Raw genomic sequence first — 46,785 nt, 5'->3', positions numbered from 1 at the left:
AACGGATACGGATGAAGAAACCTTGAAATGGAAAAAGAAGTTTGAGGATTGGGCAGTAGTAAATACGTATGTAAATAAGCTTCTTTCAGGCGAAAGGAACGTGCTTCCCGATTATGTAACTTATATTTCTTCAAGAAAAGATGAGGTTCTTCCCGCGCTTGATAACATCCTTGAGGCGGCTAATCGATATCATTTTGATGTAGATCATATATTAAACCAATTCGAAGTGGACATTTCATCTTATCTGGAGCAACAAAAAGTTGAAAGCTTTTATACTCAACGATTCATAACAGAACGCTTTATACATTTTTCAAAGGAATTATCCGCCTATTATTTGACCAAGGAAAGATTTACTGATGGCTTTATATTTTTATTAAGTTGTTTAGAAAAATCTACATTAATCAATAATAAATCGTATATAATTAAATGTATGAGTCTGTTTGAGTCTTATCATGAGTATGCATCATCTGAGACAAAGGCAGCGTACAAAAATATGATTAATGAGGTGAATAAAGATGAAGTGTAAAATCCTTTTAACCTTTTTAGTAACCAGCTTTATGTTAGTAGCGATAGTAACTGTTCCCATACAACCTCAAGATAAAGGGTCCAGCTATCAACCGACATACCACGGCGAAGCGTAAGCTATTAAAGATTGTCCTAAGAATCAATATCACAGTAGAACCTAGAAAATACAATCTTTACAAGAGGTTAGATGGGATTATCCGTCTAGCCTTTTTTTATGTTAGGGAATGAATAAGGACGGTAAAGAAGCGAGGAATTGCAATTATTTATTTAGGATTACGTCTGAAATTTGTAGAAAAAACAGCGGTACCGTTAATGACAAAATTTAGCCATTCGTACCGCTGCGTATTAGGATCTAAAGTGAGGTTACATTTTGGATCAGTTATCTACCATAACTAAATAAAAAGCCTTGGCTAATTGGTTTTCTCATATGACCGTCCGTTCCAACTGTATAGCCGAAAACACCAAGCGAAACCCCACCGGATTCTGTTTGTGGAGTATCAACTACAGCAGTTCCAGTGATTTGTACCTTTTGAGTAGGGAAATTACCAGTTGTAGAAATGGTTCTAGCATGTGTATCTACTAAAGTCCAAGATCCATCACTAACTGGTGCCCAATATGTTTCCAAAACATTCGAAATCTCACCAAATGAACCACTACTATATACTGACATTACCGAATACAATCTAGCAGTTACAAATCCATCCTTATAATCTTGATATACAGTACGTGTTTCGTAGCCGTTTGTAGTAATATCCTGTGGTTTAATCGTTTTACTTTCTTTCAACTCGCCCGCAGTGTAAACCACATTACCTGACTCTTTTTCAACTACGTTTATTTCAACTTCTTTTGCATTTTCGCTTCTTTGAATGTCATATTTATCAGAACTGTAGGGTAGATCAACATAAAGAGTATTGAGCTGAACATGCTGTGTAGGTGCCTCGCTTGCCTTCGCTTGTTCTCCTAGTATTCCAGAGAAACATGCTAAAAAAACAACAAAACTCATTAGAACTGCGGGTAATGCTTTTTTGGATTTAAACATTTTTTCAATTACCTCCAGAAATTAGAATTTTCTAACCTCCTCATTATAGTACTATCTGAAATAATTGTAAACAACTAATAGAAATGATATGTTATTGTAAACAATTGACTGGAGGTGTGTTGGATGGATATAGGTGAATTAGTGCAGTATTTAAATCGGATGAGTTCTAGCTTAAGTGAAATAGGGGATAAAACGAGTTCAGGTTTACAGGACATTGAAATTAGATTGAGCGACTTAGATGGTACTCTTACTATGACCAATGTTTTACTCATCATTCTAATTATTGTTGTTGCCCTAAATACATTTCTAAAATGGAAAAACTCAAAGAATTAGTCATCAGCTCATTAAATATGTTCATTCATGAATGCCCCTATAGATGCCAGAAAGCTGCGGCGATCTGGTTAGGGGTATATTCTTATGGATTGAGTATAGGAGCTACTAGTACATGGAAAAGACTGCGAGCCTAAAATACAATTCAGTATTTCCAAGAAATTAACATAAGCAAGCAACATCTACATAATTGTAATGCCCATAGAGGGACGAGGTTTAAAGCTAATAGTGACACGTTGATCCATGTAACTTATAACTAGGGGGATAATACTTTTGACATAGTAACCTGTCTATTTCAGTTCAAATGTCACATAATATTAAAAGGAAATATCAGGATAATAGATGGATGTCCCTAAACATCTTCTTCTGATAAGATTATTTCCATCAAAATTAAAGTGGGCGTGGTAGAATGGGGAGAATTTTAGTTCCACCTGACAAGCTGATGCAAGTGGCTGAACAGTTCTTGCACGGTAAACACGAAATGGAACGTATGCTGAATTTTTTGAGCGGGCGAATTGATTTTGTGCAACAAGGCTGGTCGGGGGCCACCCGAGAGAGATTTTTTCAGGAATTTCAGGTTTCTCGACAATCCATGAGTGTGACGATTGAACGACTATCGACAGTAGCACAGGAACTTATTTTTATCTCAAAAAACTTTACACAGGTGGATGGGGAAAAAGTGGTACTGGATGTGCCGGGAAATGGTGTACCAACGGAAGCCGAAATAGCAGCAACACAATGGTGGGGGAAAGTAGAAAATGAAATTGATTACGCTTCAGAAGTTGGAAAAGAATTTGTGTTGGGTGCATCAGCGGCTTTTACCGAGGATGTTACTCTTGGTATACTCCATAAAAATTATGACTTCGATCATCCGTTTGCTAATACATTAGGAGGGCTCGCAGGGCATACATTTGCTTCTGTTCTAGGCATACTTGGGACGGTAGTAGGTGGGGCTGGAGAAGCAGGGTCTTTTGCTTTGGATCTGACAGGAATCGGTGCTATTGTAGGAGTCCCCGCAGGTGTACTCTCAGCAGGAATGATGGCAGCAGGTAGCAATTTAGCTTTTAAGGGAATTAGCGGAGGCTTCGAACAGACAAAAGATATGTATCGGTTGATGAATGAAAAAGATGCAAAAGCTGCTGAAACATCTAAACCATCTGGTGTGAAAACTGAAAAGAATACACATTCCGAAGGGAAAGAGCAAACTACTGGTAAAAAATTTTCTGAAATGGATTCGGAAGAACAATTAAAAATAGCCAAAGATTATGCCCAGAAATCACCTATCGAGATTCCAGAAAATGCAACTATGAAGCCGAAATCTATGAAAGACGGCTATGAGCAAATAACATATAATTGGAGAGATGATACTTACAAATACGAAGTTAGGTGGCATACGAGGACTTCGGGGGCCCCAGAAGATCAGGGGAACACTTGGGTTATACAAAGAACTGTACCTGGTACTGGTGGACAAAAGCCTAAATCATTCTTTAAAATTGGAGAAAATGAATGGGTCGAAGGCTATAAATGGTATGATGCAATAGCAGCAAGGAAGCAAGGAACAGCCACATCTGAGCAAGTAAGGATTTTGGATCAGGGACATTGGAAGGAGTAAGAGTATGAAGACAGATAAAGTAAATGATACCTACTATGCTGGATTTGAAGGAGAACCAGAAATAAGATTGATTTATAAAGATTCAGATGAAAGCTACATATTGAAGATATGGAATGGATACTTTGACACATTATTGGATTGCTTGGTTCAAATAGAGTCTGCACAAAGTAATATACTAAGTGAATATTATGCTCACGAAGGTTGGTATGAGGAAAGTCCATGGGAAGTGAAAAATATTAGAGAGACCCTACAATTGTTTACTTCATTTGATATTAACAATTTGACCGAGGAAGAAGCGAAAAGTTTGACAAATATATTACCTGTAATTCCTGATCTTAAAAACGATATAATTAAATTGTTAGAGAGAGCGGTAAATGGAAACGGCAACGTGTACATTGAATATGATTAATAGTTCATTAAGCTTGCTCCTTTAACAATAAAAAGGAGTGAGCTTTTTTATTGCTATCCAATCTCAATAAAGGGGGATGGTATTTGCATGCACCTTCCTTGAAACGAAGGTGCGCCAAATTTAACTCACCATGCTCTAAACCGTGACAACTGTTGTACTTGGGTAGGCTAAAAAAGTCTATACATAATGCATATACTTTCAAGGATGTAGCTGAGGTCTATTGGTGGAAACGGATGAAGTAGGATCAATCTACCGACAAAATAGCGACTCGAATTTTTCGCTTCCTTTATATATGTGTATTTCAGTGACTACAAATATACATGGTTGAAAAATAAATAAAAGGAAGGGGTTGACTTTGGTGGAACATATGCTATACTGAAATGGTGACAGAGAAAAAACAATAAAATGAAAGGAAAAACAAAGTGGTTTTGTTAAATGCTAGTTGAAGAATTACAGACTATACATAACTCGTTAGACGTTTCAAAAGCAGAAGTGAGCAACTAAATTAAAAGTAACACCCAGTAAGTAATTTGAGTAAATAAAATACAATGTGAAAACGGAGGGAGTGTTACGGAGACACAACTTCCTAGATTGAAGTCTGTCTCTTGAATTTATTCGATCTTTGACAATCCAAATTATAGTACTTGCATAGGTGAGGTTATCTTTCGTTTAAGGTAATTTTATCGTTGTCGACATTCACGCTCGGTTGCGTGAGTATTATTCAATTTGCTCGAAATTATAACAGGACTATAAGTCTGTTTAGGCGAATGAAATTGATTTTATGATGTGGAGCATTTTGTCTAATCAAGATTTAAAGGTTATTTGTTGTATGCTTTTTTCGAGAAATAGATAAGAGTAACGGGAGCAGTCTATATTTCTATAGGTGCGATGTCATTAGTTTGTGTAAATTGTACGTTTATCTTTATTTAAAGATATTTACGCAATAAGCAGAAAGGAGAAATTTTGACACAATCAACAAGGAAAAGACTGACTGTTTCAGATGTACTAACTGAACATATCCACAAGTGGCAACGTGGAGATATTATTACAATTGAAGCTGGTACAGGTGTTGGTAAAAGTCACTTTATAAAGAATGAACTCTATCCCATAGCGAAAAAAGAGAGATCTAGGATTCTCTTTTTCCTCAATCGGACTAGGCTTAATGAACAGTTTCAGGAGGAAATTAAAAGGGATGGGAAGTCGGATGTAATTACAATTATCTTGTATCAAAAGTATGAATGGGAGCTACAAAAAAATAGTGCGATTGTCAAAGCAGACTATAAGTACATAGTGTGTGACGAGTTTCATTACTTTCTAACTGAGTCAAGATACAATAAAAACACAGAAGATTCATTCTATGCGATGATCAATGAGAAAAGTAAGATAAGAATATGTATGTCTGCAACTGCTGATGCAATGATTGCATTCTTAAAGTATAAAAATATAAAACACGAAAGTTATTCTATTCCTCATGATTACAGTCACATCAAGGAATTGATTTTCTATCAGAATGACAAAGTGTTGGAAAAGTTTCTACGTCAAATACCCAAGAATCACAAAGCGATCTGTTTCACTAAAAGTTCAGCTAAGGCGTTCAAACTACATGATACATTTAAAAACTCTATGTTTGTCTGTTCTCCTTCTGGAAGCGCTCCAGAGAAAAAGCACATGGACAAAGAAAAGGTTAGTAAGATGCTGATTGATGAAAAGTTTGACGAACAGTTTGTATTCAGCACATCTACCCTAGACAATGGCATCAATCTAAAGGATAAACTAATCAAGTATGTGATTGTCGATATTATGGATATAGACGTTCTGATTCAGTGCTTAGGTAGGAAGAGGATCATCGACCAATCAGATAAAGTCACGATTATTATTAAAAATATTTCGAATAAAATGTTGAACAAACTAATTAGAGACTGTGATAAACAGATTAAACCTGCTTTATACCTACAAGAACATGGAACATCAAGTTATGTGGAAAAGTACAGGAAGCAGTCTAATCTAATTGTATATGATCGTCCAGTAAATAATGAAGTTGGATATGATAAAGCCATCAATGATTTAATGTTCTTCAAAGAAATCTATGACAAGCAGTTTTTTGAACAAGTGGTCAGTGAAGAAGACGGTTATATGACTTACATAAAATCGAAGCTCCAACAAGATACATATACAATATTGGATGATACATATGAAAAGGCTGATATTACTGACTACTTAGATACAATTGTAGGTAAACGTTTATACAAGGAAGAACAAGCAGAGTTAATTAAAAAATTGAATTTACGCGATGGAAGAGATAGGAGATTAAAGAGCTACAGGACAATTAATGAATATTTTAATGAAGATAATATGCCTTACAACATTAGAGGTAAAAATAGAGATCAAAGAAGAGTTTTAGAAAATGGGGATATCAATCCAAACTACAATAAAACTTTTTGGCTACTAGCAAAACATCAATGTTTATAAGTGTTTTTAACTTTCTTTGCAGCATTTTTGTGGAAAAACCCTATAGTATACAATTACGCTAATTTAAAAAAGGCAGTATTTATAAGTGTTTTTAATCATCTTTGCAACATTTTTGTGGAAAGTGCTTACAAACGAAGAAACTTTCTGATACATATAAAGGTAAGTTTCACAAATTAGGAGCATAGGGGTGAATTGCCGAAGGCAAGAGGGGAAACGGTGACAAGCAATACTACTATGTAGCGTAGCGGAATAGTTTTATTGCCACTGAGTTTCCCTTGCACTTAAAGCTTTTAAAGATCAAGGCCAAAAGACTCTCCGCAAGCGCTGCGCTATTGCTACGTCATCCAGTCACAAGTGACTGTCTGTAATTTGGATTCTTTTTATTGTTTACAGTTACATAAGCAGCAAAAAGATGTGGAAGCTGATTTTGATTCCTTGGCTTTGTTGTACATAAATTATAGGGATTATAGCGCTAAAATTAATTTGGGGGCTCATCTTTACGTTTTCCATGTAGCCGCATAGACTTACCATAGAGGCGGTTTGTAGATTAGATGTAATGAAGTAGCAGAATTAATACCAATACATATACAAGGGAGAGTACTATTTATGACTACCATAAAAATTAACCACGAAAAAGAAGCACAACAAATTAGCAATTCGATTTTTATCTATGACAAGACAACTACTAATTCTTTCATAAAAGCCGCAGGGATGGAATACCAAGAATATCCGTGTGTTGCTGTACAGGGTGTAACTGATAATCCACAGTTTATTGAAGATATTCACGTATGGTATGAAGATAGAAAAGGAAATATTCATGATGCATTTGAATATCCCTTTGGAAATATCGAGAACGATCCTTATACATATAACCATTTTCGATACACTTTTGATGAGTATGATAAGGTAGCAAATGAAATTACCATTGATATCCGCTTTGTTGGTGGTGAGAAGTTTTCCTTTGTTAAAAAGCTTAGCGATTATACATTTTTCAATAAACAACTCCAAAGAATGTTCTATAAGGTTGATAGTGAGTCAAGTAAGCAGCCTGAACAAATTGAGCAAGAAAATGAAGAAGGTGAAAGAATTGCTTTTCGATGGGATAACGGTGTGACAATCAGTGTCCAAATAAAAGAGCATGATTGTTTGAATAATGCAATTTCTGGTGCATTAAAGAAGCTGGATGAAGTTGGCGTAACCACAGGGAAAAGCCTGGGATACGTGGACTGGATCAATGGTAAGTAAAGCCACTTAGTAAATTGATACTATAGGATTTAAAAGGGGTGATGCGCTTGATTGGTTAGCATGTTTGGATACAGCATTCTATAGTATCCTTTTACATATTCTTTTCTTATATAAAGTTGACTGAAATAGTAGCCGACTTCTTCAACCCGTTTTATATTCTTTAATGAGGTGGTTATTATGGAAGGTAAAAAATTTGTTCTTATACTTTTACTTTTTTGCTTGTCCGGTATTATAGGACTAATCGCTTTAATGTATGGATTCCTCTGGTTAGTTTTCAACGGATAGTTTATAAAATCAACATTTTACAATCAGGTGTTGTATTTAAAGAGTGACCAGCAGAATTAGCATAACATAGAATGGCTTCACACAGGCGTAAATGTTGTTCTAGGGCGTATATGGTTTCGATTAGCACAAGAGGGAAGGACTATAAATTTGGAAGCTAAGAAGACAAGCTAGAGTCTATACATAAGAAGTTGAGAAATAGCACGGCAAGATTTATGAAGCAGTTAAACAAGGAATGGAATAGGACAAATTAAAACATACATAGGAGTATTTTGAGGTGAGCGTGATGACTAAAACGATGGAAAGTGGAAGAGTTATGATTGGTGTGACGGATATTATGCGTAAGATGGGAATCGGGCGAGATAAGGCATATGAGTTAATTAAATCCAAGCAGTTTTACACCATAAAATTAGGAACCAGATATCTGGTGCATGAAGATGTGTTTGAAGACTGGATGAAAGGTCGGTTATAGCTGATTACAAGTAGGTTAAGGGAGGCTTTCATGTGGTATGATTACTTTTAGTCACATGCTTGACCTCCTTTCTTATTGTCACAAGAAGGGAGTTTTAAATGGCAGAACCTTTTGTTAATGAGAAGACAAAAAAATGGGATTTTGTTTTTGGTTATTACGATGAGACTGGGAAGAGGCGGCAAATCCGCAGAAAAGGCTTTAAGACAAAACGTGAAGCAAATGATAAGATGATTGAGCTTCAGAATGATGTGAAGAATAAAGAATATATCAGGAAAGATAACACTACACTCAATGAGTTTATGGATTACTGGCTGGATAACATCCGGGTTCATGAATGTGGCGAAACAACGCTTTACAATAACAAGTTGTATTTCAAAAATCATATTAAGCCTAAATTCGGAAAAATAAAGTTGCAAAATTTTGATTTATTGAAATGTCAAAATTTCGTGAATGAGTTGCACAAGAAGAATTTTGCGAGGAATACAATAGATCGCATTACAACGATGGTCAAAAAAGTATTTGATAAGGCGATTGAATATGGCTTCATCAAAGAAAATCCCATGCGAAAAGTGACACTTCCCAAGCGAATAAAAAAAGAAATGTCTATTTGGACGCTGGAACAAGTGAATCATTTTCTCCAATGTACCAAAGAAGATCGTTATCATTGTGTTTATGGACTCGCTTTATTAGCAGGAATGAGACAAGGGGAGATTTTAGGGTTAAGATGGAAGGATATTGATTTTGAATCAAAGACAATTACCATCAGACAAACGCTTGCTCATTATGGAACTCGGATCAAATCTGGAGCTAAAACTACCGCCGGGGAACGTAAAATATCTATACCTAATCAACTGATTGCGATTCTTGAAGAACAGCGTAGGCTACATGAAGCTTACAAAGTAAAGTGGAAAAGAGAGTTTGGAGACGGTTTTATCGATATGGATATTGTTATTTTCAATTTAAAAAATGGTAAAACGGTGTTCCCTGCTAATTTGTCCAAGGCTTATAAAAGAGATGTTTTAAGTGCCAAGCTCCCACATATTCGCTTTCATGATATGAGGCACACCCATGCGACGATGCTGTTGGAAAAGAAAATGAATGTCAAAGTGATTTCAGAGAGATTAGGTCACAGTAAAATATCTGTCACGCTGGATACGTACAGTCATGTACTTCCTAGTATGCAACAAGAGGTAGCTGAGGAGCTTGAGCAGATGATTTTGTTGTGATTCTTGTGACCTTTTTGTGACCTCAAATGGGTTGTTGCGTAAAAACTGTTGATATAAAAGGCTTTTTTGATGGTTCATATCATGTGTGGTGCACTGGATGTCGGATTGCTCAATGAGCGGCTGGGAGATCGGAAAATTCTCGCCGCACGAGCTGTGGGGGTAAAGACACTGAAGGAATTGCTGGAAGCGCCGATGGAATCGGTGACGACGGAAGCCGAGCAGCTGGGGATTAAGCCAGGTATGCCAGGATACGAAGCACTTTTGAAACTAGTCTAAATAAAGTTTATACACCATGCCGCATACAAAAGTAGAGGAGCAAAAAACGAAAAACCGGGGCTCCTTGGCTCCGGTTTGTTCTATGAGAAATCACTTTATCAATAAAACAATTCAGTCCTCATACGGGCAGATTGATCTGCAAGAACAGATCAATCTGCAAACAAGGCGGTTAGACTGTCGCTAAAGGGAGCCTGGACAATCCCTTTTTCGGTAATGATGGCGGTAATATACTCATGAGGGGTAATATCGAAAGCCGGGTTGTAGACTTTGATGCCCTGCGGGGCCGTCCTTTTGCCAAAGCTTTCGGTAATCTCCTCCGCAGAACGTTCTTCAATGGGAATATCTGCGCCTGTTGCAGTCTGCAAATCAATTGTAGATAGCGGCGAGGCTACATAAAAAGGAATGCCATGCGCCTTTGCCAGCACAGCCAGGCTATAGGTGCCGATTTTGTTGGCCACATCGCCGTTAGCGGCTACTCGGTCTGTGCCCACAATGACGGCCTGTACCCATCCTTTGGACATTACCATGCCCGCCATATTATCACAGAGCAGAGTTACGTCAATACCTGCCTGCTGAAGCTCGAAAGCGGTCAGGCGCGCACCTTGCAACACGGGGCGGGTTTCGTCGGCAAATACTTTCAGATGGATGCCATTCTCCTGTGCAAGGTACATAGGCGCGAGTGCTGTTCCGTATTTCGCTGTCGCCAATCCGCCTGCATTACAGTGAGTGAGGACGCCCATTCCGTCCTCAAACAAAGGTAAAGCATGGACGCCGATCTGGCGGCATACTTCCTCATCCTCTGCCTGAATGGCTACGGCTTCATGCTCCAGCCCGGCATTCCAGTCCTCGACCTGACCATCGCCAGCTTCAGCGATGAGTTCCCCGGCCCGCTTTTTCATGCGGTCCAATGCCCAGAACAGATTGACAGCCGTGGGTCGCGACGTAGCCAAATGTCCGCAGACACCGTGTACATGCTCCAGCCACCCAGCCGCGTCTGTGCCGTCATATGCGGAGGCACCCAGTACAACGCCGTAGGCAGCAGCCATGCCGATGGCAGGCGCACCGCGTACCTTCATAGCATGTATGCCATCCCATACTTCCTCAGCTGTGAACAAATCCAGCATGACAATCGTCTCGGGCAACAGACGTTGATCCAGCATGGATAAGCGGTCGCCTTTCCATACTAGCGAGGACAAAGCCTGACCAAACACTGCGGCTTTTGCAGAGGTTACTGAGGTAGATTCCTTTTTTTTACTCATATCCACTATGCTCCTTTATTTGGGGCAGCCGTTGCTGTCCGAACAATGTCTCCCAGTTCCTGAATCGAATGCAGCTCGCGATTGCGGAGAACTAGGGCTTTACCGATAGATAACGCTAGACGTTCAGCGGCTTCCTTAAGGGCAGGATCGGCAATTGTATCAATATCCGCTACATGCGACAGGCTGATGATACGGCGAATCACTTTGCAGCCTGCAAAGCCAGCCGTATCTTGCAGCACTTTCTGGAGGTACAAATCCTGATAGCCGGTCGTACGTGCCATAGGGTCGGTGACATGCTCGTCCCATAGCTTGCGGAATCTGCTTTCAAATTGCTCCCATACCTGAATCGCTGTCTGCAAAAGCCAGTCACGGCGTTCCTGTACAGCCTTCTCGCCAGAAATCCAGCCGGGCTGGGCTGCGTAGTTTAATAGCAGGTTGGCAATGACCGCTCCGATATCAAAGCCCATCGGTCCGTAGTAGGCAAATTCGGGATCAATGACTTTTGTAGATTCTGTTGTGACAAAAATACTACCTGTGTGAAGATCGCCGTGCAACAGCGCTTCAGTCCGTGTCAGAAACTTTTCCCGCAGCAAAGCCACTTCCAGGTGAAGGGCCTGATCTGTCCGGAGTGCCTCCGCTTCGTCTTCAATGTACTCCCCGTAGTTGTTATTATCCGAGAATCGATAGGGTTCATCCAGAATAAGATCCTCCGTTATTTTGCAAAGATCCGGGTTAATAAAGCGTTTAACCAGGTCTTTTTTAGCCTGCTGATTCATACCCAAATCGGAAGTGAAAAAGAGCGTGCGTGCCAGAAATTCTCCGATATGATCGGCAAAATGCGGATAGGTATTTCCTTCTATTAATCCTTTGCGCATGATTGTGTATGAGCTAAGATCCTCCATCACGGTCAGCGCAAGCGCGTCGTCATAGCCTAGTATGGCAGGAACCAATTCAGGGCAAATTTGGTGCTCCTGTTGAAGTGCCTCGCGTTCAATGCGAGCACGATCCAGCGACAGCGGCCAGGATTCACCTACAATTTTCACATAGGGAAGTGCCTGCTTGGCAATGATACTCTTGTCAGATTCAGAATCTGTAATATGAAAAACCAGATTCAGGTTACCATCACCGATTTCTCGGCATTCCAGACGGGCTTCCTGACTAAAAAATCCGTGGATGTTCTTCACGAATTCGATTGCTTCTTCTGTCGTTAAAGGATGATATTGGGACAACGAAGTCACCTCCATAAATTGTGCACGGTAAAATAAGAAAAAATATACAATATTAAACCAAGTATTTTGATAGGATAGAGAAAGTATAACGAAAATCGGTGAAGTTTTGTACATTTTTTTTCTTTTGTTTCATCGCGATATAGGAAGGGTAATGAATAAACAGATGTCCGGCAGGTGATCATGGCATATGATCGTTACGATGCCCGCTGGTGTCTCTCCGTCAGCATGGCGGTGGACAAAGATCGTTTATGAATGTCAATTTAATAAAAAAGGAAGGGATTTATGATGGCTAAAACAACAAGTAACTCGAAAAATACGCAAACTAATTCGGTGGAGGAACTTTTAAACCGTCAAGTCGCTAACCTGAATGTGTTATATGTGAAAATTCATAACTACCACTGGTATGTAAAAGGCTCCAGTTTTTATACTCTCCATGTTAAATTTGAAGAGCTTTACAATGAAATTACATTGAAAATGGACGAGATCGCCGAGCGTCTGCTCGCATTGAAGGGTTCTCCTTCCGCAACGTTAAAGGAATATCTGGAGCTGTCCTCGATTCACGAGGCAACCGGCAGTGAAGATGCTCCGAAAATGGTACAAACGCTGATCGAGGATTTTGCAACTGTATGCGAAGAGTTTCAGGAAGGTATTGAGCTTGCAGAAAGCAACTCCGATCAACCTACCGCAGATTTGCTGATCGGCTATAAAGCGGATCTGGAGAAACATATGTGGATGCTGCGTTCCTATCTGGGGTAAATCAGAAGGAATTTCGGCTAAATGTCAATTCGGACAGTTTAATAGCACCCCATACAGATGGGCTGCTTTGTAATAAACCCTTTACATTTAAAAACGCTACTGACGTCATGATGTCAGTAGCGTTTTTATGGCTAAAAAAGAAATCCTACACCTTCAAGTTGAGCAAAAATATAAGTGTATAATGAATCTGGAGGATGTATTTGGCTATTTGTGTGCAGGATAGAATGAACATTTTATGAAGAAAGGCGAATAACGTGCGTCTGTTGGTTGCACCCTTAAAGCTATTTATTATAAAATAGCTTGAGAATCATTGAGAATCAGTTTAGAATGATTATAAATAAATTTTTAACTATTGTTCTGCTTGAAATCAGGGGGCTCCCCTGTTTAGATATACTTTCTGATTTCGACACCACACTACAAATTTTGGAGGGTATTCCGAATATGGCTACAAACTTTAAGATTGAAGGTCTCAAAGCGACCATTGAAGGCAAGGAAATTTTGAAAGGTATTAACCTCGAAATGAAAGGTGGAGAAATCCACGCGATCATGGGTCCTAACGGTACAGGTAAAAGTACACTGGCTTCTGCTTTGATGGGTCATCCTAAATATGAAGTCACAGAGGGCAACGTAACTTTGGATGGAGAAGACGTGCTGGACATGGAAGTGGATGAGCGCGCACGCGCGGGATTGTTCCTGGCGATGCAGTATCCGAGCGAAATTGCAGGGGTAACGAATTCCGACTTTTTACGCAGTGCCATTAATGCACGCCGTGAAGAAGGACAAGAAATCTCTCTGATCAAGTTTATCCGTCAAATGGAAAGCAAAATGAAGGAGCTTGAAATGAATCCTGAGTTTGCTCACCGTTATCTGAACGAAGGCTTTTCCGGTGGTGAGAAAAAACGGAATGAAATTCTGCAAATGATGATGATTGATCCGAAAATTGTCATTCTTGACGAAATCGACTCCGGTCTTGATATTGATGCTTTGAGAATCGTGGCTAACGGTGTGAACGCTATGCGTTCTGAGGACCGTGGTTTTCTCGTGATTACCCACTACCAACGTCTGTTGAACTATATTAAGCCTGATTATGTGCACGTTATGATGCAAGGACGTATCGTTAAATCCGGTGGTCCTGAGCTGGCTGAACGTCTGGAAGCAGATGGCTACGATTGGATCAAGGAAGAGCTGGGCATCGTTGACGAAACTGTAGGACAAGAGGCGTAAGCCGGAAGCGAGGAGGAAAACTGATGAGTACACAAACAATCCTTCCGGTAGATTCCGAGCAACTGCGTGTTCTGTCTGAACGTAATGGCGAGCCGTCTTGGCTGACCGAAGACAGACAAAAAGCACTTGAGCTTGCAGGCAAACTGGAGCTTCCGGTATTTGAAAAAACCAAAATCGAACGTTGGAATTTGAACGATTACGGACAACATAAAAACAGTGAGGCGATTGCATCGCTGGGGAAGGTTCCCTCAGCTATTGCTGATCTGGTAAAAGAACAGCAGGAGGGCGGTCTGATCATTCAGCGCAACTCCGGCGCGATATACGTAAAGCTGAACGAGGAACTGGCAGCACAAGGTGTCATTTTCACGGATTTACAAACAGCGGTTAAGGAACATGGTGATTTGGTTAAAACGCACCTCAACACAGTTGTTAAGGCTGAGGAAAATTCATTGTCTGCATTGCATGCAGCACTCTGGAACGGTGGAGTATTTGCTTATGTGCCTAAAAACGTAGAGCTGAACGTTCCGCTTCAGGCTGTTTTCCTGACGGATGATGCGACAGCGACGTTCGCGCCGCATGTACTGCTCATTGCCGAAACCCATAGCTCTGTAACCTATGTAGACAACTATGTATCTGCAGATTTGACGGCACCTGTTATTCATAACGGTGCAGTAGAAGTGGTTGCGAATGCAGGAGCCAAAGTTCGTTATGCAACGGTTCACCAGCTAGGGGAACAAGTAACAGATATTTCTATTCGTCGTGCTACATTGGGCAACGATGCCGCTATCGAATGGATTGTGGGCGAAATGAACAACGGCAACACAGCGAGCAATACCATGTCTGTGCTCAAAGGCAATGGCTCCAACTCGGATGCCAAGGTCATTGCTGTAGGTTCTGGCTCACAAAAGCTGAACTATACGACACAAGCGCAGCATTTTGGCAAAAATTCTGCGAGCCAGATGATTACACGCGCAGTTATGCGTGAAGAAGCGTCTTCCATTATTAACGGAATTACAAAAATCGAAAAAGGTGCTACTAAAGCAGACGGCCAGCAAACAGAACGTGTTCTGATGCTTAGTCCGAAAGCGCGTGGCGACGCTAACCCAATCCTGTTGATTGATGAGGATGATGTAACAGCAGGTCACGCAGCATCGGTCGGTCAGGTTAACCGCGAACAAGTATATTACTTGATGTCCCGCGGGATTAGTCGTGCAGAAGCCGAACGTCTGATTATTTATGGCTTCCTCGCGCCAGTCGTATCTGAAATTCCGCTCGAAGGCCTTCAACAGCAGCTGCAAAGCCTTGTTGAAAGGAAGTTGGGCCAATGAATACTGCATTGATTCGTGAACAATTCCCGATTTTACATCAGGAGATTAACGGTCATCCGCTGGTTTATTTGGATAATGCGGCCACTTCGCAAAAGCCGTTGGCGGTCATCGAGGCGATCAAGCACTACTACGAATATGACAATTCAAATGTTCACCGCGGTGTGCATACGCTGGGCAGCCGTGCTACGGATGCTTATGAAGGTGCACGTGAGAAGGTAGCCCGTTTTCTGAATGCGAAGCGCAGCCAGGAAATTATTTTCACAAGAGGAACAACAACAGCGCTGAATCTGGTGGCTTCTTCCTATGGCAGGGCCAACTGCCAAACGGGTGATGAAATTGTTATCACTACGATGGAGCATCACAGTAATCTGATTCCATGGCAGCAGGTAGCCAAAGCCACAGGTGCGACTTTAAAATATATTCCGCTTCAAGAGGATGGCAGTGTTGATCTTGCTGACGTGGAAAATACCATTACAGAAAACACCAAAATTGTAGCCATTGCGCATGTCTCCAATGTGCTTGGCGTTGTGAATCCTGTCAAAGAGATTGCTGCTATTGCTCATCGCAAAGGCGCAATTATCGTCGTCGATGGTGCACAAAGCGTGCCGCATATGAAAGTAGACGTGCAGGACATAGATGCTGACTTCTATGCTTTCTCGGGTCATAAAATGTGTGCTCCTACAGGGATTGGAGCGTTGTACGGCAAGAAGGCACTGTTGGAAAACATGGAGCCGATTGAGTTCGGCGGGGAAATGATCGACGATGTGGGATTGTATGAATCCACATGGAAGGAGCTGCCTTGGAAATTCGAAGGTGGAACCCCGATTATCGCTGGAGCTGTCGGCTTGGGAGCGGCTATTGATTTTCTAGAAAGCATCGGTCTGGATGCAATCGCACAACATGAAAAACGTCTGGTCAACTATGCTCTCGGGCGGCTTCGTGAAGTGGAGGGTCTGAAGATTTATGGCCCGGCAGATCGTCATGTGGGACTCGTAACGTTCAATTTGGATGATGTGCATCCGCATGATGTAGCTACCGTACTGGATAGCAAAGGGGTGGCAGTACGTGCAGGCCATCATTGCTGCCAGCCATTGATGCGCTGGTTGAAAGCCAGTGCAACCGCACGAGCCAGTTTTTACCTTTATAACACGGAAGCAGATGTCGACGCTTTGGTCAGCGCCTTAATCCAAACAAAGGAGTATTTTGGCGATGCAACTTGATGACTTGTACCGACGCGTGATTATGGATCATTATAAAAATCCGCGGAATCGCGGTCGTTTTGAGGATGATGTGGTCACGGTGGATTTGAACAATCCTACGTGCGGTGACCGGATTTCTCTTCAGCTTAAAACGAAAGACGGCATGGTTGAAGATGCTCGTTTTACAGGCGAAGGCTGCTCGATTAGTATGTCCTCTGCTTCGATGATGACGGAAGCGGTCAAAGGAAAAACGATTGATCAGGCACTGGATATGGCGAGTCGTTTCTCTTCTCTGATGAAGGGGGAAGCCGTAGAATTCGACGATTATGAAGAACTGGAAGCTTTGTCCGGCGTTAATAAGTTCCCGGCTCGCATTAAATGTGCAACCCTGGCTTGGAATGCGCTGCGCAAAGGAATTGATGAAGATAAATAATATAACTAGGATAGAGGAGGTTTGAGAAACATGGCCAAGAAAGCACCGGAAATGGAAGAGTATAAATATGGCTTTCGTGATGAGCACAAGTCCATTTTCCAAACAGGTAAGGGTCTCACTCCGGAAATTGTAAAGGAAATCTCCAAAATTAAAGGTGAACCGGATTGGATGTTGGAGTTCCGCCTGAAAGCATTGAAACAGTTTGAAAAAATGCCAATGCCAACCTGGGGCGGAGATATGGATGAGTTGGATTTCAACGATATCCAGTACTATGTAAGACCTTCCGAGAAACAAGGAAAAACGTGGGAAGAGGTTCCTACGGAAATTAAGGAAACTTTTGATAAACTGGGGATTCCCGAAGCGGAGCAAAAGTTTTTGGCTGGTGTATCTGCACAGTATGAGTCCGAGGTTGTCTACCACAGTATGCAAAAGGAACTGGAAGAGCAGGGCGTTATTTTCATGGACACCGATACAGCGCTGCGTGAGCACCCTGAGATTCTGAAGGAGTACTTTGCGACCGTTGTACCTCCTGCGGACAACAAGTTTGCAGCACTGAACAGTGCGGTATGGTCAGGTGGTAGCTTTATCTACGTACCTAAAGGTGTAAAATGTGAAGTTCCATTGCAGGCTTACTTCCGCATTAACTCGGAAAACATGGGACAATTTGAGCGTACGCTCATTATTGCCGATGAAGACAGCTTTGTGCACTATGTAGAAGGCTGTACGGCTCCGATTTACAGCACGAACTCGCTGCATAGCGCCGTGGTGGAAATCATTTGTAAGAAGAACGCACGCGTTCGTTATACAACGATTCAGAACTGGGCGCCAAATATTTACAACCTGGTAACTAAACGTGCAGTTGCAGAAGAAAATGCAACGATGGAATGGGTCGATGGTAACATCGGTTCCAAGCTGACGATGAAGTATCCCGCTGTTGTCCTGAAAGGCCGCGGAGCCAAAGGTATGGTCTTGTCCATCGCAGTTGCAGGCAAAGGCCAGCATCAGGATGCAGGGGCGAAAATGATCCACTTGGCGCCAGATACCACATCTACCATTGTATCCAAGTCGATCAGTAAACATGGCGGTAAAGTTACGTATCGCGGATTGGCTTCATTCGGTCGTCAGGCTCAAGGTGCAAAATCAAATATTAAGTGTGATACGTTGATTTTGGATAATCAGTCAACCTCCGACACCATTCCTTATAATGAAATCATGAATGATGACATTACGCTTGAGCACGAAGCAACGGTTTCCAAAGTATCGGAAGATCAGTTGTTCTATCTGATGAGCCGTGGTCTGACCGAAGCAGAAGCGACACAAATGATCGTTATGGGCTTTATCGAGCCGTTCACCAAAGAGCTGCCGATGGAGTATGCGGTAGAAATGAACCGTTTGATCAAGTTCGAGATGGAAGGTTCCATCGGATAAGGCGCAGCACCCCTTGATACGACAAGGTTTTTAAGATACTCTAAAGGAGTTAAATCCGAGTAGTGCCGACTCGGATTTCCTGCTAGATAGGAGACGAATTTTTTAAGTTCGTCTCCTTTTATTTTTTCTGTAATGTTTACATATGTGTCAGCAGTTGAATCGTGAAAATTAGAAAGGAACGGGCTATGATTCGGTTTGTTTAAAACGGGGAGGCAGCATTAAAATTTTATTGTTGAGACTGTGGATGATTGCCTAGCACTTAAATATGTTTGCTTAATAGGATGTTTGTGAGCGACATAAACTTAAGGAGGCACACAATGGATGCAGAAGAATAAAACTGCAGTAAAGAAGAAAACTCTCTCTTCTCAACAGACACAGAGACACGTACATGAATTTGAAGGTAGTACCAAACTGGCTGAGGAAGGCGCAGACCGGCATAACCATCGCTTTGCAGGTGTAACGGGGCAAGCGATTCGACAAGGAAGAAGCCATATCCATGAAATTGAACTTACGAATACTGATTTCTTGAACCATTTTCATAATCTGAGAAGGATTAGAACAGGACCCGCTATTCCAGTCGGAAATGGCAAGCATGTACATTTTGTTACAGGCCAAACTACATTAAATGATGGTCATGTACACCAATTTAATTTTGCAACATTGATTCAGCAACCTCTTGTTTAATACGTTCTAGAAATGGCTTGTAAAGGATATTGAGTTATATTTATCTATAACATAAAAAGAGGCTGTCCTTTGTAGGAAAATCCTACGGATCAAGGACAGCCTCTTTTTATTCGTGTAGCCTGTGCTTTCGGTAAACCATTTCGTTCTACCGAAGTAACGCCGGGCAGCAGTTGCAGATCAGGATTCCAGATAAACTTCATCAATGGATACATGGCGTTCCTTGGACAAATCTACATACTCATTATCGCTAATCTTCACCAAAGGTCTGAAATAATCAACTGGATTATTCAGAATAATCGTCCCTGTCTGACCTGTGGTTAGAAGGACCTGCTTATTAATAAAATTGGGAAGCATGTGTCGAATGAAGACCTGGGTAGCTTCGGGGTTCAGGTGTCCAAAGCTCATGCTATGCAGCTCGCGTAACACGGCAAGCAGCTCTTGTTTTGTTTGATACACACGATTGGAAATCATAGCGCTATACACGTCGGCAATGGCCGTTATGCTGGCGAAAGGATGAATCTCTTCCTTAAAGAGTCCACGGGGATACCCGCTTCCATCTTCACGCTCGTGATGCTGCAGGGCGACGATTGCTGAAATTTCATCACTGGTCGAATTACGAATGATATCAAAGCCATATTGGGAGTGCTTTTTCATTTCGTGAAATTCTTCTGGCGTTAATTTATCAGGCTTATTCAAAATTTCATTTGGTATCATGGACTTGCCTATATCGTGTAAATATCCGGCTTTACCTGCGGCATAAGCCTCTTCCTCTGTATATCCAAGCCATGTGGCAATGTAATATGAGAGTACACCTACCTGGAGAGAGTGATTATACGTATACTGGTCTCCCCGTTCCATAATTAACAGCATAGATACGACATCTTTTTGACGAGTCAGCTCTGAAACAAGGGGGCCGAATAGCTCATCAACTCGAGATTCATCAAATTTGCCAGTTGCGGAAGCTTCGAGAAACATGCTCTCAAAGCCACTGATGGTCTGCTCCATGAGGGGGACGGCGCGTCTGAGGGATTCGGGGGAAGTTGGGACATCGGGGGCAAAGTCAACCGGAACGCTCGTCGAACCAGTATCAATGTCAATATAGTCGACACCGTGCATGATAAGCTTGGAGATATCTTCATGCTGAAGCTCGGTGCCCTGAACCAAGACAGGTACACCGTGCCCGTTGTATGTATCGGATTTGAGGCGATCTCCTGGCTTGGCATCGGTAACGTGAACTCTCATGTGCTAACCTCCTTATTGTCGAAAATGTGTCGAAAATACGAAACAACCCTAATATATCAAGAATTATATGGGATGACAACGACTAATTTACTATTAATCCGAGTTGTAAAATAGGTACGAGGAACCCTTTCACCTCAGATACATACGGAAGCTAGTGTTAATGCTTTTTCAATGTGTCTATGATTTGAGCCTGTAGTAGAGCTGAATCGTTGGGGAGGTTTTCCCTTTCTCATATGTACCATAATGGTAAAGAAAATGGTATGCTTAAACATTAGAAGCTTCAAAGTCGATATATAAAGAAGGAGGGCGGTTATGGAGATGACGACTCAGCAAACGTTGACCATTTTGCATACGAATGATATACATAGTCGTTTTGGCAGCATGCCTTCGATAGCCGCAATGATTGATGAGCAGAGAGGCATATTAGGCGATGCGCTGCTTGTACTGGATATAGGAGACCACATGGATCGGATGGCCCCCGAAACGGAAGGAACGCTGGGTGGCGCAAATGTGGATGTGATCAATCTAACAGGATATGATGCGATTACGATAGGTAACAATGAAGGCCTGACTTTTCCCCCGGATATTATTGAACAGGCCTATGCGGGGATTCACTGCCCGGTTGTATGTGGCAATATGATAGATAGTGCGACGGGGGCAAGACCTTCGTGGATGAAGGAATCTCTGATTTTGGACAAAGCAGGGATCAAGGTTGGTTTGCTTGGCTTGACGGCCCCTTTTACAGAGTTTTATCAATTGCTCGGCTGGAATGCTCTCGATCCGTTTGAGGTGCTGGGTGAGCAGATTGCAGCACTGAGAAAGCAGGTTGATATTTTGGTTGTGATGTCTCATTTGGGTTTGCCTTCCGATGAGAAGTTAGCATCACAATTTCCGGAGATTGATGTTATTCTCGGAGGCCACACCCATCATGTGCTGGAGAAGCCGCTTTGGATAGGGAACACCGCTTTGTGTGGGGCAGGGAAGTTCGGGACACTGCTGGGTAAGGTGACACTAAAACGTAGCGGGAATCATGAGCCGTTTCGAGTTGCGTCAGGCAGCGTAGTTCCTGTAGATCCCACGCTTCTGGATGAAAAAGTAGCCTCGGCCATCATGTTGCATCGCAGACATGCAGAGCGTGCTTTGGAGAGTATAGTAGCCGTAACGGATCGGGAACTGGGGATTGCATACGATCAGGAGTCCCCTTTCGGGAATTTGCTGGCACAATCGGTATCACATTTTACAGGTACAGCCATTGCGCTGGTTAATGCGGGGCAACTGCTCGGCCCGTTACCGCAAGGGGATATCAGCAAAGGAATGCTTCATTCCTTATGCCCATCGCCGATTAATGCCTGTGTTATGAAGTTGCGGGGAAGGGACATTCGGCTGGCATTGGAGCAGTCTTTATTGCCTGAATTTGCGGACAAGCCAATGATGGGATTTGGCTTCAGAGGTAAAGTGCTTGGCACGATGTGTGTGGAGGGTTTGGAGATACAGTATGACCCGGATCGCGCTCCTTATGATAAAGTCACACGTATTCGCGTTGCGGGTCATGTATTGGTAGAGGATGAGGAATATACAGTAGGTACACTGGATATGTTCACTTTCAGAGCAGGTTATGAGGTGCTTGCGAACGGAATGGAGCTCCGATTTATGCTTCCAGAATTTTTACGGGATTTGATTGAAATGGAGTTGAAGCGTCCGGGCGCGATGGAAGAGTGTTTTGCAGCTAGGTGGCTTCAGGTATCAAAACAATCGGGAGAGGATTAAGCTGCGACTGGTACCTGTAACATTATTGAGAGCCGGCATGAAGCTGGGCAAAAAAATATACAATGAAAACGGAATGGTGTTGCTCTCGGAAGGTGTTGAGCTTACTCAGCGATTGATTGAACGTCTATACCAAGTCGGTATTGGATATGTATACATTGAGGATGCGGTAACCGAAGATATCGTGATTCCTGAAATGATTCATGAACAGACAAGGGCAGCGGCGCTACAGGAGATCAAAAAGCAGTTTCAGGGTCTGTCATCCTATTCCGTAGATCATAAGAACAAATATTTTGGAAAGTCCTTTTATAAGGTGATGGAGTCCATTCTGGATGATATCGGCAGCCGCCAGGATGCCGTCATTATGTTGATGGATATTGGAGCAGCGGACCAGGATTTGTATCATCATTCATTAAACGTATGTCTGTATACGCTTGTACTGGGAATAGCCAATGGCTACGATCACAACCAGCTTATGGAGCTGGGAATAGGTTCATTACTGCACGATATTGGAAAAATGAAAATTTCACCTCAGGTGCTTTATAAGCCAGGCAAATTGACGGACGAGGAATACGAGCATATGAAAACACACACGGTGATTGGCTACAGGCTGCTTAAAGATGAACCTGGGATTCCTTTATTGTCAGCTCACTGTGCATTGCAGCATCATGAGCGTATCGACGGCAGCGGATATCCGAACGCCTGGAAGAAGGATCAAATCCACGAATATGCAAAATGGATCGGTTTGGTAGATTCTTACGACGCAATGACAGCAAGTCGGATATATAAGCAGGCGTTGTTGCCTTATGAAGCAATGGAGGTGCTGTACGCGGGTGCAGGTACGCTGTATGAGCAGCGGATGCTGGAAGCCTTCCGTGACTGTGTAGCGATTTACCCTCTGGGGCTCTCTGTAGTGCTCAATACAGGGGAGGAAGGGGTTGTTGTACGTATACACCCCAAAATTCCGCAAAGGCCTGTTATTCGCATTGTGAGAGACCGGGACGGGCAGGAGCTGAAAGCACCTTACGATGTGGATTTGTCCGTATCCCTTTCGGTTATGATTACGAACACACTGGGGGCGGCCGCTGTCCCTTTCGGAGAAGTACGTGTGGATTAGCAGAAGGCGTTGTAGAAAGCATGCAGACGCTTTACAGGTCATGATATGATATTTATATGTCTTTTGAGGTTAATAACAGAAATAAGGTGAAAACATAATGACAGTTCTACAAAACAATATATTTCCCCCAATATCGCCATCATACGACCCGTGGGACCCAATTGCCTCACTGCGTACACATGGTCGTCATTTGCTGACAAGTGTGGAAATGACTGTGACGCATCTGTGCAATATGCGCTGTGAGCATTGCGCTGTTGGCGATATGCTGGTCATGAAGGAGGCTCCTTTTCTACCGTTAGATCTGATGCTGAAGCGGCTGGATGAGGTTGAGCATCTGGAGACGATCAGTATTACAGGCGGAGAACCTGCTTTGCTCGATAAAACGGTTGATGAAGTGATCGTACCGTTGCTGAAATATGCCAAGGAGCGCGGCATTCGCTCACAAATAAACTCCAACCTGACATTGGATATCCGCCGATATGAGAAGATGCTTCCTTATTTGGATGTCATGCATATATCATTTAATTATTTGAATGCCGACGATTTTTATGAGGTAGGTTTTGCGAATTCCGGACGTCCGACTCCTCGCGCGGGTGCTGTTCGCCTTTATGAGAAAATGGTGGAGAATGCCCGTAAATTAAGCGAGATGGGCATGTTCATTTCAGCTGAATCTATGATTAATTACCGGACTCACACGAAGCTGGACGGTATTCATCAGTTAATTAATGAAATGGGATGCCGGCGGCATGAAGTTCATCCGATGTATGCATCGAATTTTGCCTCTGCCCTGCCTGTGCTCTCACTGGGCGACATGCGCAGCGCTATCCATAAGTTGCTGGATGTGCGTAATCAGGATATGTGGATGTTATTCGGTACCCTGCCGTTCTTTGCTTGTTCTGATCGGGAGGAGGATCGCAAGCTGCTTCGCCGCCTGCGTCAGGAGCCGAATATTACGGTACGTAATGACCCGGACGGTAGAAACCGCGTTAATGTGAATATGTTCACGGGTAGCGTATATGTGACGGATTTCGCAGACATTCCTGCTTTTGGCAACATTCAGGAGCAAGGTTTGGACGAAATTTTCGGGGAATGGCTGAATGAGCACCCGCTGAACCAGACCGTTAATTGTCATTGTGATGCCGCTGCCTGCTGTGGACCGAATCTGCTTGTGGCGGACATGTATTACAAGGGAGTAGATTTTAAATCGAGAAAAGCATTACAACTATAAGCATGTTGCATGTTCTTATTTGCTACTTTCAATTCCATCTAGATTGCAAATGCTCTAATTCGTATAGAGAATTCACGATGAGGGTTGCAAGTCAAATGATGCAGAATGCCAACTATAAGAAATGGGGAGTTCGTATTGGAAGGTCATACCGAGTTTCATTGGGGATTGCTAGTTGTGAATCTCCTCTTGGTACTGCTGCTTGTCTTTCTTAACGGTGTATTTGTGGCCGCAGAGTTTTCGCTGGTCAAAATGCGCCAATCCCGATTGACGCAGCTCCAAAGCGAGGGTCATCGCCTGGCAGGCTATGCGCTGAAGGTGAACCAAAAGCTGGATGCTTATCTGTCCGCTACCCAATTGGGCATTACGCTGGCTTCACTCGGCTTGGGCTGGATCGGTGAGCCAGCAATATCCGGCTACCTGATAGAGCCACTCATGCACAAACTCGGTGTAACCGACGGTACACTGATTACAACAGTATCCGTAGTTGTCGGATTTTGCGTAATTACCTTTTTGCATATTGTATTGGGCGAGCTGGCTCCAAAGTCTCTGGCCATTCAGAAAACCGAAAGGGTGGCGTTATTTTTATCGGCTCCGTTACTGCTCTTCTACAAGATTTTTCTGCCCGTGATCTGGGTGTTGAATGCCGCTGCCAATTTATTGCTGCGAACATTCGGTATCCAGCCGGCAAGTGAGGCCGAAGCGGCGCATTCGGAGGAAGAAATCCGGATATTGATGAATCAGAGCGCCAAAAGCGGGGTTATTGATAAGGATGAAATCAAGCTGATGGATAATATTTTTGATTTTTCCGACTTGCTTGCCCGTGAAATTATGCTGCCCCGTACAGATATGGATTGTTTGTACACAAACTTATCGTTCAAGGAAAATCTGAAAATCATCAGTGATACCAAGCATTCTCGCTACCCGGTAGCGGTCGAGGACAAAGATCAGATTATTGGCTTTGTTCATATTACGGATCTTCTGCTAGCTGAGCAGGGGGAGCAACTGGATCTGGCCTCGGTTGTTCGTCCTATTTTAAATGTACCGGAGTCTATGGAAGTAAGTCATGTGCTCCGTCTTATGCAGAAAAAGCATTCCCAAATGACCCTCGTGGTGGATGAGTACGGCGGAACAGCCGGACTGCTGACAGCTGAGGAAATATTGGAGGAAATCGTCGGGGACCTCTATGATGAGTTTGAGGATGAACGTCCGAGCGTGGAAATAAAGGAAAACTTTATCTCTGTGGACGGCCGTATGCTCATTGAGGATGTCAATGATTTGACCGGTGTGAACATTGAAGATGACGAGGTGGATTCCATCGGAGGCTGGCTGTTCAAGGAATTGGAAGGCAGCCCGGTGAAGGGAAAGAAAATTGAGTTTTATAATCTGACTTTTGAAGTGGAGGAAGCAACCAGGCTTCGCATTATGCGGGTTAAGATTCATCGCAAGCCTGAACCTGTGATTGAAGATGAGCTTTCTACCGATGAATCCTGATCCCAATAGATAGGTGCGGTCAGTTCAGGTATGTAAGTTATTATAGAGGAATAGACAAGGAGCCTTTGATTCCACATTAACGTGGTTTTGAAGGTTCTTTTTTTATCTATAATTTTTTTGTTCGAGACTTGGGCGATGCGGCATATGTTGAATAGTAAAGCAGATGGATCAATCAAAGGAGGTCCCGGCCCGTGAAATTTCCCCAGCAAGGTGAGTATGCTCCGTTTGTCGGCCCGTTCGATCCGTGTCCGCCCATTCTGTGCAAGACTTTTGTGCTACCGCCCAATTTGTTTGTGCAATTTCAGCCCCCCGGTCTGCCCCAATTCCGCCCGGAAGAGGCGCTGACGAAGGGAACACTATGGCCTTTGCTTTACAGCCCTTATCATCCCAATAGAAACCAGGGGGGAGGCGAGTAGAATGGAGCATCCAAATCAGGGTCAGTCCAACAACCAGTTTCAACAGCAAAACGAGCAAGAGAGTCAGTATCAACAGCAACAGCAGAATCAATATGATAGTCCCTATTCAAATTCGTACCAGTATCAATATCAAAACCAGTTCCAAAACCAAAACCAGTACCAGGGTCAAACACAGGACTACGATCAAGGCAGAACCCCGGCTTCGGGCTATACGCCCCAAACGAAACCGGGGGATGCACAGTTTTATGCGCTGTTGGAGAAGCTCCAAGCGGTGGACTTTGTGTTGGTAGAGCTTAATTTGTATTTGGATACGCACCCGGATGATTTGCAGGCCATTGAACAGTTCAACAAGCTCACACAGGAAAGAACAGTGATTGCTAACGAATACCAGCTTCTATATGGGCCTTTGCAAAATTTTGGCCGTGCCTATTCCAAATATCCTTGGGAGTGGAGTCAAGCCCCTTGGCCGTGGCAGGTATAGGCAGGTACAACCTTTTTTAAAGGAGGAACATGAATGTGGGTATATGAGAAGAAGCTGCAGTATCCCGTGCGTGTTAGCAAATGTGACCCTCACATGGCTAAGTTGCTCATGGAGCAGTATGGGGGAGCGGATGGTGAGCTCGCCGCAGCTTTGCGGTATTTGAATCAGCGTTATACCATTCCTGATAAGGTCATCGGTGTACTAAATGACATCGGGACAGAGGAATTTGCGCATCTTGAGATGATTGCCACGATGATTTACAAGCTGACGAAGGATGCAAGTGTGGAGCAATTGAAGGCAGCCGGTCTGGGCGAACATTATGCGGCGCATGATCGTGCATTATTTTACGAAAACGCGGGCGGGGTTCCTTTTACAGCGGCCTATATTCAAGCCAAAGGCGACCCCATTGCGGATTTGTATGAGGACATTGCGGCAGAGGAAAAAGCAAGAGCTACATACCAGTGGCTGATTGATCTGACTGACGATGTGGATTTGCAGGATAGCTTGAAGTTTTTGCGTGAACGTGAAATAATCCATTCGCTCCGTTTTCGCGAGTCTGTGGAAATTTTGAAGGGGGAACGAGACCGGAAGAAAGTATTTTAAGGGAGTTTTTGAAACAGCTTGGCTTTATTTGTTTTCTCATCCGATACATTATTAAAATAGGGAAGGCCATCTGCAAGCATCAAGTGCAGGTGGCCTTTTTCCTTTAACTGGAATGAATTTAAGAGAGACAACTTCCCAAGTGTTCGTCTTCCTCATCCCTGTTGTTCCAGCTTCGCAAAATATTGCTCGTTATATAAAACACTCGGATGAGTAGGATGATGTAACTGGGCCATGCGATGATGTAATTTTGCCTTTTCAATGTCTCCGATTCGGTCATAACACAGGCATAATTGCAAGTGCGGCAGCCAGGTGTGGTACGACGAATTGGTTAAGGCCATTGCATCTTGTGGAGGCTCAATCAGGGTAGCCTGCCTGAACCAATAAATGGCTTGTTCATACTGCTCGTCTTCAATGAGCAAATTGCCAAAGGCACAGCAGAACTGGGCGCGCGGTGCATCGAGGTTAAGTGTGCGAAGCAGCGCCGTCCGCTGCTCCTGCTTTTGGTCTTGGCGACCGTAGCAATCCGCAAGCTTAAAGCAAGCAGCAATCCGGTCCTCAATCCATCCCTGATTCAGCCCCAGATAGTGCTCATATTGCTGGATGGCTTCTATCGTCCGTCCGTTGTCATACAGTTCATTAGCAAAGTAATAGTGATCTCGTTCAGAAAATACGGTGCCCTGTTCCCGGTGCTTAAGGTATATGTGCAAATTACGGTCATTATAGGCGCGTGTTTTTTTGTGGGTCACCGCTATATTGCTGTGAAAGATGCTGCCCGTCACATTCAGGAATTCGTGTACAAAACCGATCCATCTGAATTGACGATCCCGGCGCACAATCCGGTTTCTTTTCAGCTTATGCAGTGGCTGTCCCTGTTCATCTACGGATAACACATAATCCATCGTAATGCTGTCATAGGAGAGGGTTCCTTGTTTTTTCCAGTTAAGAAAGGATATCCGGTCTTTTTCTTCCAATATGTCGTCAGCATCCAGCCAAAATTGATAATCCTGTGTGGCTTGATCAAACGCATAGTTGCGGGCTGCGGAAAAATCATCACACCATGCAAAAGGGTATATCCGTGCGTTGAACGATGCAGCCACCTCCTGAGTGTGGTCGGTAGATCCCGTATCGACGATAATGATTTCATCTACCAGATCATGGACCGATTTCAGACAGGTGTGAAGCGCTTCTTCTTCATTTTTGACAATCATACATAAACTGACAGTTACCATGCTCTTTGTCCCTCCCCAAAAAACTTGGTATACCCCCTATTTTATTGGGATAGCTCGCTCATTATGTAACAATTTCATAGAACGTGGAAGGTATGCGATGATCATAAATTCATCCTCGCACTAATAAATTAGAAGATCAAAGTCTGATGCAGGGAGGGGGGCATGGATAGACCATTCATTTCACTCTGTAAGGGTTGTATTTTTGTACTGATGTCATTTCATTGATATTTCCAGGTGAAAGTCCATTCATATCACGCTCACTCCCTTATCGCTTGATCGTAATTATGGTATGCGCTAGGACATGGAGGGAAACGGATAATGAGGCTTCCGCCTGATGGAGGCGTTGAATTATGCGTATACTAATCGGAAGTCCGATCCATCAGAAGCCCGAAACTTTGATTTTGTTTCTTCAAGCATTGGAGCGACTGGACGCTCCTGACGTACTGCCGGATTATTTGTTTGTTGATGATAATGACAATCCAATCTCAAGCCAGTGGCTTGTTGATTTTGCCAATCGGCTGCCAGGACGGGTTTTGCCCTTGTTGAAAGGCTTGCAGCAAGTAGAGAACCGCAGCGATGAGCTCACTCACTATTGGCCGCCTGCTCTCGTCTGGAAAGTGGCTGGCTTTAAAAATCGTCTCATTGACTACGCGCTGCAGCATCATTATGACGCGCTATTTTTGGTTGATTCAGACCTGGTTCTTCATTCCCGTACCTTGTGCAGGCTGGTAGAGACGGAGAAGGATATCGTATCCGAGATTTTCTGGACACGTTGGCAGCCGAATGGGACGCTGTTGCCTCAGGTATGGCTTAGTGACGAATATAATCTGTTTCAGCGTGAAGAAGGCGAGGTATTATCGGCAGAGGAACAAGCGCATCGCGAGTTGCATTTTATACACCAGTTGCATGTCCCGGGCTTGTATGAAGTAGGCGGTCTGGGAGCTTGCACCTTAATTCGCAGACGGGCGCTGGAAGCGGGTGTTCACTTTGGCAAAATTAAAAACGTTTCCTTTTGGGGGGAAGATCGGCATTTTTGTATCCGGGCGGCTGCGTATGGATTTCCACTTTTTGTAGATACGTACTATCCGGCGATGCATCTGTACCGGGAAGCGGATCGGATCAAGGCAGAGCAACTGCTATCGACCTTAAATTATTTTACTTCGAGTGCAAGTACGGATCATCCGTATTATTTAAATCATGCAGAACACCCGGATACTCCTGACTATTCTCTGTCCTACAATCGTTCCACTCCATCAAGTGCTCCTAAATTCTCTGAACCTCCCGTTATACCAGATCATCTCCGTGAGTCTGCTGTCTTTGCCAAGTACACTGCGGATTCTTTTGCTGTGCCACAAGCATTTTCCGGACCACGTCAAAGTGAGCTTCATACACCCGCTGCCTCCAAGCCCAAGCTGACGCTGAGCATGACGGTATACAATGAGGCGGATTGCAAGCTCGCAGATGTGTTACGAAGTCATCGTGAATACATTGATGAAGCAGTCATTATTGATGATGGCAGTCATGATGGTAGCGGTGAATTGTGCCGGGAGCTGCTGAAGGGAATTCCACTGCGTTTGGTCCGTAATGAAACAGCTTCCTTTACTAATGAAGTCGAACTGCGAAAGCAGCAGTGGAGAGAGACTGTGGCATCCTCCCCGGAATGGATTTTGAATATGGATGCTGACGAAATGTTCGAATCCCGATTTGCTCAAGGAGTACATTCTTTGTTGGCAGGAACGAAAGCCGATACGATTTGCTTCAGGCTGTATGATATGTGGTCTTCCACACATTATCGTGATGATGACTATTGGCAGGCCCATCGGTACTACCGCCCTTTTCTAATTCGATACAAGGAAGAGTTCTCCTATAAATGGAAGGAGCAAGCCCTGCACTGCGGAAGATTTCCTGATAATGTGCTTGATCTTCCCAGCGAGATTAGCAATTATCGCATCCAGCATTGGGGATGGTATACACCTGCTATTCGCGCAGCTAAATTTGAACGGTACCAGCTGCTGGACCCGAATGCTCGTTATGGCTGGAAAGAGCAATATGAATCGATCTTGGACGCGAATCCCCGACTTACGCTCTGGGTAGATCAAGACAACAAAATTGTAGGGGACGAACCCGCCTCTGAACAGGAAGATATCGAACACGAAATCATCACGGAAGTTGCCAAGGTTGCCAGTGTTGAAGCTGTTACCGATCCCGAACCAGAAATCAAGGATGAAATAAAGGACGTATTTTATGGGAAGGGAAAAGGAGCAGAGCTGGGTATGAAGTGCAAATTGTGCGGTTCATCCGACACGGGTGTTTTCCATCGCTATGAACGTTTTACATTAATGGGATGCGGCTCCTGTGGATTGGTTTTCCGCAATGATGTGGATCGTATACAGCCTGAGGAGTTGATCGCAGAGATTTATAATGTCAATTGGGTTGCCATGCGTGATAGTGCTGCAGCTTCAACCTACGGGGATCATGCCCTTTTTGGGCTCATGCTGCTGGAAATGTTCAGTCCTGGTAAAGGGAGATTGCTTGAGATCGGATCGGGTACCGGGGAATTTATCCATGCTGCCCTTCAAAGTGGATGGAATGCTGTGGGGATTGAGCCTTCTATTGACTCACGTGCCTATGCCAAAGACAAATATGATGTAGACTTGATACCAGGCTACTGGAACGGTGAAATCGAAGAAGATGCTCAAACCCAGGAAATCAATGAAGCGCAAAATAATGAGGAAGATACTGATTTATCCTTGAGTCACCAATACGAGGCCGTTGCATGCTGGCATGTGCTGGAGCACATTGCCGACCCGATTGCATTTTTGACGGATTTACGCGAACAGCTTCAACCTGACGGGACGTTATATATGACAGTGCCCAACAAAAACTCGTTTACCAATGAGGCTTACGGCGCTTATTCACCTTTATTCACGGAGGAAGATCATTTGTATCATTATTCGGAGCATACGCTGACACTGCTGCTGGCCAAGTCCGGCCTGCGTCCGATTGCGATGTTCACCCGTCAGCTTTCTTCCGGCTTGGATGACTTGCTACAAGCCCATCCCTTGTACGGTGAGCTTGATCTTACGGAACGAATGGGGCTGCTGGCCAAACTTCAAGGCGAGAAACGGGGTCATGAGCTGTGCTGTGTGGCAAAAGCAATCTGAGCTTTCGAGAGGAGGCTGATCCATGAACACTGCTGATCCGTATTTCTCCCGTTTTTTTGTATATTCTGATCCTAACTCCTCCAGCCTAATCTATAGGCTACCCCAAACCTGGTGGAGCCGTCCCTATGAGTATGAATGGTGTCTGCAATTTATGTCTGGGCAGGATACGGTGCTGGACGCTGCATGTGGTATCCCGCATCCATTCAAATTTGAGCTGGCTCGGCGCTGCACTCAGGTTTATGCTTGCGATCTGGATATACGGATTATTTCCGTGGATGCCATTTTGGCCGAGGTACGGCGGGATATCGGAGAGGAGGCCGCCGAGCGTATTCAGGAAATTTTACCGGTTCGCCTCCAGTCCGCACATGCCAATCTGACGGCTCTGCCCTATGAGAATGCCAGTTTTGATAAAATTGTATGTATTTCGGTGCTGGAGCATTTAGCACCTGATGAATCGTTGGTAGCCTTGCGTGAATTTCATCGAACTTTACGGGATGACGGGATGCTTTTGTTGACGTTTGATTACCCTACGGTTGACCTTGCGGCGATGGAGCAGTGGATAGAGCAGGCGGGATTTTCGTATTGGAGCGGTGCTGATCTCAAGCTTCCACCTGATGCTTTACACACGAGTATGTGGGGTGGTTTGCATTGTTTTAGGACTGTTTTAAAAAAACATAAGAGCTAACGGTATGCGCAATGAGGTTTACACAAGCCTCTCTTATTGCTTATCATGAGAGGGGGTGAAGTTGTAAACCTACATAGGAAAGGAATGACTGATAACTACATGAACAATGCACCTGTGTTGAAGAAACCTGAGGCTATGGTATTTGATATGGATGGTACACTTTTTCAAACGGAGACGCTGCTGCTTCCTGCGTACCACAAGCTGTTTGATACGCTGCGCGCCGAAGGGCTTTATGAAGGAGAGACTCCTCCCGAGGAGCTTATTTTGAATAGTTTGGGCATGCTGCTGGATGAAATCTGGAGAAGAGTAATGCCAGAGGCCAGTGAGGCAGCCCACAGAAGAGCGGACGAGTTGCTGCTTCAACTGGAGCTAGAGGGATTGAAGAACGGAAGTCATGCGCTGTATCCACATGTAAAAGAAACACTCCAGGCCCTTCATGAGCAGGGCGTCCGATTGTTTGTAGCAAGTAACGGGCTGGAGGATTATGTAAAGGGAATCGCCGCCGCTTATGAAATGGTTCCCATTTTTGAAGGATTGTACAGCGCCGGGGAATACAGTACGCTTTCCAAAGTGAATTTACTGGAAATTCTGTTGAGCAAGCATGATATTTCGAACGTATGGATGGTTGGTGACCGTTCCTCTGATGTGGAAGCGGGTAAAAAGAACGGACAGACGGTTATCGGCTGCGCTTATGCCGGATTTGGCGTAAACGACGAGTTGAAGGGTTCGGATGCGATTATTACGGATTTCACGCAGCTGCTTACGCTTTATAAAAATGCTGAGTAATGATGCACCAGAGATTACTGGTTCACAGATTACTGCTTCTAGATACGCCTGACGCGTCATATATATAAGACACAACACATGCAAGCGAGGTCGGGCAGATAATAAAGAAAGGAAGGCAACCACTTTACGCGGAGCCTTCCTTTGCCTTATTCTCTGTTTTATTTTCGGTTTTATCTTCTGTTTTTTGATCCGTCTGGGGCGGTGGATTAATCTGTGTATTGTAGACCCACAAGGCGTATTCCATAGGCTTGGCGATGGAACGGCGATAGGTCTCTTTTTCACCAATACGTGAAAATACCTCGCGAGCTGGCTTGGGATTGACCTCCAGCACGTAAATATGACCGTCCTTGTTGATTGCCAAATCAAGCGCAAGCTCACACAATGCCCCGTAGCTTTCCTCTAGATAAGCAGCAATATCCAGTCCAAGCTTTTCCCCCTGCTTGATGATTTTCTCTCTATGGTCTTCATCCTGAATCCATTGCGACAGCAGTTGTTTCATTGGTACTGCTCTGCCTCCACCATGGAGGTTGGAAGTAACACTTCGATGTGCCCCGATTCGTCCGGCGCATCCAGTGACTTCCCATACCCCTTGGCTGTTTTTCTGTACCAGCATGCGATAATCATGGACCCTGCCATTCGGCAGCTGTACAGGAATGCCTTCCTGAACGATGTAGTTATCCATGTTCCATCTGCTTAAACGCGGCTCGAGACGGTCCAGACGCACCCGTTGCTGGGGAATAATATGACGCTTGTGATTGCGGCCCTCAATCAGATACAGGCCCCCTTGCCTGTTAACAGGCTCAATGCGTAAAATACCACGGCCCCCCGTACCGTTAATCGGCTTGAGATACACCAGTGAATTCTGTTTGAGCATCCGCTTTATACTATGAAATCCATCGAATAGCTCGGTTGAAGGCAGATGGGGGCGAAAGGCAGCCTTCCTTGCAAGCTGCTGATGAATGGCCCATTTATTGCTCAACGGTCGGTTCAAATAGACAAGGTCTGTATATTGCAATCGAAACTGCTTCAATTGAAGGTACCGCTCACTGCGCTGCACCCGGCAGCGGTCGAAAATCATGTCCGGGAATTCCCGCCATTTTCGGGTCCATCTGCCGCTGTGTGGATCATAGATTTGGGCAAGAAGCAGCCTGCGATCCTTATGCACATCTGCTGGAGTGAATACATACGTATCCAGTCCAAGTCTTTTCCCTTCTGCAATCATGCGCTCATAGATGTCGCGCTCCTCCAATTGCTTCTTGTTGTTCAAATACAAGGTCATGATGCCTAGGACAGGTTTTGGCACAGCATTCCACCTTCCTCTGCCGTCTGCTCATCTTGGGATAGCTCCCCGCGAAATATCAGCGTGGGTTTTCCGGTCGGTCCAGTCGTCATTTCATGCGCAACAAGTCCTGCGCGAAAACAGGTTTTGAGACTGGCTATATTGTCGGCGGCTACGCTGCATGTAAGGCGGTGCAGCTGTTTGAGCTGGGCGGACAGCAGTCTAGCACCCAGTCTGCGGCCCCGGTAAAGCGGACGAACGATCACGATGCACGCATCCTTACCGTAATTCAGAACGAGGGAAAAGCCTGCAATCCGCAGGCCCTTCTCTGTGCGCACATAAGCGCACAGGAGGGAAGAGCCTGGATTGTTCAATTGCTCCGGCGTCAGAACGGCCAACTGCCGCAGGGCATTGCGAGTAATGCGCATGCCGCCTGAACTGCGGGCCAGAAACAGCAACTGTCGTCGCCTCAGCAGCCAGCTCCGGGTGGGCAATTGTTGAACATCACTAATTTGCGGCATGATTCCACTTCCTTGATTCATTATTTCATTCGTCCAGCCAAAAAGGAGCTGTACTGGAATATGCGTCTAAGCGATTTTTGACGGATTTCCGGCTCGTCGAATTTCATCGGTTTGGCATTAGCTTCAAAAAACCAGAGAGTACCATTCGTATCTACTCCCAGATCCATAGACATTTCGCCGTGGGAGAGGCCAGACGCGCGTTCAATTTGACGTGCAATCTGAATGGCCGTGCTTTTAATTTTGTTCAGCAAATCTGTGCTGTCGTCAGACCCAAACAGGGAGGAAAGGAGCTTGAACGGGTCCTCTACACTTCCACCACGCGGGACATGCGTCGTAATGCTCCCTTTACCTGCCAACCTGGCGCCGACCCCGGTAATGCTCCACGAGCCGCGGACATTTTTTTGTACCAGAATACGCAGGTCGAAGGGCTTTTTCTGATAGGTTGCCAGATCAATCCCCTGCTGAATGATATAAGGTGAGTTACCTGCTTCCCGACGAATACGTCCCCACAGCCGGGACAGCGACACAGATCTGTAGGTTACGCTTTTTTTATCGTGCTGAATGGTTAGCCTGTAGGCCATTAGATGCTCCGGCCGGAATTTAAGAATCATAATTCCCTTTCCGGCCTTGCCATTCTCCGGCTTGAGATACAGGTATGGAAACGCAGACAGCATCTTCCCCAAGGAAGGCAGGTTGCTTAACCTTTTGGTTGCCGGAACAAACTGACGTGTAGATTCCGAGGTGCGAAGCCATTTGAACAGTTCCCACTTGTTAAAAAAGCCCGGATTGTACAGCTCAATCCCAGAGGTTTGTGTAATTTCCTCCAGTTTAGTGCGGACAGAGGTTTTGAGTTCATAATTACGGTTTGGGATGCGATTATAAATGACCTGTGGAAGCGGAAAATTTTGTTCCTCCCAAATCTGTGAGTTTTTGTTGAAGATATAGCCTTTGACCGTTTCAGCTCCCAGCTTTAGATCCCTGACGGTAACGATGTACACCTGATAGCCCATTCGTGTTCCCGTTTCAAGGATATCCCTAAAGTTACGCTGATTTCCCTTGAAGAATTGCCCATCGTCGTGCACGGTCAATACAGCAACGACCGGCTTTTGCTCCGCCCGGGTATTCATAGTTCCTCTTTTCTGCGGAATTTACTGAGGTAAAGACAGTGGTCCAAAATATGCTCCACGGATGCTTTACCCTCCGCACGCAACGATGGATGTTGAAAAATGGATCGACCGGGCTTGGAGTTGGCTTCAAACATCCATACCTTTTCCTGCTGATCAATACCCAGATCGAAGCCGATTTCACCCAGTAGATGCTGATGGTGGTTCTCAATGGCTTCTGCGAGCGTAATGGCTACATTTTTGGCACGTTGAAGTACCTCGCCCGCCCGATCTCCAAATACCCGGCCCAGTGCTTGCTCCGGTGTCATCAGGGAGCCACCGTTTTTAATATGAGTCGTGACACTGCCACGTCCGGCTTTTTTGGCTCCAATTCCGACGACGACCCATTGGTTGTTGCCGTCCTTGTGCATGTGAAACCGGAAATCAATCGGGCAACTGTCAATCTCGATCAGCTGAATTCCCTGTTGGATGACGTAGCCTTTTAACGTTTGGCCCTGATTGGATTGAAGCATACGGAGCATAGAGTTAAAAGAGTTGAAGCGCAGTAATACGTTGCTATTTTTTTTGCGATACCTCACAAAATAGCCTTGCTTGGGAACATGGGAAAGCCGGTAGATTCCTTTGCCGAGACTGCCTCCACTTGGCTTGTAATAAGCAAATTGATGACGCTCCAGCATGCCTCGGATTCGTTCAGAGCTGGGATTCGTATACGATTCAGGGACATAGCGGTTGACTTCCGGATTACTTTCCAGCAGATAATAGATATCTGTTTTATTGAAAAAGCTCCAGTTAAAGAAGGGAATTCGTTTGCGGGAAAACCGCTCGCGCAGCTGATTGATCGCCGGGGAAAAATCAGAGCGACGACTCGGCAAACGATTATAAATCACATCCGGCAAAGGTACGATTTTACGTGTAAACTCCCCGCTGGATGAGAGGAAATAACCATTAATCGTATCATTTTGCCAGTTGATATCCCGCGGGGTGAAGACGAAAATATAAGATTTCTTGCTGCCTTCCTTCAGCAGCTGCTTAATAAAGCCTGTGCGTGATCCGAAAGGGCGGGTGGTGGAGTTGGTACCGTCAGACAATACTCCAATCAACGGACCCAGCTGTATATCACCGTCCAGATTGCGCAAATAGATAGACCCGCTTTTGGGAACACGGATTGCATTACGCAAGCCGGAGGTCAGGTATAGATGACGCCCAGCCTTCTGAATCGGTTTCACTGTTGCGGGAATCTGATCCTTACCGAGCCGCAGACGAATGGACTTGGCTCCGGATAATTTAAGGCTTTTCAACAAGGCAGTGGATATATAAGCCACCTTGTCGGGCTGCTGTGAGAAATGCACATTGCAATGCGTTAAACTCATCTGTTTATCCTCCTATACCGTGTGTTCAAGGGAGGCGCCCGCGCCTTGTAGCCCCGTCGTTTTGGATTGGGTTATTAAATATCGGGCATACTCGAGCGGGCGGTTGATTGACCGGAAAGCGCACTTTGGCTGACGGATCTGAAAAAAGGAAGCCCGACCAGGCCGGGAATTAACCTCCAATAGCCAAATGTTCCCGTCCCGATCAATACCATAATCAATCCCCAGCTCGCCAAGGCGACCGTATCGTTCCTCCAGCGCCCCGGTAATGGTCAGGGACAGCTTCATCATCTGTCCGATGATGTGACGTGTGCTGTCCGCGCCAAATTGTTTACGAAGGTAAGGCTCTGCCGGATGCGCTTCGCCTCCGCCGTGCAGATTGGAGGTCAGCGTTCCTCTCCTGCCTTCTCTTACGGCAAAGCCCGTCAGGCACCAACAGCCGTGGCCGTCCTTTTGCATGAGTGCACGAATATCAAAGGGCCGGCCGCTTTGACTCGTTAATTTCAAATAAGGCTGCACGATGTAAGCGCGTTTGTCTGTAATTCCGTTGATCCATGACAAGCCTGCATCCAGTTCGGAAAACAAACGCCGGAACGGTCGGTTTCGGGAGTTTCTGCCTTGTATGAGCAGTCCCCGATCTCCTTCCGCCAGGCGGAGATACAGTGTCCCCTTGCCGTGTGTTCCGGCCTGAGGCTTCATAAACAGCCCCGAATGGCGTCGTAGCCACTCCACAAGCTGGGCCGTGTCCCGGTAAGGTGCCGTAGGCGGCACAAAGGGACGCACTTCATCTACCTTGTGCAGAGCGCGGTACACCTGCCATTTGCCAGGCAGGTTGCGCGACCAGTAGAGGAGCTTGCGCGATTTCAGCTCCGCCATTTCTTCCAATGTGTGTCCGACATTCTGGCTTTCATGGACATGGAGACAGCGGTTATACACAATATCCGGCAGGGGAAAGCGACCGGATGTCCACACTCCGTCATGATAAGCATAACCTCGTATGGAATGCTTTTCAGGTGAGACTCCTTCGGCGGTAAACGCCATTACGCTGAGACCAGAGCGCCTGCCCAATACACTCAGCCTGCGACAAAAATCGGCTTCGCTAATGGGGGGGATGGCGGCCTGATTTCGGCTAACGAGCACGCCCAGCGTGCCTGGCAAGACAAGAGACACCGACAACAGCTCCTTTGGCAGCCGGACCCAGAAAGAGAGGGATTCATTTGAAACCGGCTGAATAACGGCAGTATTCAATCATTTTTTTCACGGACGGACGGGTTTTCTGATCATTTAATGGTGTATTGTCATTCTTCGACGGCTTGGAGTTGACTTCCAGCAGCCAGATGTGTCCCGTGCTGTCAATGGCCAGATCAATGCCAAATTCCGCGAAATGGGCGGGAATCGCCTTCTCAACTCCGCTTGCGATGTTCAGTGCTGCTGTTTTGAGAGAGAGGAGGCCATTCGATTTGATGGCCGCGGGCAGCGTCGTTTTAGCCAGCGCTTCTTTGACCGTACTCAGCGTGCCGCCACGCGCCAGATTGGATACAAAGTGGCTACCTCCGGCAATCCGGGCGACAATGGATGTCACCGTCCAGGTCCCGGTTGCATTCTTCTGCACGAGCGCACGGAAGTCTACCGGACGCTTACCGTGATCAATCAGGGTAAGTCCCTGCTGGAGCTGAAAGCGTGTTGTTTTCATTTTTCCTGCCAGGCTTTTGTACAGTTTGTCGACATTGGCATACGTTTTCTTTCGGGGTGCACCCGCTGTCGTGGATAGTACGGAAAAGGTACCGTCCGTTTGCTTGCTAATGCGCATGATGCCTTTGCCCAGGCTCCCGCGAACCGGTTTAAGAAAAACAGTGGGATGCTGGTTACACATTTTTTTGAATACGGCAAAGGTTTGCAGCAGGTGAGACTCGGGTAAATACTTGCGCAGGGAAGAATTAGATTTAAGCGCATCAAACACTTCATTCTTATCCAAGAACTTTTCATTGAAAATAGTCGTACCGTACTGCGATTTTACTTCTTTCATGAAATGCTGTACGCTAGTTCTGTTCTCGAGTTTACGGGAGGTAAGCCGGTTATTGACGACATCGCCGGCGGGCATGACCGTCTTTTTCCAGCTTCCGTCGTACACCCATCCCTGAACCCGACCGGGCTGGCTTCCGATATGCTCCGGGGTGAAAAAATACACATATGCTCCTTGTCTACGACATTCCCCGACCAGTTCATGGCAGAACAGGGTGATCGACCCGAAAGGCTTATCAGGCTGTTCGGGATAGTCCCGGCTGACCAGCACGCTGATAAGTGGGCCCACTCGAAGTGTCCGGCGGCCTCGGCTGTAGGTTACTCGCAGTTGACAATTGGAATGAATCCCCATTTTACGGGCCAGCACGCTTCCTACGCGTAGGCCGCTGTAGCGGGGTACCGAAATGACGGTAACCTCTTGGCGGAACGAACCGAAGGCGAGCTGAACGGGGTGGCCTGCGGATATTTTCCATTTGCGAAGCAAGGACTCGCCGACCATGAGTACGTCATCCTGCAAGATGCCCGATCCGATGATTTGAATCGTTGTTTTTTTGATGGACATCGTGGATCTCCTTCCGGGCAGCAACTTGATGTCTTGAAGTAACGGGAAACGTAAATGGGCTTTAATAGCACTGATTCATCATATGAGGACATATATCCCTTGGTGATTGACGGACAATGTGAAATGTTGACACTATACTTGTACTGGAGGAATGAACAATCATGAATATCTATGACAAAGCACATGATTTAGCAAAAGCATTGAAGGAAAGCAAAGAGGTAGAGGAAATTACGGCAGCGATGAAGCTGATTGAAACCGATCCGGAAGCCAAACAAATGCTGGACGATTTCCGTCAGCGCCAAATGGAAGTTCAGCAGCGGATGATGAGCGGAGATATGCCGGCACAGGAAGAGATGGAAAAGATGGAAAAGCTGTTCGAGGTCCTTAGTCTGAACCTCAACATCCGTCGTCTATTCGACGCCGAGCGCCGCCTGAGCGTAATCATTGAGGACGTCAACAAAATTATTTCAGATAGCCTTCAGCATTTGTACGGTTCTTCTATGTAAGTTTGTTTCATATTCCTTCCTGTCCTCTCATAGACTAGATACATAGAGTCACAGGGAGAGGAAGGGATACGATTGGGTTCTCTTAAAAAATGGAAACACGGTTTGTACACACTGATTGCGTTGGCTATGGTGTTTGTTGCGGTGCCGCGCATCTCACTTGCAGGCGGTTTGAACTGGGTCAACGGCTTTGGTATCGTGTGGGTACTTTTTGCGTTGCTTGTCATCGGCGCGAACCTGCATTTTTTGCTGGGTGTAGATGAGGAAAAGCGTAAAACGCTGGAGCGTGTGCGGCGGGCCAAAATGCAACAGTGGCAAATGAAGTGGGATAATAAAACCGACAAAGGCAGCATGCTGTGAGCCTTTCACTATGATTTGTCCTGAGCTTGCTCCAATGCTACACATGAAGCACAGTTAAGAAGCGGTCCCTTGTAAAAAAGGGATCGCTTTTTGCTATTTCCGAGGTACGATATCGAAATGAACAAAGGTCTAAAATAAAGGGATTTTGTGCTATAATAGATACAGAATGATACAGATTGAACGTTGGGGGTGTAACAGAGTTGAACGGGCTAGATGAAGCAGTTACGAAGCATGAGCAGCTATTGCGTCATATCGAGCAGTTGAAAATAGGCTCCAAAATTTCCGTACGCAGGTTGGCTAAAGAGATGAGCGTCAGTGAAGGAACGGCTTATCGGGCCGTAAAGGAAGCTGAAAATCTAGGAATTGTCATTACCAAGGAACGAATTGGAACGGTACGGGTGGAAAAGCGTCCACGCGGTTTGTCCGAGCAGCTGACCTTTACAGATGTCGTGAATATCGTGGAAGGACATGTGCTGGGTGGAAGCGAGGGGCTGGAGAAGCCTTTGCATAAATATGTCATCGGGGCGATGCGCGAAGAGGCCATGGCCCGTTATATTGACGCAGGCAGTTTGCTGATCGTAGGTAACCGGGAGGATGCACATTCTCTTGCACTGGAGCAAGGAGCAGGCGTGCTGATTACAGGGGGATTTGGTACGAGTCGGGAGGTCAAGCAGCTGGCCGACCAGATCAGCCTGCCGATTATTTCCTCGCGCCACGATACCTTTACCGTGGCTTCCATGATTAATAGAGCGATATTCGACCGTTTGATCAAAAAGAAAATTATGCTGATTGAAGATATAGCGGCAGGCAAACCCAAGACGCTGACATTGAAAATCAACAGCACGCTCACCGAATTTGAAGAGCTTTCGAAGACGACAGGGCATCATCATTTTGCCATCGTGGATGAATGGAATCGTTTAATAGGCATCGTCAGCCGCAAAGATGTGGAGGGGCTCCTGCCCGAGCATACGATGGACAAATGCCTGATCCGTAATCCGGTAACGGTCACCTATCAGACTTCGCTGGCCTCAGCCGCGCAGATGATGGCATGGGAAGGTGTGGATTATTTACCAGTTGTGGACCGTAACCGCAAGCTGCTAGGGTCTGTTACACGACGTGAGGTGCTGGATGCGCTGCGCAATGCCCAAAAGCAGCCACAACTTGGCGAGACGTTCGATCAGTTGATTTGGAACGGGTTTGCCGAGGAGCGTAATGAGGACGGATCGTTGATTTTTCGTGGCTTTATCATTCCGCAGATGGCCACCAATTTGGGTACGATCTCGGAAGGCGTGCTGGTCAACGTCATGACACAAGCGGGTTATCGAGCGGCTAGAGACATGAGCGGCAAGGATTATGTGCTTGATAATTTGACGACTTATTTTATCCGACCAGTACAGATTGAGGATGCAGTCGTCCTGCGTCCGTTGCTGCTCGAGATGAGCCGTCGTACCTGCAAGCTGGAAATTGCAATATCACGGGAAAATCATTTGGTATGCAAAGCGGTAATGACGCTTCAATCCATTGAACACGGATAAACGCCAATGGATTGGAGCGAGGGGGGGGGACAGAAAAGAACGGCTCAGTGACTCTCGGGAAGCTTTTCCTTCGCCTCCAGCCAAATTTGCAGCACACCTTCCATTACAAGCATCGTTTTGACCTGGATTGTATACTCCTTGTCACGAACGGTGTATTTTTTTTGATGCAGCAGCATGCGTACCAGCTTGCTGTCGGAGTCAATCTCGAACATATCTCTGCCGCGCAGCACCTCCAAATCTCGAATGACACGGCGAAGTAGCTCCTTCAGGTTAATAGAGTCAATTTTTTCAGCCGACGTTTCCTCCGCGGTTAGCTTGATTTCTTTGATAACGGTTTGGCGTTTACTATATTTGCGCAGTGTTTTGTTGTCCTCCTGAGCTTGCTGGAGCTGGAATTGAAGATCCTGATTGTTTTTCCACAGCTCGTTGAAGCTGGCGTGCCAGATGGCATTATAGACCATTCCTCCGGTAATCATTCCGAGTACAAAGACGGAGGATAATTGCATAAAAGGACGTAGACGCTCAAAGGGGGGGACTCTCATGGTCGTTTCACCTCACGGCCGTCCGTTGCCACAAACCCATTTGACCAGCTCTGCACCCATGTGAGCGCCTAAAAAGGCGAAGATCAAATACAGAATTTGCTTAATGGCAGGTGACAAATTGCCATCCAACATATTGCTCTCAATGACCCGGATCGGGTCCATCGTTCCTCCCACAGCAGCGGCAAGTGCCCAAATTTTAATCCTCCCGGCAACCTCCAGCATCGTCTGGGTGGGTGGCTGAAGCGATACCACAGCTCCCATTCCGCCGAGCATAGCCCCCCCGAGCACGATGCCGAAGGCGATGAAGAAGTCGAGTATCGCTTTGGATATAAAAGTGCTCATGCTCTTTTCCTCCTGAGTGTGCGCATCAGGTCCGCGCTTGTCCGCCCGGGTCTGTACTTTTATTGTATGGGCGCTACTAACGCGGATATGATAAAATAGTTTGAAGAAAAACAAGCGGTGAAAGGAAGAGAAGCGCATGAGTTCATTTGTGCATTTGCATGTTCACAGCGAGTATAGTCTACTGGACGGCGCGGCTCGTACCGCGGAGTTGGTCAAACAGGCTTCAGCTTATGGAATGAAGGCGCTTGCCCTTACAGATCATGGGGTCATGTACGGCGCTATTCCTTTTTATAGAGCGTGTGTGGAAAACGGCATTAAGCCGATTATCGGGTGTGAGGCCTATATAACGGCAGGATCGCGCAAGGAGCGCGGTAGTCGAAAGGACCAGCCCATATATCATTTAATTTTGCTCGCCAAAAATAAAACAGGCTATCAAAATCTGATGAAGCTGTGCTCCATTGGCCATTTGGAGGGCTTTCACTACAAGCCGCGTATCGACATGGAAGCGCTGGCTGCCCATCATGAAGGCATCATATGCCTGAGCGCGTGCTTGGGCGGTGAAGTACCGCAGCATTTGCTGCATGGCCGGGAAGCCGAGGCAAGGCGGGCGGCAGAACGCTACCGGAGCATCTTTGGTGATGATTTTTATCTGGAGCTTCAGGATCATGGTCTTTCCGAGCAAAAGCGTGTAAATCCCCTTTTGATTGCGCTGGCAAAGGAATCAGGTATCCCACTGGTGGCGACGAATGACGTGCATTATCTGACTGAGCCGGATGCGGACGTCCAGGACGTTCTGATCTGTATTGGGACAGGCAAGACGGTTGACGACGAGGAACGTTTGCGTATACCGACACGTCAGCTGTATCTGAAAAGCCAGGAGGATATGGCCCGTTTGTTTCCGCATGTGGCCGAAGCCATCGCCAATACGGTGCGTATTGCTGAACAATGCGAGCTGGAACTGGAATTCGGTCAATCCATTTTACCTGAATATCGCCCGCTGCCGGAAGGCATGAACTCTTCTTCCTATTTGCGCAGTCTGTGCGAGCAGGGGCTGGAGCGTCGATATGGAGGCGATCCCGTATGGGAGCAGCCAGAAGAGCGGGAAAGGCTGGACCAACGGCTGAACTATGAATTGAATACGATTGACAGCATGGGCTTCAGCGATTATTTCCTGATCGTATGGGATTTTATCGCTTTCGCTCATAAGCATAAGATTGCAACGGGACCAGGGCGGGGGTCGTCAGCAGGCAGCTTGGTTGCCTATGTGCTGAACATCACGAATGTCGATCCGATGAAATACAACCTGCTCTTTGAACGGTTTTTGAACCCCGAACGCATCAGCATGCCGGATATAGATATTGATTTTAGTGACGAACGACGCGACGAGGTTATCGACTATGTCGTACAAAAGTACGGAAATGAGCATGTGGCGCAAATTATTACCTTTGGAACGCTGGCTGCAAGGGCCGCAGTCCGTGACGTCGGGCGTGTACTGAACGTGCCGTATGGCGAGGTAGACAAGGCGGCCAAGCTGATTCCGGCACAGCTCGGAATGAATATCCGTCATGCGCTGGAAATTACTCCGGAGCTGAAGGCGCTGTATGAAACAAAGCCCAAGACGCGTGAGCTGCTGGATATGGCGATCAAAGTAGAAGGGATGCCACGTCATGCCTCAACCCATGCGGCGGGTGTCGTTATTTCGCGGACTCCATTGACCGATGCGGTTCCACTTCAGGAGGGGAGCGAGGGGGTCCCCCTGACGCAATACTCGATGGAAAATCTGGAGCGAATCGGTTTGCTCAAAATGGATTTCCTTGGACTGCGTACGCTCTCCATTATTGAACGGTGTATGCGCTGGATTGCGGAAGAGCATGGAGAGACGCCTGATTTTAACCGAATCTCTGATAATGACCCGCATACCTATGACTTGCTGGGCAGAGGGGATACAGGCGGTGTATTCCAGCTGGAGTCGGCCGGGATACGCCGGGTGCTTAAGGATTTGAAGCCAAGTGTCTTTGAGGATATCATCTCTGTAGTGGCTTTGTATCGCCCGGGCCCCATGGGCTTTATTCCTAACTTTATACAGGCCAAGCATGGACAGATCGAAATTACGTACCCGCATCCTGATCTTGAACCGATCTTGAAGGACACGTACGGCATTATTGTGTATCAGGAACAAATCATGCAGATTGCTTCCCGCATGGCGGGCTTTTCCCTGGGAGAAGCTGATCTGCTGCGCCGCGCCGTGTCCAAGAAAAAGCGCGAAGTGCTGGATTTGGAGCGCGGTCATTTTGTGGAAGGCAGTATCAGGCAGGGTTACACAGAGGAGGAAGCCGGAAGGGTTTATGATATGATTGTCCGTTTTGCCGACTACGGCTTCCCGCGTGCCCATGCAGCTGCTTACGGCGTGCTGGCATTTCAGACGGCTTACCTCAAGGCCCACTATCCGGTACAATTCATGGCTTCCATGCTGACAGCCGTGATGGGAAGTCATCGGAAAGTGGCGGAATATGTCGTTGAATGCCGCCGTATGAATATAGCGGTGCTGCCGCCTGATGTGAACGAAAGCGGGGTGCTATTCACTCCCTTAGTGGAGGGTAACATCCGCTTCGGATTGGCCGCCATTAAAAATGTCGGCACACAGGCGATGGAAAGTATTCTCGCTGTTCGCAAGGAACGGCCATTTGACAGCCTGCTCGATTTTTGTCGACGTGTGGATCTGCGGGTGTGCAATAAGAGAGTTATTGAATCGCTCATTCAGGCAGGGGCCTTTGACTCGCTGACAGGTCACCGGGCACAGCTGCTTGCCATGCTGGATGAAACCGTAGACGCAGCCGTCAAATGGCGTAAGGAACGTGATGACCTGCAAATTGATATGTTTGGTTTTGTGGAAATGCCCAATTGGGATATCGAATATCCTGATGTACCGAGGTTCAGTGCCAGCCAGCAGTTGGAACTGGAACGTGAACTGCTGGGACTGTATTTGTCGGGCCATCC

General features: G+C 45.6%; 41 protein-coding genes and 2 pseudogenes. 30 read left to right on the top strand and 13 right to left on the bottom strand.

From position 1 onward, the window contains the following. Window positions 1–526, top strand: a pseudogene (locus tag L693_RS0113335) (transcriptional regulator); the annotation flags it as partial. Between the two features lie 378 nt (window positions 527–904). Here the strand turns inward: L693_RS0113335 and L693_RS0113330 are convergent. Further along, window positions 905–1,564, bottom strand: coding sequence for a hypothetical protein (locus tag L693_RS0113330; RefSeq protein ID WP_025717682.1), 660 nt, complete (start codon window positions 1,562–1,564; stop codon window positions 905–907). Between the two features lie 123 nt (window positions 1,565–1,687). Between L693_RS0113330 and L693_RS0113325 the strand changes: the two genes are divergently transcribed. The 8 genes and pseudogenes from L693_RS0113325 to L693_RS0113285 all read left to right on the top strand — a co-directional run. Beyond that, window positions 1,688–1,897 (top strand): hypothetical protein, encoded by a 210-nt coding sequence (locus L693_RS0113325; RefSeq protein WP_025717681.1) that lies wholly within the window; start codon window positions 1,688–1,690, stop codon window positions 1,895–1,897. Window positions 1,898–2,303: 406 nt separating this feature from the next. Further along, on the top strand, window positions 2,304–3,506 hold the full coding sequence (locus L693_RS31420; RefSeq protein ID WP_025717680.1) for a WXG100 family type VII secretion target: 1,203 nt from the start codon (window positions 2,304–2,306) through the stop codon (window positions 3,504–3,506). 4 nt (window positions 3,507–3,510) lie between these two features. After that, complete coding sequence (locus tag L693_RS0113315) at window positions 3,511–3,915, top strand: hypothetical protein (RefSeq protein WP_025717679.1); 405 nt, start codon at window positions 3,511–3,513, stop codon at window positions 3,913–3,915. 963 nt (window positions 3,916–4,878) lie between these two features. Continuing rightward, window positions 4,879–6,384: a DEAD/DEAH box helicase family protein gene (locus L693_RS0113310; protein WP_025717678.1), complete on the top strand. Its 1,506-nt coding sequence runs from the start codon at window positions 4,879–4,881 to the stop codon at window positions 6,382–6,384. A 606-nt stretch (window positions 6,385–6,990) separates the two neighbouring features. Continuing rightward, on the top strand, window positions 6,991–7,629 hold the full coding sequence (locus L693_RS0113305) for a hypothetical protein (RefSeq protein ID WP_025717677.1): 639 nt from the start codon (window positions 6,991–6,993) through the stop codon (window positions 7,627–7,629). Window positions 7,630–8,197: 568 nt separating this feature from the next. Next, window positions 8,198–8,383, top strand: a complete 186-nt coding sequence (locus tag L693_RS0113295) for a helix-turn-helix domain-containing protein (RefSeq protein ID WP_013309546.1) — start codon at window positions 8,198–8,200, stop codon at window positions 8,381–8,383. A gap of 98 nt (window positions 8,384–8,481) precedes the next feature. Then, window positions 8,482–9,609: a site-specific integrase gene (locus L693_RS0113290; RefSeq protein WP_025717676.1), complete on the top strand. Its 1,128-nt coding sequence runs from the start codon at window positions 8,482–8,484 to the stop codon at window positions 9,607–9,609. 75 nt (window positions 9,610–9,684) lie between these two features. Next, window positions 9,685–9,885 (top strand): annotated as a pseudogene (locus L693_RS0113285) (YunC family protein); the annotation flags it as partial. A gap of 149 nt (window positions 9,886–10,034) precedes the next feature. Here the strand turns inward: L693_RS0113285 and mtnA are convergent. Next, window positions 10,035–11,144, bottom strand: a complete 1,110-nt coding sequence (gene mtnA, locus L693_RS0113280; protein WP_025717674.1) for an S-methyl-5-thioribose-1-phosphate isomerase — start codon at window positions 11,142–11,144, stop codon at window positions 10,035–10,037. 5 nt (window positions 11,145–11,149) lie between these two features. Then, window positions 11,150–12,373 (bottom strand): S-methyl-5-thioribose kinase, encoded by a 1,224-nt coding sequence (mtnK, locus tag L693_RS0113275; protein ID WP_025717673.1) that lies wholly within the window; start codon window positions 12,371–12,373, stop codon window positions 11,150–11,152. Between the two features lie 285 nt (window positions 12,374–12,658). Between mtnK and L693_RS0113270 the strand changes: the two genes are divergently transcribed. The 7 genes from L693_RS0113270 to L693_RS0113240 all read left to right on the top strand — a co-directional run bounded on the left by L693_RS0113270 (window position 12,659) and on the right by L693_RS0113240 (window position 19,425). Further along, window positions 12,659–13,129, top strand: a complete 471-nt coding sequence (locus L693_RS0113270) for a Dps family protein (protein WP_025717672.1) — start codon at window positions 12,659–12,661, stop codon at window positions 13,127–13,129. A gap of 441 nt (window positions 13,130–13,570) precedes the next feature. Continuing rightward, entirely contained in the window at window positions 13,571–14,353 is a 783-nt protein-coding gene (gene sufC, locus L693_RS0113265; protein ID WP_007429648.1) for a Fe-S cluster assembly ATPase SufC, read from the top strand. 23 nt (window positions 14,354–14,376) lie between these two features. Continuing rightward, window positions 14,377–15,681 carry a Fe-S cluster assembly protein SufD gene (sufD, locus tag L693_RS0113260; RefSeq protein WP_025717671.1) on the top strand — a complete coding sequence of 435 codons (1,305 nt, stop codon included), beginning with the start codon at window positions 14,377–14,379 and terminating at the stop codon, window positions 15,679–15,681. Continuing rightward, window positions 15,678–16,901, top strand: coding sequence for a cysteine desulfurase (locus L693_RS0113255; RefSeq protein WP_025717670.1), 1,224 nt, complete (start codon window positions 15,678–15,680; stop codon window positions 16,899–16,901). Before sufD ends, L693_RS0113255 begins: the two co-directional genes overlap by 4 nt. Next, window positions 16,891–17,313 carry a Fe-S cluster assembly sulfur transfer protein SufU gene (sufU, locus tag L693_RS0113250; RefSeq protein ID WP_025717669.1) on the top strand — a complete coding sequence of 141 codons (423 nt, stop codon included), beginning with the start codon at window positions 16,891–16,893 and terminating at the stop codon, window positions 17,311–17,313. The genes L693_RS0113255 and sufU overlap by 11 nt, the downstream gene beginning before the upstream one ends. A 30-nt stretch (window positions 17,314–17,343) precedes the next feature. Further along, window positions 17,344–18,741, top strand: coding sequence for a Fe-S cluster assembly protein SufB (gene sufB / locus L693_RS0113245; RefSeq protein WP_025717668.1), 1,398 nt, complete (start codon window positions 17,344–17,346; stop codon window positions 18,739–18,741). A gap of 321 nt (window positions 18,742–19,062) precedes the next feature. Next, the gene (locus L693_RS0113240; RefSeq protein ID WP_025717667.1) at window positions 19,063–19,425 is read left to right on the top strand and encodes a YmaF family protein; all 363 of its coding nucleotides are present in this window, start codon (window positions 19,063–19,065) and stop codon (window positions 19,423–19,425) included. Between the two features lie 177 nt (window positions 19,426–19,602). On the opposite strand, the gene L693_RS0113235 is transcribed toward L693_RS0113240, so the two are convergent. Then, window positions 19,603–20,667 (bottom strand): HD-GYP domain-containing protein, encoded by a 1,065-nt coding sequence (locus L693_RS0113235; protein WP_025717666.1) that lies wholly within the window; start codon window positions 20,665–20,667, stop codon window positions 19,603–19,605. Window positions 20,668–20,979: 312 nt separating this feature from the next. On the opposite strand from L693_RS0113235, the gene L693_RS0113230 reads away from it, so the two are divergent. The 7 genes from L693_RS0113230 (at window position 20,980) to L693_RS0113200 (ending at window position 27,767) form a co-directional block, all read left to right on the top strand. Beyond that, complete coding sequence (locus L693_RS0113230) at window positions 20,980–22,434, top strand: bifunctional metallophosphatase/5'-nucleotidase (protein WP_025717665.1); 1,455 nt, start codon at window positions 20,980–20,982, stop codon at window positions 22,432–22,434. After that, complete coding sequence (locus L693_RS0113225; RefSeq protein WP_081752141.1) at window positions 22,388–23,548, top strand: HD-GYP domain-containing protein; 1,161 nt, start codon at window positions 22,388–22,390, stop codon at window positions 23,546–23,548. Before L693_RS0113230 ends, L693_RS0113225 begins: the two co-directional genes overlap by 47 nt. Before the next feature lie 97 nt (window positions 23,549–23,645). Beyond that, window positions 23,646–24,776 (top strand): radical SAM/CxCxxxxC motif protein YfkAB, encoded by a 1,131-nt coding sequence (gene yfkAB, locus L693_RS0113220; protein ID WP_025717663.1) that lies wholly within the window; start codon window positions 23,646–23,648, stop codon window positions 24,774–24,776. Window positions 24,777–24,911: 135 nt separating this feature from the next. Next, on the top strand, window positions 24,912–26,267 hold the full coding sequence (locus L693_RS0113215) for a hemolysin family protein (protein WP_025717662.1): 1,356 nt from the start codon (window positions 24,912–24,914) through the stop codon (window positions 26,265–26,267). Between the two features lie 191 nt (window positions 26,268–26,458). After that, window positions 26,459–26,683 carry a spore coat associated protein CotJA gene (locus L693_RS0113210; protein WP_025717661.1) on the top strand — a complete coding sequence of 75 codons (225 nt, stop codon included), beginning with the start codon at window positions 26,459–26,461 and terminating at the stop codon, window positions 26,681–26,683. A gap of 1 nt (window position 26,684) precedes the next feature. Continuing rightward, on the top strand, window positions 26,685–27,164 hold the full coding sequence (locus L693_RS31965; protein ID WP_025717660.1) for a spore coat protein CotJB: 480 nt from the start codon (window positions 26,685–26,687) through the stop codon (window positions 27,162–27,164). A 33-nt stretch (window positions 27,165–27,197) separates the two neighbouring features. Next, complete coding sequence (locus tag L693_RS0113200; protein WP_025717659.1) at window positions 27,198–27,767, top strand: manganese catalase family protein; 570 nt, start codon at window positions 27,198–27,200, stop codon at window positions 27,765–27,767. Window positions 27,768–27,919: 152 nt separating this feature from the next. Here the strand turns inward: L693_RS0113200 and L693_RS0113190 are convergent, their stop codons facing one another. Beyond that, window positions 27,920–28,996, bottom strand: a complete 1,077-nt coding sequence (locus L693_RS0113190) for a glycosyltransferase (RefSeq protein WP_025717658.1) — start codon at window positions 28,994–28,996, stop codon at window positions 27,920–27,922. Between the two features lie 350 nt (window positions 28,997–29,346). Between L693_RS0113190 and L693_RS0113185 the strand changes: the two genes are divergently transcribed. From L693_RS0113185 to L693_RS0113175, 3 genes are all read left to right on the top strand, one after another. Beyond that, the gene (locus L693_RS0113185) at window positions 29,347–32,160 is read left to right on the top strand and encodes a bifunctional glycosyltransferase/class I SAM-dependent methyltransferase (RefSeq protein WP_025717657.1); all 2,814 of its coding nucleotides are present in this window, start codon (window positions 29,347–29,349) and stop codon (window positions 32,158–32,160) included. A 22-nt stretch (window positions 32,161–32,182) separates the two neighbouring features. Next, a complete protein-coding gene (locus L693_RS0113180; protein ID WP_025717656.1) occupies window positions 32,183–32,845 on the top strand; it encodes a class I SAM-dependent methyltransferase in 663 nt (220 codons plus the stop codon). Window positions 32,846–32,929: 84 nt separating this feature from the next. Then, window positions 32,930–33,631: an HAD family hydrolase gene (locus tag L693_RS0113175; RefSeq protein ID WP_025717655.1), complete on the top strand. Its 702-nt coding sequence runs from the start codon at window positions 32,930–32,932 to the stop codon at window positions 33,629–33,631. A gap of 124 nt (window positions 33,632–33,755) precedes the next feature. Here the strand turns inward: L693_RS0113175 and L693_RS0113170 are convergent, their stop codons facing one another. The 6 genes from L693_RS0113170 to L693_RS0113145 are packed head-to-tail and all read right to left on the bottom strand — an operon-like array spanning window position 33,756 to window position 40,506. Beyond that, window positions 33,756–34,934 (bottom strand): YheC/YheD family endospore coat-associated protein, encoded by a 1,179-nt coding sequence (locus L693_RS0113170; protein ID WP_025717654.1) that lies wholly within the window; start codon window positions 34,932–34,934, stop codon window positions 33,756–33,758. After that, entirely contained in the window at window positions 34,916–35,431 is a 516-nt protein-coding gene (locus tag L693_RS0113165) for a GNAT family N-acetyltransferase (protein WP_025717653.1), read from the bottom strand. Before L693_RS0113165 ends, L693_RS0113170 begins: the two co-directional genes overlap by 19 nt. Before the next feature lie 20 nt (window positions 35,432–35,451). Beyond that, window positions 35,452–36,558: a YheC/YheD family endospore coat-associated protein gene (locus tag L693_RS0113160; RefSeq protein ID WP_025717652.1), complete on the bottom strand. Its 1,107-nt coding sequence runs from the start codon at window positions 36,556–36,558 to the stop codon at window positions 35,452–35,454. Further along, the gene (locus L693_RS0113155) at window positions 36,555–37,925 is read right to left on the bottom strand and encodes a YheC/YheD family endospore coat-associated protein (protein WP_025717651.1); all 1,371 of its coding nucleotides are present in this window, start codon (window positions 37,923–37,925) and stop codon (window positions 36,555–36,557) included. The genes L693_RS0113160 and L693_RS0113155 overlap by 4 nt, the downstream gene beginning before the upstream one ends. Window positions 37,926–37,937: 12 nt before the next feature. Continuing rightward, window positions 37,938–39,092: a YheC/YheD family endospore coat-associated protein gene (locus L693_RS0113150; RefSeq protein WP_025717650.1), complete on the bottom strand. Its 1,155-nt coding sequence runs from the start codon at window positions 39,090–39,092 to the stop codon at window positions 37,938–37,940. Between the two features lie 43 nt (window positions 39,093–39,135). After that, window positions 39,136–40,506 carry a YheC/YheD family endospore coat-associated protein gene (locus L693_RS0113145; protein ID WP_025717649.1) on the bottom strand — a complete coding sequence of 457 codons (1,371 nt, stop codon included), beginning with the start codon at window positions 40,504–40,506 and terminating at the stop codon, window positions 39,136–39,138. A gap of 161 nt (window positions 40,507–40,667) precedes the next feature. On the opposite strand from L693_RS0113145, the gene L693_RS0113140 reads away from it, so the two are divergent. From L693_RS0113140 to L693_RS0113130, 3 genes are all read left to right on the top strand, one after another. Then, window positions 40,668–41,012 carry a YlbF family regulator gene (locus tag L693_RS0113140; protein WP_025717648.1) on the top strand — a complete coding sequence of 115 codons (345 nt, stop codon included), beginning with the start codon at window positions 40,668–40,670 and terminating at the stop codon, window positions 41,010–41,012. Between the two features lie 72 nt (window positions 41,013–41,084). Next, window positions 41,085–41,369, top strand: a complete 285-nt coding sequence (locus L693_RS0113135; RefSeq protein WP_025717647.1) for a hypothetical protein — start codon at window positions 41,085–41,087, stop codon at window positions 41,367–41,369. A 200-nt stretch (window positions 41,370–41,569) separates the two neighbouring features. Beyond that, window positions 41,570–42,904 carry a DRTGG domain-containing protein gene (locus tag L693_RS0113130; protein ID WP_025717646.1) on the top strand — a complete coding sequence of 445 codons (1,335 nt, stop codon included), beginning with the start codon at window positions 41,570–41,572 and terminating at the stop codon, window positions 42,902–42,904. A 44-nt stretch (window positions 42,905–42,948) separates the two neighbouring features. Here the strand turns inward: L693_RS0113130 and L693_RS0113125 are convergent, their stop codons facing one another. Both L693_RS0113125 and L693_RS0113120 read right to left on the bottom strand, forming a co-directional pair. Next, window positions 42,949–43,446 carry a hypothetical protein gene (locus tag L693_RS0113125; protein WP_025717645.1) on the bottom strand — a complete coding sequence of 166 codons (498 nt, stop codon included), beginning with the start codon at window positions 43,444–43,446 and terminating at the stop codon, window positions 42,949–42,951. A 12-nt stretch (window positions 43,447–43,458) separates the two neighbouring features. Next, window positions 43,459–43,788, bottom strand: coding sequence for a YtrH family sporulation protein (locus tag L693_RS0113120; RefSeq protein ID WP_013309582.1), 330 nt, complete (start codon window positions 43,786–43,788; stop codon window positions 43,459–43,461). Between the two features lie 136 nt (window positions 43,789–43,924). Between L693_RS0113120 and L693_RS0113110 the strand changes: the two genes are divergently transcribed. Beyond that, window positions 43,925–46,785, top strand: a 2,861-nt coding sequence (locus L693_RS0113110) for a DNA polymerase III subunit alpha (protein WP_025717644.1), incomplete at its 3' end; no start/stop codon positions are given.

The organism is Paenibacillus sp. 1-18, assembly GCF_000520755.1.
Taxonomy (GTDB): domain Bacteria; phylum Bacillota; class Bacilli; order Paenibacillales; family Paenibacillaceae; genus Paenibacillus; species Paenibacillus brasilensis.
Note: the sequence above shows the minus strand (reverse complement) of the source record. Positions and strands in the feature narration are given on the sequence as shown.

Bases quoted from the DNA above. Each gene is read 5' to 3' on its own strand.
- L693_RS0113145 (WP_025717649.1), bottom strand. From the start codon at position 40,506: ATGTCCATCAAAAAAACAACGATTCAAATCATCGGATCGGGCATCTTG.
- sufC (WP_007429648.1), top strand. From the start codon at position 13,571: ATGGCTACAAACTTTAAGATTGAAGGTCTCAAAGCGACCATTGAAGGC.
- sufB (WP_025717668.1), top strand. From the start codon at position 17,344: ATGGCCAAGAAAGCACCGGAAATGGAAGAGTATAAATATGGCTTTCGT.
- L693_RS0113255 (WP_025717670.1), top strand. From the start codon at position 15,678: ATGAATACTGCATTGATTCGTGAACAATTCCCGATTTTACATCAGGAG.
- L693_RS0113120 (WP_013309582.1), bottom strand. From the start codon at position 43,788: ATGAGCACTTTTATATCCAAAGCGATACTCGACTTCTTCATCGCCTTC.
- L693_RS31965 (WP_025717660.1), top strand. From the start codon at position 26,685: ATGGAGCATCCAAATCAGGGTCAGTCCAACAACCAGTTTCAACAGCAA.
- L693_RS0113230 (WP_025717665.1), top strand. From the start codon at position 20,980: ATGGAGATGACGACTCAGCAAACGTTGACCATTTTGCATACGAATGAT.
- sufD (WP_025717671.1), top strand. From the start codon at position 14,377: ATGAGTACACAAACAATCCTTCCGGTAGATTCCGAGCAACTGCGTGTT.
- L693_RS0113185 (WP_025717657.1), top strand. From the start codon at position 29,347: ATGCGTATACTAATCGGAAGTCCGATCCATCAGAAGCCCGAAACTTTG.
- L693_RS0113160 (WP_025717652.1), bottom strand. From the start codon at position 36,558: ATGAATACCCGGGCGGAGCAAAAGCCGGTCGTTGCTGTATTGACCGTG.
- L693_RS0113315 (WP_025717679.1), top strand. From the start codon at position 3,511: ATGAAGACAGATAAAGTAAATGATACCTACTATGCTGGATTTGAAGGA.
- L693_RS0113165 (WP_025717653.1), bottom strand. From the start codon at position 35,431: ATGCCGCAAATTAGTGATGTTCAACAATTGCCCACCCGGAGCTGGCTG.
- L693_RS0113305 (WP_025717677.1), top strand. From the start codon at position 6,991: ATGACTACCATAAAAATTAACCACGAAAAAGAAGCACAACAAATTAGC.
- L693_RS0113155 (WP_025717651.1), bottom strand. From the start codon at position 37,925: ATGAGTTTAACGCATTGCAATGTGCATTTCTCACAGCAGCCCGACAAG.
- mtnA (WP_025717674.1), bottom strand. From the start codon at position 11,144: ATGAGTAAAAAAAAGGAATCTACCTCAGTAACCTCTGCAAAAGCCGCA.
- L693_RS0113330 (WP_025717682.1), bottom strand. From the start codon at position 1,564: ATGTTTAAATCCAAAAAAGCATTACCCGCAGTTCTAATGAGTTTTGTT.
- L693_RS31420 (WP_025717680.1), top strand. From the start codon at position 2,304: ATGGGGAGAATTTTAGTTCCACCTGACAAGCTGATGCAAGTGGCTGAA.
- L693_RS0113325 (WP_025717681.1), top strand. From the start codon at position 1,688: ATGGATATAGGTGAATTAGTGCAGTATTTAAATCGGATGAGTTCTAGC.
- L693_RS0113125 (WP_025717645.1), bottom strand. From the start codon at position 43,446: ATGAGAGTCCCCCCCTTTGAGCGTCTACGTCCTTTTATGCAATTATCC.
- L693_RS0113295 (WP_013309546.1), top strand. From the start codon at position 8,198: ATGACTAAAACGATGGAAAGTGGAAGAGTTATGATTGGTGTGACGGAT.
- L693_RS0113140 (WP_025717648.1), top strand. From the start codon at position 40,668: ATGAATATCTATGACAAAGCACATGATTTAGCAAAAGCATTGAAGGAA.
- yfkAB (WP_025717663.1), top strand. From the start codon at position 23,646: ATGACAGTTCTACAAAACAATATATTTCCCCCAATATCGCCATCATAC.
- sufU (WP_025717669.1), top strand. From the start codon at position 16,891: ATGCAACTTGATGACTTGTACCGACGCGTGATTATGGATCATTATAAA.
- L693_RS0113235 (WP_025717666.1), bottom strand. From the start codon at position 20,667: ATGAGAGTTCACGTTACCGATGCCAAGCCAGGAGATCGCCTCAAATCC.
- L693_RS0113240 (WP_025717667.1), top strand. From the start codon at position 19,063: ATGCAGAAGAATAAAACTGCAGTAAAGAAGAAAACTCTCTCTTCTCAA.
- L693_RS0113175 (WP_025717655.1), top strand. From the start codon at position 32,930: ATGACTGATAACTACATGAACAATGCACCTGTGTTGAAGAAACCTGAG.
- L693_RS0113270 (WP_025717672.1), top strand. From the start codon at position 12,659: ATGGCTAAAACAACAAGTAACTCGAAAAATACGCAAACTAATTCGGTG.
- L693_RS0113200 (WP_025717659.1), top strand. From the start codon at position 27,198: ATGTGGGTATATGAGAAGAAGCTGCAGTATCCCGTGCGTGTTAGCAAA.
- L693_RS0113180 (WP_025717656.1), top strand. From the start codon at position 32,183: ATGAACACTGCTGATCCGTATTTCTCCCGTTTTTTTGTATATTCTGAT.
- L693_RS0113290 (WP_025717676.1), top strand. From the start codon at position 8,482: ATGGCAGAACCTTTTGTTAATGAGAAGACAAAAAAATGGGATTTTGTT.
- L693_RS0113190 (WP_025717658.1), bottom strand. From the start codon at position 28,996: ATGGTAACTGTCAGTTTATGTATGATTGTCAAAAATGAAGAAGAAGCG.